49 protein-coding genes and 1 pseudogene (2 of these 50 cut by a window edge) are annotated in these 57,671 nt (G+C 43.4%); 31 read left to right on the top strand and 19 right to left on the bottom strand.

Annotated elements, in window-relative coordinates; genetic code table 11:
• Together der and Q4549_RS17925 are read left to right on the top strand one after the other, a co-directional pair.
• Positions 1-995, top strand: the 3' portion of a protein-coding gene (gene der, locus Q4549_RS17920) for a ribosome biogenesis GTPase Der (protein ID WP_137672819.1). 475 nt of this gene lie to the left of the window's left edge; only the last 995 of its 1,470 coding nucleotides appear in the window; its start codon lies off the left edge, out of view; the stop codon is at positions 993-995.
• A gap of 12 nt (positions 996-1,007) precedes the next feature.
• A complete protein-coding gene (locus Q4549_RS17925; RefSeq protein WP_303553774.1) occupies positions 1,008-1,238 on the top strand; it encodes a zinc ribbon domain-containing protein in 231 nt (76 codons plus the stop codon).
• Positions 1,239-1,282: 44 nt separating this feature from the next.
• Here the strand turns inward: Q4549_RS17925 and Q4549_RS17930 are convergent, their stop codons facing one another.
• The gene (locus Q4549_RS17930) at positions 1,283-3,118 is read right to left on the bottom strand and encodes an alpha/beta fold hydrolase (RefSeq protein ID WP_303553775.1); all 1,836 of its coding nucleotides are present in this window, start codon (positions 3,116-3,118) and stop codon (positions 1,283-1,285) included.
• Between the two features lie 214 nt (positions 3,119-3,332).
• On the bottom strand, positions 3,333-4,667 hold the full coding sequence (gene xseA / locus Q4549_RS17935) for an exodeoxyribonuclease VII large subunit (protein WP_303553776.1): 1,335 nt from the start codon (positions 4,665-4,667) through the stop codon (positions 3,333-3,335).
• A gap of 131 nt (positions 4,668-4,798) precedes the next feature.
• Between xseA and guaB the strand changes: the two genes are divergently transcribed.
• From guaB to rlmM, 6 genes are all read left to right on the top strand, one after another.
• The gene (gene guaB / locus Q4549_RS17940; protein ID WP_303553777.1) at positions 4,799-6,259 is read left to right on the top strand and encodes an IMP dehydrogenase; all 1,461 of its coding nucleotides are present in this window, start codon (positions 4,799-4,801) and stop codon (positions 6,257-6,259) included.
• A gap of 74 nt (positions 6,260-6,333) precedes the next feature.
• A complete protein-coding gene (gene guaA, locus Q4549_RS17945) occupies positions 6,334-7,914 on the top strand; it encodes a glutamine-hydrolyzing GMP synthase (protein ID WP_303553778.1) in 1,581 nt (526 codons plus the stop codon).
• Positions 7,915-8,150: 236 nt separating this feature from the next.
• Positions 8,151-9,317 carry an MFS transporter gene (locus Q4549_RS17950; RefSeq protein ID WP_303553779.1) on the top strand — a complete coding sequence of 389 codons (1,167 nt, stop codon included), beginning with the start codon at positions 8,151-8,153 and terminating at the stop codon, positions 9,315-9,317.
• A 436-nt stretch (positions 9,318-9,753) separates the two neighbouring features.
• A complete protein-coding gene (locus Q4549_RS17955) occupies positions 9,754-10,680 on the top strand; it encodes a transcriptional regulator GcvA (RefSeq protein WP_137672826.1) in 927 nt (308 codons plus the stop codon).
• Positions 10,677-11,048: a DUF423 domain-containing protein gene (locus Q4549_RS17960; protein ID WP_303514904.1), complete on the top strand. Its 372-nt coding sequence runs from the start codon at positions 10,677-10,679 to the stop codon at positions 11,046-11,048. Before Q4549_RS17955 ends, Q4549_RS17960 begins: the two co-directional genes overlap by 4 nt.
• A complete protein-coding gene (gene rlmM / locus Q4549_RS17965) occupies positions 11,041-12,102 on the top strand; it encodes a 23S rRNA (cytidine(2498)-2'-O)-methyltransferase RlmM (protein ID WP_303553780.1) in 1,062 nt (353 codons plus the stop codon). The genes Q4549_RS17960 and rlmM overlap by 8 nt, the downstream gene beginning before the upstream one ends.
• A gap of 70 nt (positions 12,103-12,172) precedes the next feature.
• Here rlmM and Q4549_RS17970 read toward each other — a convergent pair whose 3' ends face one another.
• Together Q4549_RS17970 and Q4549_RS17975 are read right to left on the bottom strand one after the other, a co-directional pair.
• Positions 12,173-13,180, bottom strand: a complete 1,008-nt coding sequence (locus Q4549_RS17970; protein WP_137672829.1) for an isocitrate dehydrogenase — start codon at positions 13,178-13,180, stop codon at positions 12,173-12,175.
• A 192-nt stretch (positions 13,181-13,372) separates the two neighbouring features.
• Positions 13,373-15,259: a methyl-accepting chemotaxis protein gene (locus Q4549_RS17975; protein WP_303553781.1), complete on the bottom strand. Its 1,887-nt coding sequence runs from the start codon at positions 15,257-15,259 to the stop codon at positions 13,373-13,375.
• 172 nt (positions 15,260-15,431) lie between these two features.
• Here Q4549_RS17975 and Q4549_RS17980 point away from each other — a divergent pair, with 172 nt between their 5' ends.
• Positions 15,432-16,253: a LysR family transcriptional regulator gene (locus Q4549_RS17980; RefSeq protein ID WP_303553782.1), complete on the top strand. Its 822-nt coding sequence runs from the start codon at positions 15,432-15,434 to the stop codon at positions 16,251-16,253.
• Positions 16,254-16,295: 42 nt separating this feature from the next.
• Here the strand turns inward: Q4549_RS17980 and Q4549_RS17985 are convergent, their stop codons facing one another.
• The 7 genes from Q4549_RS17985 to queF form a co-directional block, all read right to left on the bottom strand.
• Positions 16,296-17,327 (bottom strand): HlyD family secretion protein, encoded by a 1,032-nt coding sequence (locus Q4549_RS17985; protein ID WP_137672832.1) that lies wholly within the window; start codon positions 17,325-17,327, stop codon positions 16,296-16,298.
• 3 nt (positions 17,328-17,330) lie between these two features.
• Positions 17,331-17,708, bottom strand: coding sequence for a magnesium transporter (locus Q4549_RS17990; protein ID WP_303514894.1), 378 nt, complete (start codon positions 17,706-17,708; stop codon positions 17,331-17,333).
• Between the two features lie 257 nt (positions 17,709-17,965).
• The gene (xni, locus tag Q4549_RS17995; protein ID WP_303553783.1) at positions 17,966-18,745 is read right to left on the bottom strand and encodes a flap endonuclease Xni; all 780 of its coding nucleotides are present in this window, start codon (positions 18,743-18,745) and stop codon (positions 17,966-17,968) included.
• A 27-nt stretch (positions 18,746-18,772) separates the two neighbouring features.
• The gene (gene ppnN / locus Q4549_RS18000; RefSeq protein WP_303553784.1) at positions 18,773-20,134 is read right to left on the bottom strand and encodes a nucleotide 5'-monophosphate nucleosidase PpnN; all 1,362 of its coding nucleotides are present in this window, start codon (positions 20,132-20,134) and stop codon (positions 18,773-18,775) included.
• 93 nt (positions 20,135-20,227) lie between these two features.
• Positions 20,228-21,823, bottom strand: a complete 1,596-nt coding sequence (locus tag Q4549_RS18005) for a GGDEF domain-containing protein (RefSeq protein ID WP_303514889.1) — start codon at positions 21,821-21,823, stop codon at positions 20,228-20,230.
• A 114-nt stretch (positions 21,824-21,937) separates the two neighbouring features.
• Positions 21,938-24,115, bottom strand: a complete 2,178-nt coding sequence (locus Q4549_RS18010) for a hypothetical protein (RefSeq protein ID WP_303553785.1) — start codon at positions 24,113-24,115, stop codon at positions 21,938-21,940.
• Positions 24,116-24,129: 14 nt separating this feature from the next.
• A complete protein-coding gene (gene queF, locus Q4549_RS18015; RefSeq protein ID WP_303553786.1) occupies positions 24,130-24,993 on the bottom strand; it encodes an NADPH-dependent 7-cyano-7-deazaguanine reductase QueF in 864 nt (287 codons plus the stop codon).
• Positions 24,994-25,053: 60 nt separating this feature from the next.
• Between queF and syd the strand changes: the two genes are divergently transcribed.
• Complete coding sequence (gene syd, locus Q4549_RS18020; protein ID WP_303553787.1) at positions 25,054-25,596, top strand: SecY-interacting protein; 543 nt, start codon at positions 25,054-25,056, stop codon at positions 25,594-25,596.
• On the opposite strand, the gene Q4549_RS18025 is transcribed toward syd, so the two are convergent.
• The 3 genes from Q4549_RS18025 to Q4549_RS18035 are packed head-to-tail and all read right to left on the bottom strand — an operon-like array spanning position 25,593 to position 27,713.
• On the bottom strand, positions 25,593-26,366 hold the full coding sequence (locus tag Q4549_RS18025; RefSeq protein ID WP_303553788.1) for a Zn-ribbon-containing protein: 774 nt from the start codon (positions 26,364-26,366) through the stop codon (positions 25,593-25,595). The two genes, syd and Q4549_RS18025, sit on opposite strands and share 4 nt — an antisense overlap.
• Positions 26,367-26,368: 2 nt before the next feature.
• Positions 26,369-26,656 carry a hypothetical protein gene (locus tag Q4549_RS18030; RefSeq protein WP_303553789.1) on the bottom strand — a complete coding sequence of 96 codons (288 nt, stop codon included), beginning with the start codon at positions 26,654-26,656 and terminating at the stop codon, positions 26,369-26,371.
• A 10-nt stretch (positions 26,657-26,666) separates the two neighbouring features.
• On the bottom strand, positions 26,667-27,713 hold the full coding sequence (locus tag Q4549_RS18035) for a DUF3549 family protein (RefSeq protein ID WP_303553790.1): 1,047 nt from the start codon (positions 27,711-27,713) through the stop codon (positions 26,667-26,669).
• A gap of 133 nt (positions 27,714-27,846) precedes the next feature.
• Between Q4549_RS18035 and Q4549_RS18040 the strand changes: the two genes are divergently transcribed.
• The 4 genes from Q4549_RS18040 (at position 27,847) to Q4549_RS18055 (ending at position 31,731) form a co-directional block, all read left to right on the top strand.
• A complete protein-coding gene (locus tag Q4549_RS18040; protein ID WP_303553791.1) occupies positions 27,847-28,161 on the top strand; it encodes a YqcC family protein in 315 nt (104 codons plus the stop codon).
• On the top strand, positions 28,158-28,919 hold the full coding sequence (gene truC / locus Q4549_RS18045) for a tRNA pseudouridine(65) synthase TruC (RefSeq protein ID WP_303553792.1): 762 nt from the start codon (positions 28,158-28,160) through the stop codon (positions 28,917-28,919). Before Q4549_RS18040 ends, truC begins: the two co-directional genes overlap by 4 nt.
• Positions 28,920-29,339: 420 nt before the next feature.
• A complete protein-coding gene (locus tag Q4549_RS18050; RefSeq protein ID WP_303553793.1) occupies positions 29,340-30,632 on the top strand; it encodes a carbohydrate porin in 1,293 nt (430 codons plus the stop codon).
• Positions 30,633-30,723: 91 nt separating this feature from the next.
• Positions 30,724-31,731, top strand: a complete 1,008-nt coding sequence (locus tag Q4549_RS18055; RefSeq protein ID WP_303514866.1) for a MalM family protein — start codon at positions 30,724-30,726, stop codon at positions 31,729-31,731.
• Between the two features lie 117 nt (positions 31,732-31,848).
• On the opposite strand, the gene Q4549_RS18060 is transcribed toward Q4549_RS18055, so the two are convergent.
• Positions 31,849-33,144 (bottom strand): maltoporin LamB, encoded by a 1,296-nt coding sequence (locus tag Q4549_RS18060; RefSeq protein WP_303553794.1) that lies wholly within the window; start codon positions 33,142-33,144, stop codon positions 31,849-31,851.
• Between the two features lie 553 nt (positions 33,145-33,697).
• Between Q4549_RS18060 and ptsG the strand changes: the two genes are divergently transcribed.
• The gene (gene ptsG / locus Q4549_RS18065; RefSeq protein WP_303553795.1) at positions 33,698-35,131 is read left to right on the top strand and encodes a PTS glucose transporter subunit IIBC; all 1,434 of its coding nucleotides are present in this window, start codon (positions 33,698-33,700) and stop codon (positions 35,129-35,131) included.
• Between the two features lie 62 nt (positions 35,132-35,193).
• On the opposite strand, the gene Q4549_RS18070 is transcribed toward ptsG, so the two are convergent.
• From Q4549_RS18070 to map, 4 genes and pseudogenes are all read right to left on the bottom strand, one after another.
• Positions 35,194-35,571, bottom strand: coding sequence for a DUF3461 family protein (locus Q4549_RS18070; RefSeq protein WP_137672848.1), 378 nt, complete (start codon positions 35,569-35,571; stop codon positions 35,194-35,196).
• 190 nt (positions 35,572-35,761) lie between these two features.
• Entirely contained in the window at positions 35,762-36,799 is a 1,038-nt protein-coding gene (gene dapD / locus Q4549_RS18075; protein ID WP_303553796.1) for a 2,3,4,5-tetrahydropyridine-2,6-dicarboxylate N-succinyltransferase, read from the bottom strand.
• 35 nt (positions 36,800-36,834) lie between these two features.
• Positions 36,835-39,444, bottom strand: coding sequence for a bifunctional uridylyltransferase/uridylyl-removing protein GlnD (gene glnD, locus Q4549_RS18080; RefSeq protein WP_137672850.1), 2,610 nt, complete (start codon positions 39,442-39,444; stop codon positions 36,835-36,837).
• Between the two features lie 26 nt (positions 39,445-39,470).
• Positions 39,471-40,280, bottom strand: a pseudogene (gene map / locus Q4549_RS18085) (type I methionyl aminopeptidase); the annotation flags it as partial.
• A gap of 293 nt (positions 40,281-40,573) precedes the next feature.
• On the opposite strand from map, the gene rpsB reads away from it, so the two are divergent.
• From rpsB to dnaE, 16 genes are all read left to right on the top strand, one after another.
• Positions 40,574-41,308, top strand: coding sequence for a 30S ribosomal protein S2 (gene rpsB / locus Q4549_RS18090; RefSeq protein ID WP_137672852.1), 735 nt, complete (start codon positions 40,574-40,576; stop codon positions 41,306-41,308).
• 101 nt (positions 41,309-41,409) lie between these two features.
• Positions 41,410-42,258, top strand: coding sequence for a translation elongation factor Ts (gene tsf, locus Q4549_RS18095; protein WP_303514854.1), 849 nt, complete (start codon positions 41,410-41,412; stop codon positions 42,256-42,258).
• A gap of 76 nt (positions 42,259-42,334) precedes the next feature.
• The gene (gene pyrH, locus Q4549_RS18100; RefSeq protein WP_137672854.1) at positions 42,335-43,084 is read left to right on the top strand and encodes a UMP kinase; all 750 of its coding nucleotides are present in this window, start codon (positions 42,335-42,337) and stop codon (positions 43,082-43,084) included.
• A gap of 11 nt (positions 43,085-43,095) precedes the next feature.
• Positions 43,096-43,653 (top strand): ribosome recycling factor, encoded by a 558-nt coding sequence (gene frr, locus Q4549_RS18105; protein WP_137672855.1) that lies wholly within the window; start codon positions 43,096-43,098, stop codon positions 43,651-43,653.
• Between the two features lie 68 nt (positions 43,654-43,721).
• Positions 43,722-44,513 carry an isoprenyl transferase gene (locus Q4549_RS18110; protein ID WP_303515090.1) on the top strand — a complete coding sequence of 264 codons (792 nt, stop codon included), beginning with the start codon at positions 43,722-43,724 and terminating at the stop codon, positions 44,511-44,513.
• Positions 44,506-45,348, top strand: coding sequence for a phosphatidate cytidylyltransferase (locus tag Q4549_RS18115; RefSeq protein WP_303553797.1), 843 nt, complete (start codon positions 44,506-44,508; stop codon positions 45,346-45,348). The genes Q4549_RS18110 and Q4549_RS18115 overlap by 8 nt, the downstream gene beginning before the upstream one ends.
• Before the next feature lie 6 nt (positions 45,349-45,354).
• On the top strand, positions 45,355-46,557 hold the full coding sequence (gene ispC, locus Q4549_RS18120) for a 1-deoxy-D-xylulose-5-phosphate reductoisomerase (protein WP_303553798.1): 1,203 nt from the start codon (positions 45,355-45,357) through the stop codon (positions 46,555-46,557).
• On the top strand, positions 46,554-47,906 hold the full coding sequence (gene rseP, locus Q4549_RS18125; RefSeq protein WP_303553799.1) for a sigma E protease regulator RseP: 1,353 nt from the start codon (positions 46,554-46,556) through the stop codon (positions 47,904-47,906). Before ispC ends, rseP begins: the two co-directional genes overlap by 4 nt.
• 27 nt (positions 47,907-47,933) lie before the next feature.
• Positions 47,934-50,363, top strand: coding sequence for an outer membrane protein assembly factor BamA (gene bamA, locus Q4549_RS18130; protein WP_303553800.1), 2,430 nt, complete (start codon positions 47,934-47,936; stop codon positions 50,361-50,363).
• 23 nt (positions 50,364-50,386) lie between these two features.
• Positions 50,387-50,896: an OmpH family outer membrane protein gene (locus Q4549_RS18135; RefSeq protein ID WP_137672861.1), complete on the top strand. Its 510-nt coding sequence runs from the start codon at positions 50,387-50,389 to the stop codon at positions 50,894-50,896.
• A 2-nt stretch (positions 50,897-50,898) separates the two neighbouring features.
• Positions 50,899-51,924: a UDP-3-O-(3-hydroxymyristoyl)glucosamine N-acyltransferase gene (lpxD, locus tag Q4549_RS18140; protein WP_303553801.1), complete on the top strand. Its 1,026-nt coding sequence runs from the start codon at positions 50,899-50,901 to the stop codon at positions 51,922-51,924.
• A gap of 14 nt (positions 51,925-51,938) precedes the next feature.
• Positions 51,939-52,394 carry a 3-hydroxyacyl-ACP dehydratase FabZ gene (gene fabZ, locus Q4549_RS18145; RefSeq protein ID WP_303514844.1) on the top strand — a complete coding sequence of 152 codons (456 nt, stop codon included), beginning with the start codon at positions 51,939-51,941 and terminating at the stop codon, positions 52,392-52,394.
• A gap of 9 nt (positions 52,395-52,403) precedes the next feature.
• Positions 52,404-53,192, top strand: a complete 789-nt coding sequence (gene lpxA, locus Q4549_RS18150; RefSeq protein ID WP_303514843.1) for an acyl-ACP--UDP-N-acetylglucosamine O-acyltransferase — start codon at positions 52,404-52,406, stop codon at positions 53,190-53,192.
• Positions 53,192-54,334, top strand: coding sequence for a lipid-A-disaccharide synthase (gene lpxB / locus Q4549_RS18155; RefSeq protein WP_303553802.1), 1,143 nt, complete (start codon positions 53,192-53,194; stop codon positions 54,332-54,334). Before lpxA ends, lpxB begins: the two co-directional genes overlap by 1 nt.
• A gap of 37 nt (positions 54,335-54,371) precedes the next feature.
• Entirely contained in the window at positions 54,372-54,968 is a 597-nt protein-coding gene (gene rnhB, locus Q4549_RS18160) for a ribonuclease HII (RefSeq protein ID WP_303553803.1), read from the top strand.
• Between the two features lie 2 nt (positions 54,969-54,970).
• Positions 54,971-57,671: the 5' portion of a DNA polymerase III subunit alpha gene (dnaE, locus tag Q4549_RS18165; RefSeq protein ID WP_303553804.1), read on the top strand. It continues 785 nt past the right edge of the window; 2,701 of the gene's 3,486 nt are visible here — the first part of the coding sequence; its start codon is at positions 54,971-54,973; the stop codon falls past the right edge of the window.

The following is a 57,671-nucleotide window of genomic DNA, read 5'->3' on the forward strand; positions in this document are numbered from 1 at the left end:
TACGCCCGTTTGTTACCGAGCAGGCAGAGCTACAATCTGACGAATTAGAGCCTAGCTTAGATGAGACTCGCGAGATGAGTGAATCTGAACTGGATGAGCTCGCTCAAAAGTTTGCTGATTTGCCGATTAAGTTAGCGATTGTGGGTCGTCCGAACGTGGGTAAATCAACGCTAACAAACCGGATTTTAGGTGAAGACCGGGTTGTTGTTTACGACATGCCGGGTACCACACGTGACAGTATTTACATACCGATGCAGCGTGAAGATCAAGACTACATTTTGATTGATACGGCGGGAGTACGTAAACGTGGCAAAGTGACAGAAGTTGTTGAGAAGTTCTCAGTAATTAAAACGCTTAAAGCCATTGAAGATGCTAACGTCGTGATGTTGGTGATTGATGCTAAAGACGGTATCTCTGATCAAGACTTAAGCTTGTTAGGTTTTGTGCTTAATGCTGGTCGTGCTTTAGTGCTTGCAGTGAACAAATGGGATGGTTTAGACAACGACCATAAAGAGCGTATTAAAACAGAATTAGATCGCCGTTTAGGCTTTATTGATTTTGCACGTGTTCATTTCATCTCTGCTTTGCACGGTACTGGTGTTGGTCACTTGTACGAAAGCGTTCAAGAGGCATACAGTAGCGCCACTAAGCGCGTTTCTACTTCGATGTTGACACGTATCATGCAAATGGCTCAAGACGACCACCAGCCGCCGTTAGTGCGCGGTCGTAGGGTTAAATTACGTTATGCTCACGCAGGTGGTTACAATCCTCCGCGCATTGTGGTTCATGGTAATCAAGTAAACTCGTTGCCCGATGCATATAAGCGCTACTTGATGAATTATTACCGTAAAGCTTTAGAGATTATGGGTACGCCTATTCGCGTAGAATTTAAAGAAGGCGAAAACCCATTTTCAGAGAAGAAGTCAAAACTTACTCTGGCGCAAGAACGTCGCCGTAAAAAGATGCAAACTGTAAGTCGGTACAAAAAGAAATAATTGGAGTTAGCCATGAGTATTGAAATTGCTTGCCCAGAATGTGACGGCGAATTGCAGCACGAACACGACCATTGGTTGTGTGGCGGTTGTCATCATCAATTTTTACAACGAGTTCACTGTGATAAATGTGATGCCGAGTTGGAAAAGTTAAAAGCCTGTGGCGCAGTGGATTACTTTTGTAATAGCTGTAATGAACTGAAGTCTAAGCGGGCCGTGATACGGCGGTTTGAGCGTTTAGCTTAATAAAAAAGACGGCCATGGCCGTCTTTTTTATTGTTTGTTTATAACTAGCTTTTTCGCTTGGCAATACTTTCTAAGATTGCAGGCCAATGTTGATAAATCATGTAATGGCCTAACTCAGGTATCACCTCTAAACGTGCATTTTTTGCTCGAGCAATAAAGCGTTCTGCTAAGGTTAGCGGTATATGTTTGTCGTTTTCGCCATGAAAGAGTTGGGTAGCTACTTTTACATCTTCAATCTCAAAGCCCCAAGGTGCCATTACTTGGCGAACCTCATCGGAAAAGGCATTACCGCCTTGGACTTTCGATTCCATTAAATAACGGCCAAACTTTTCTTTGAACATTGGGCTTTCAAACAGCTCTACATCGGTTCCCTCTAAATCGCGAGCGAGCACCTTAAACAGTTTGTTAGGATCTTTGTGTAGACCTTTGTCCAAAATGTTGGTGAATAAGCGGTGCATATTAGGGAAGTCACGTGCTAGTTTCATGTGCATACGATAAAGCTTAGCGGTAGCCTTATAGTCACTATCATAAGTTAGTGCATCACCTGAGCTAACGATAGTTAAATGGCTAACCATGTCGGGAATTTTAGCTGCGCTACAGGCCGCGTAAACCCCACCAGTGGCATAACCTAATAACTCAACCTTAGCGAGGTTTAAGTGCTCTAGCAGCGCTTTTAGATCAGCGGTCCATTGCACAAAACTGTAACTCTCATGGTAGTCAGAGCCACCAAAGCCCGGTCGGTCGATAGAAATCAATCGAATTCCCAGTTGAGCAGCGATATCTACTTGGTCAAAAAAGTTTTCTAAGCGACAACCTAAGATGCTGTGGCAATACACTACGGGTTTGCCTTTTGGGTCACCGAACTCTTGATAACAAAGTTTGCGCTCATCCGGAAGTCTGAAGTAGCGTGCATTGCTGTCTTGAGGTGTGCCAAAATCAAAATGGCGGCTACTTTGCGATAGCATTCCCCATGGACCAGTTAACACTAGACTGGCAAGTTCACTTTGGCTGCTTACACCGGTTTTTTTGAATACCGATTTTAGCTGTGTTCGCACCGTGTTGTAGCTTACAAATATCTTGTCAGCAATGTCGGGTGGAGACATACCTTGGGCGATGTAATTAACAATTCGCGCTTCTTTAGGCGTGAGTTTGTAACCATCGGCAAAGGCGGCTAAATCGAGCTCTACATCAGGCCGAGAAGGTGAAATAAATACCACTACGCTGGCATTACGCTCAAGTAAGGGATCTTGAAGGTGATTGACTGGGCTTAAAATAACCATGGTTTGCACGTCGGTTTCGTTGTTTACCTGAATAGGCAAACCTCGACTGCTTGATTCGTTAGGCCCTAACGAAGACAATTCTTCAACATATTGCTTAAGTAACTCAGTAGATTCGCTTTGCTGGGTCACCAAGTTTTTATTCTTTTGATATAAACCTTGGCCAAGCTGCAGGGTTTCTTCTGCCAGCTCGTTGGTAAGCAAAATTTCACTTTGAGCGTTAACTAAAATCACGCCGACCGGAATATGATCAAGTAGCGAGTTAAGCGAATGATTTTTTTCTTCAAGCTGATAAATGCGTTTAGCAATGTTTAAGGCTTGATTGAAATGCTCCAACAGCAGTTGATTGCGTTCAGAGTACTGGCTTTGGGCCATCGAGAGTTGCGGCGAGACTGCGTCCAACATTTGGCTCAGTTTTGCCGAGGAGTTATCTTGCTTACCAGGGGCTTCAGTTCGCTGAAGTTCTGGCATCATATAAAGGTGCTCTAGCAGGTCAGGCCAATATTCAGGTTCTGCTGCCGCTCGATAAATCATACCGATCAACTGTTCCCTGTTATCAACGCTGGTTAGCTCACGCTCCTTGGTGCTATCCAATGAATTCATAGTATTGCTGCTAATTTTCTTTATTTAATGGCTAGTTAGTTACCAAGAATGGTCGCTTCGCCTCTTTAGCGGGCTTGGTCGTCCTTCCAGTTACACTTCAAACCAACTAGATGTCCGGTTTAGTCCCCCTAATCTTATGCCAGTTTTAGCTATAATCCCATTAATTTTGACATTTGAATCACTAGTTGTGACTTAGTGTTTAAAACAATTAGTGTTAGGAGCAAATAGTCGCATTAAGGTTATCGTCAGAAAATTTCAGTTTTACTACGTCGCCCTGTTTAAGCTCTGCCGCATGCTTTACCAATTTATCTTGGTGAGTCACCAAGGTAAAACCGCGATCTAGCACCTTTAATGGGCTGAGACTATCTAATTGGCGACAAATGCCGGCGAGTTGCTGCTGCTGTTGGTCAATCAGTTGTTGGCTAGCGTTAAGCAATCGCTGGCGCTGCTCATATACACGTTGTTGTTGTCGTTCAACTTTTCGTTCAATTAGCGAGTGTTTTAAACGCGCCTTGAGTTGACCATGACGAAGCTCACCATTAGAGATTTGTTGATTAAGTGAAAGGCTTAAACGATGTGCTAGCTCATCAAACCTTTGCTGCTGCTGTTCTAATACATGAACTGGCGATAGGGCCTGAATACGATGATTGAGCTGTGCCAAACAAATTTGCTGTTGTCTAAAGCTGTGCATGGCATGCATTGCTAGTTGTTGCTTTAAATGCGTCATGCGCTGAGGGATGTGACTGGCTTGCTGGCTTACAATTTCAGCCGCGGCTGATGGGGTGGCTGCTCGTACATCGGCCACCAAATCACTAATGCTGTCGTCTACCTCATGGCCTACCGCTGAGATAATCGGTATGTTTGAATCAAAAATAGTTCTGGCCAGTTGCTCATCATTAAAAGCCCATAAGTCTTCTTTAGAGCCTCCACCACGGCCAACAATGAGTATGTCGGTTTCGTCTCGCTGATTAGCCAGTTCTATCATCTCAATAAGCTGTGGAGCCGCTAGCTCGCCTTGCACTGATGCCGGATACACAATCACTTTGGTTGCTGGCGCACGGCGCTCTAACACCGTTAGAATGTCTTGTAGCGCAGCCCCTGACGCTGAACTAACTACACCAATGCAGCTAGGATACTCGGGGAGTACTTGTTTCTCGGCATCAGCGAATAGCCCTTCGGCGGCTAGCTTCATTTTTAGCTGTTCATAAGCCTGTTGCATCGCGCCATCACCCGAGGGGTGAATAGCTTCTGCAATCAGCTGATAGTCACCACGAGGCTCGTACATGGTTATTTTGGCTTTCACCAGCACTTTCATACCCGACTCGGGCTTGAATACTACCTTGCGGTTAGCGCCTTTAAACATTGCACAACGCACCTGCGCTGAGTGGTCCTTTAAACTAAAATACCAATGCCCCGAAAATGGTGTAGAAAAATTAGATATTTCACCTTCTAACCAAATCGTACCGATAGAATTTTCTAGTAAACGTCTAACTTGCTGGTTTAACTGACTAACACTCAGAACATTATTGGTTATTTGACTAGATTTCATCAGTTAACTCGAAGGAAAGTAGAAAATAATGTAAGAAAATAACATTTTTCGTTTTACCTTGGCCAGCTTTATACCTATAATCCGTCCGCAATATTTTACCTCTTTATTAACTGATTTAGGCGAATGTTGCTATGTTGAGAATTTCCAAAGAAGCCTTAACCTTCGATGATGTACTACTACTTCCTGCTCACTCAGAAGTACTTCCAAATACCGCCAATTTGGCGACACGTCTAACCAAAGATATTCCGCTAAGTATTCCTATGGTATCTGCCGCTATGGATACTGTAACTGAAGCAAACTTTGCTATTGCACTCGCTCAAGAAGGCGGTGTTGGCTTTATTCACAAAAACATGAGCATTGAGCAGCAAGCTGCTGAAGTGCGCAGAGTGAAGAAGTTTGAAGCGGGTATTGTACTTGAGCCTATCACCGTAACGCCTGATTTAACCTTAGGGCAAATTGCTGAGCTACGTCAGATGCATGGTTTTGCTGGTTTTCCAGTGGTAACAGAAGCAAACGACTTAGTCGGTATTGTTACTGGGCGTGACTTGCGTTTTGAAACTGACTTCACTAAAACCGTTTCTCAGGTTATGACGCCAAAAGAGCGTTTAGTTACTACCACTGATACCTCACGTGATGTAGTTGAAAAAATGATGCACGAGCACCGGATTGAAAAAATGTTGGTGGTTGATGATGCATTTAAATTGACCGGCTTGATTACCGTAAAAGATTTCAAAAAAGCGGAACGTAAACCAAACGCGTGTAAAGACAGTTTTGGTCGCTTGCGTGTTGGTGCTGCTGTTGGTGCTGGTGCGGGTAACGAAGAGCGAGTAGATGCCTTGGTTGAGGCTGGCGTAGATGTATTGCTGATAGACTCTTCACACGGTCATTCTCAAGGCGTGCTCGATAGAATTAAAGCCACTCGAACTAAATACCCTGATCTTGCCATTGTTGGCGGGAACGTAGCAACGGGCGCAGGTGCTATAGCCCTAGCAGATGCTGGTGTAAGTGCCGTTAAAGTGGGTATTGGCCCAGGTTCAATTTGTACTACACGCATCGTAACCGGTGTAGGTGTGCCACAAATTACTGCTGTATCTGACGCAGTCGAAGCACTAAAAGGCCGCGATATTCCGGTTATTGCTGATGGCGGCATCCGTTTCTCTGGTGACATCGCTAAAGCTTTAGTGGCTGGTGCCTCGTGTGTGATGGTTGGCAGCATGTTTGCGGGTACTGAAGAAGCACCTGGTGAAATTGAGCTGTATCAAGGTCGTTCGTTTAAGTCTTACCGCGGAATGGGCTCTTTAGGCGCTATGTCTCAAGGTTCATCAGATCGTTACTTCCAAACCGATAACGCTGCCGATAAATTAGTGCCAGAAGGCATTGAAGGTCGAGTAGCTTATAAAGGCCCTGTTAAGGCGATTATTCACCAGCAAATGGGCGGTTTACGTTCATGTATGGGGCTAACTGGTTGCGGCACGATTAACGAACTAAATACTAAAGCTGAGTTCGTTCGCGTAACCAGCGCGGGTATGGGTGAGAGTCATGTTCATGACGTTACCATTACTAAAGAAGCCCCTAACTACCGTATGGGCTAAGTCCGTTACCTTATATGCCACTAAGCGCCGAGAGGCGCTTAGTTTTATCAGCCTCTTTTAAAAAGTAAGTGATTATGAGCAGAGATATCCACGAACATCGTATTCTAATTTTAGATTTTGGATCGCAATACACCCAGCTTATCGCACGTCGCATTCGCGAAATTGGTGTTTATTGTGAATTGTGGGGTTGGGATGTTGAAGAAGCCGACATTCGCGAGTTCGCACCAAACGGCATAATTTTAGCCGGCGGACCAGAAAGTGTGACGGAAAATAACTCGCCACGCGCGCCAGAATACGTGTTTAACGCGGGTGTGCCAGTATTAGGTATTTGTTACGGCATGCAAACCATGTCTGAGCAGCTGGGCGGTGCGGTAATCCAAGGCGAAGGGCAACGTGAATTTGGCTACGCACAAGTTGAAGTGGTAGCTGAATCGTCATTGTTTAAAGCCATTGAAGATGCGGTAGCGCCAAATGGTAATGCCTTGTTAGATGTATGGATGAGCCACGGCGACAAAGTGTCGGCTATCCCTGAAGGATTCACTACCGTAGCGCAAACGCCTAGTTGTGAATTTGCGGCAATGATGCACCCAGAAAAGAACTTTTACGGCGTGCAATTTCACCCTGAAGTTACGCATACCCGCCAAGGTTTACGTATGCTAGAGCACTTTGTTAAAGAAATTTGTGCTTGTGATGCCTTGTGGACGTCTGAATCCATTATCGAAAACGCAATTGCTCAAATAAAGCAGCAAGTGGGTGACGACGAAGTGATTCTTGGCCTTAGTGGTGGGGTAGACTCATCAGTGGTTGCGATGCTTATTCAGCGTGCTATAGGCGACAAGCTTACCTGTGTATTTGTAGACAATGGATTACTACGCTTAAACGAAGGCCAGCAAGTCATGGACATGTTTGGTAACCACTTCGGTCTTAATATTGTTCACGTAAACGCAGAAAGTCGCTTTTTAGAAGCGATGGCCGGTGAGAGTGACCCAGAGAAGAAACGTAAGATTATTGGCCACGTATTCATTGATGTATTTGATGAAGAATCGAAAAAGCTAAAAAATGCCAAGTGGCTAGCACAAGGTACTATTTACCCAGACGTAATTGAGTCAGCGGCTTCTAAAACCGGTAAAGCACATGTGATTAAATCTCACCATAACGTGGGCGGTTTGCCAGACGATATGGACATGGGCTTAGTTGAACCTTTACGTGAGTTGTTTAAAGATGAAGTGCGTAAAATTGGCCTAGAGCTAGGTTTGCCTTACGACATGTTATACCGCCACCCGTTCCCTGGGCCTGGTTTAGGTGTTCGTGTATTAGGTGAAGTGAAGAAAGAGTACTGTGACTTACTGCGCCGTGCAGACGCTATCTTCATTGAAGAGTTACACAAAAACGATCTTTACAATAAAGTAAGCCAAGCCTTCACGGTGTTTCTACCGGTACGTTCGGTAGGAGTAATGGGTGATGCGCGCAAATACGATTGGGTAGTATCGCTACGAGCTGTAGAAACTATCGACTTTATGACAGCGCATTGGGCACACTTGCCTTACGACTTCTTAGGCCATGTGAGTAACCGAATTATCAACGAAATAGACGGTATATCACGTGTGGTTTACGACATCTCTGGAAAGCCACCAGCTACCATTGAATGGGAATAATAACTCCCTATTAAAACAGGCGCCTTAAGGGCGCCTTTTTTATATCTATTTCAAATTTGTGCTTTACCAAGCTTTAAACGATGACCGTTTGCTTGGGTTTCGCACTATTCATCATAATGATTCGTGCGCCCTAAGTATTGTGGAGCTAACAAATAAGATCTTTCAGGAAGGGGAAGAATACAGCCTTCGTTTAACCAATGTTCTATAGTGATGGCTTAATTGCAGGGAGGGGTGTTTTGAATATATTTGTATGGATGCTGGCTATATGCCAAGCCTTGCTCACCACGGGCAATATATTGTTAGTAGCTGTAACCGGTTTGATTGGCCAACAGCTCGCGCCTTCCGCTGGGTGGGTAACCTTTCCTGTTGCGATGCAGTTTTTGGGATTAATGTTAGCGACGATTCCTGCTTCTCTTATTATGGGCGTTACTGGGCGAAAGAAGGGTTTTGTACTGGGTAACTTAGTGGGTATTAGCGGCGCAGTGTTGGCGGTATATGCTCTGTACCAACAGCAATTTATGTTGTTTAGCTGTGCGACCTTTTTACTTGGGATAGGAATTGGCTTTGGAATGCTTTACCGCTTCGCAGCAGTAGAGCTTTGCTCTGAGGGGCAACAACCAAGGGCCATTTCTGCCATTATGGCTGGCGGTGTTATTGCGGCAATCATTGGGCCGAGTCTCGCAGTTTATAGCCAGGCCTGGTGGCCTAAGCAACCTTTTATTGGCGCCTTTGTCGGTTTGCTTGGTCTTTACATTATCGCCTTAATTTTGCTACTGATGATTCGCTTCAATGATGAAACAGCTAGCAATCAACACTCAGTAGCGGCTCGGCCCTTAAGGGACATTATTGGCTCGGTGAATTACATAGTGGCTGTGGTGGCGGGCGTAGTTAGCTACTTTGTTATGAACTTACTAATGACAGCAACGCCTTTAGCGATGCATCACCATGGCTATCATTTTGCTCAATCTGCTTCCGTTATCGAGTGGCATGTATTGGGTATGTTTGCTCCTTCGTTTATCACTGGGCGTTTGATACTGCGTATTGGCTTGTTTCCAACCATGTTATTGGGATTAGGGCTAATGGTTGCTTGTGTTTTGGTGAACCTTCTAGGGACTAGCTTTAACCACTTCGCTATTGCCTTAACCTTGTTGGGTGTTGGTTGGAACTTCATGTTTATTGGCGCTACCCAAATGCTTACTCAGTCTTATCAGTTGAATGAAAAAGCGAAAGCGCAGGCAGTTAACGAGTTTGTGGTGTTTTCTTTGGTGGCAGTGTCGGCTTTATCAGCTGGTTGGTTAGAGCAAAGCTTTGGTTGGCGAGCGGTGAATTACAGCGCTTTGCCTATTTTGTTAGTTGGTTTGCTGTGTTTGGTTTTTTACCAACGTCAACATAAAGGGCAATGATCTTTTAAGCGTTTACAGCGCCGAGCGTTTTTATGCGTAAAATCAAAGATTATTTTTTTTAATGCTAAAGCCTTATGGTTATTGTTGGTTTAGTTTGCTTAATAAGGTAACTAGCTTTCTCATGCCCTTGAATTTTAGGCAAAAAAAAGCCATCGCATAAAGCAATGGCTACAAATTCTTTTTGACAGACAGGGTCAAAATAAGAAACAGGGAAGTCAGCAAAAGGCCGACAAATGCAAACACAACATAGCAATCAAAGTAATTACAAATCCGGTAACTACTTAAAGAGGCCTGACATAACACCTTGATATTAGGCGCTCTGTCAGACCCCTTCGCTTGATTGCGTGTGCATATTAATCTGCAACTGGTCGTACAACAATAGATAATTTATAATGCCTATAGATTAGAAAAACTTATCCGTTAATGGGATGTTAATATGGCGCGTCGTTTGCCCCCCTTAAATGCATTAAAAGCGTTTGAAGCTGCTGCTAGGCACCTCAGCTTTACTCGAGCTGCAGAAGAGTTATTTGTGACTCAAGCCGCAGTCAGCCACCAGATCAAAGCCTTAGAAGAGTTCTTGGGTTTGAAACTTTTCCGCAGAAAAAACAGAGCCTTACTGTTGACCGAAGAAGGCCAGGGCTATTTCCTTGATATTAAAGATATTTTTATATCGTTAACCGAAGCGACTGATCGGCTACTTGCTCGTGGCGCTAAAGGAACGATAACAGTTAGTTTACAACCCAGTTTTGCCATTCAATGGTTAGTACCACGTTTATCCCAATTTAGTGAGATGCATCCCGATATTGATGTTCGAATAAAAGCGGTAGATTTGTACGAAGGCTCATTAACCGAAGATGTCGACGTAGCTATTTATTATGGGCGAGGTAATTGGTCTGGTTTACGCGCCGATAAGCTTCACACTGAGTATTTGGTTCCAGTATGTTCGCCGAGCTTATTGGTGGGCGATAAAGCCTTAACCAAGCCTGAAGATTTGCAGTTTCATACGTTATTGCATGATACCGCCCGCCATGATTGGAAAGAATGGTTTAAGTTGGTGGGGTTGCGCCAAATGAATGTTAACCATGGACCTATCTTTTCTCACTCAACCATGGTGTTGCAGGCTGCAGTTTATGGGCAAGGTGTGGCGCTGGGACACAGTGTGCTGGCTAAGCCAGAGATTGAAGCGGGGCGCTTGGTATGTCCTTTTGAGCAGGTTTTACTGAGTAAAAATGCCTATTACATGGTATGTAAACCGAGCCAAGCAGAGCAGGGCAAGTTAGTGGCGTTTCGTGAATGGATGATTTCGCTGGTTGAGCAAGAGCAGCAGGAATTTGCGAATGAAGGTTTGGTAGACGCAGAATGAGCAATCAAATTAACGCCAGTTGGCCAATTCGTTTATTGCTCGCGATAAGCGGCGGATTTACCGTGATAATGGGGGCGGGTGCCGCGCATGGCTTTAGTCGGTTTTTAGGTGACGCACAGCTTGGCTGGATAGAAACGGGCGTGTTCTACCAGCTTATTCATTTAGTGGCGGCGGTCGCTGTGCTGAATAAGTATCGCCTTAGCGCAATATTGTGGATTATTGGTGGTTGGTTATTTGCCGGTAGCTTATACTGCTTGGCTTTTTTCGGCGCTAAAATATTTGGGCCAATGACTCCGCTCGGTGGAGTGGTGTTGATTATTGGCTGGTTGTGTTTAGCGTTGCCAACAAAGAGTATAAGTAATGAGTAGTATCATCCTTTATTGTCGCTCTGGTTTTGAGAGTGACTGTGCCGCCGAAATCCAGTTTCATGCCGAGCAGTTAGGCTATTACGGGTTTGCTAAAGCAGGTGATGGTAAAGGGTTTGTAGAGTTTAGCTGTTTCCAAAGTGAGCACTCAGTAAGTCTTTATCAAAGCATAGATTTTCGTGAGTTGGTATTTGCTCGGCATTGGTTTTTAGCCTTGGCGGAAATGCAGTTAGATGAAGCGAATCGAGTGGCATCTATTTTAGCGCTAGAGCAGAAGTTGCCTCGATGCGGGAGTTTGCGTTTAGAGTACCCAGACACTAACGACGGAAAAGCACTATCAAGCTTTTGCAAAAAATTTACTCGCCCGTTAGAAAACGCGCTAGTTAAACACCAATGGTTGACTAAAAAAAACAATCCAAAACTGCCCGCTATGCAGCTGTTTTTCGTTAGCGGTACTCATTGTTGGCTGGGTTACTCTGATACTCGTAATGGTAATGCTCAGCCTAATGGTATTCTACGTTTAAAATTTCCATCTGAAGCGCCTAGCCGCTCAACCCTAAAGCTTGATGAGGCCTTTATGGTATTGCTGAATGAACAAGAGCGCGAGCAATACATTGAAAACGGCCAACATGCTGTTGATTTAGGGGCTTGCCCAGGTGGTTGGACTTATCAGTTGGTTAGGCGAAATATGTTTGTAGCTGCAGTGGATAACGGCCCTATGGCGCAGTCTTTAATGGATACTGGCCAAGTGCAGCATTATCGAGAAGATGGGTTCAAATATAAACCTGAGCGTGACAATGTAAGTTGGTTGGTGTGTGACATGGTTGAGCGCCCGGCTAAAGTATCGCGATTAATGCTTAAATGGTTAGCCAATGGTTGGTGTCGCTACGCCATGTTTAATTTGAAGTTGCCAATGAAGCAGCGATTTACTGAAGTTAATCAAGACTTGGAACTATTGCGAGAAGGCTTAAGTGAGTTAGGTTTCAAACATGAAGTAAGAGCCAAGCAACTCTACCATGATAGGGAAGAAATCACGGTTTTTGCACGAGTTTATTAAAACATCATTGATGCAGTGCTAAGCGATAAAAAAGGCAGCCTAGGCTGCCTTTTTTGAATCGATAATAAGTTTATAAACGATCTAAAATCGATTGAGTAAACTCTTTGGTGCCAGCTGTGCCACCTAAATCACGAGTGGTACGGTCACCACTTGCTATTACTTCGGTAAGCGCTTTTAGAATGTTTGCGGCTTTGTCTTCCATACCTAGGTATTCAAGCATTTGAATACTGGCTAAAATAACCGATGTTGGGTTAGCAATATCTTGGCCTGCAATATCGGGAGCACTGCCGTGTACCGCTTCAAAAATTGCTGCACGTTCACCAATATTAGCGCCAGGAGCCATACCTAAACCGCCCACTAGGCCAGCACATAGGTCAGACAATATGTCGCCAAATAAGTTAGTAGTTACCATTACGTCAAAGCGCTCTGGGTACATTACTAGGTTCATACATGCGGCATCAACGATCATTTCTTCCGACTCAATATCGGGGTATTGCTTAGCAACTTCACGTGCTACTTCTAAAAATAAACCAGAAGTTGATTTCATGATGTTAGCTTTATGAATGGCGGTGACTTTTTTACGGCCTTCACGGCGCGCCAATTCGTAAGCAAATTTTACGATGCGCTCTGCGCCATCTTTCGTAATAACACTCATCGCTTCGGCACTAGTGCCGTCTTCGCTACGTTTCTGACCAATACCTGAGTACATCCCTTCGGTGTTTTCACGAACGGTGATGATATCAATGTTCTCGTAACGCGCTTTAGTACCTACAAAAGAGCGTACTGGACGAATGTTGGCGTAAAGGTCGAAATGTTTACGCATTGAAACGTTGATAGAGGTGAAGCCGGTACCCACTGGTGTTGTGAGTGGGCCTTTTAGTGCGATGCCATTTTGTTCGATGAGTTGTAGGGATTTCTCAGGTAACAGGCTGCCATCACTTTCTAACGCAGTAAGCCCTGCGTTGGCAAAATCATATTCAAAACCACAACCCGCTTTGTCCATGATAGCGATTGCACTTTCGATAATACTAGGGCCAATACCATCTCCTGGTATTACGGTGATTCGTCTTGTTGACATATCTCTTCCTAATTCGTAGGCATTTTTTATTATCTAAGGGGAGGAGGTAACACTCCGTGTTATTGCCCGACAATTGAGGTCTTCGGGCAACACAGAGTTTACATTTTTTTAACTCAATACTCAAAAGGATTCAGCTAATACTAAGGTATTAGCTTGATTTTAAGACTAAATTTTAGCCAGCTTTGTTAAGACTTATAATTTGAAAACCTCAATGGATTTATTCAGTGTATTGGCAATTTCAGTGAGCTCCTCAACCATTTTGGTATTGTTCTCCGAGCTATCGAAAGTGCTTTTTGCTAAATCGTTGATGCCGACAATACTGGTGTTAATTTCTGCCGCTACTAGGGTCTGTTCTTCAGCGGCTGTGGCAATTTGAGTATTCATGTCATGAATCACTGACACTGAGCTACTTATGGCTTCTAAGGCTTGATTTGCTTGGTCTGATTTTTCTGCGGTGAGTTGAGCATCTTTGGCGTTGGTTTGCATTAATGATACGGAGTTTTTCGCCTCGGTTTGCAGCTTGGTAATCATCTCTTGAATTTCATTAGTGCTATCTTGAGTCCGATTAGCGAGATTACGCACCTCATCGGCAACTACCGCAAAGCCTCGGCCTTGTTCGCCTGCGCGTGCTGCTTCAATCGCCGCATTAAGCGCTAGTAAGTTGGTTTGTTCAGCAATGCCGCGAATTACCTCTAATATTCGGCCAATGCCCTCTGTTTCCATTTCTAGCTTGTTAATCACCTCCTGAACTTTTTCGATACCGCCAACTAGCAAGTTAATGTTGTTGTTCATTTCGTTGACTACGCTAATGCCTTGCTGGGAGTGTTCGTTGGCTTCAGTTGCTGCCGTTGAGGCTTGAAGTGCGTTACGTGCTACTTCATCTACAGTTACCGTCATTTGGTTCATTGCCGTTGACGTTTGCTCCAATTGCATCATTTGTGATTCAGAACTGGTGTTTACCGTTGAGGCTGACTCGTGAATAAGGGATGACGATTTATTTAACTGCTCGGTGGCGGTGTTAATGCCGGTAACGATGCTGGTGAGGTTTTTGACCATGGCCAGTACCGCATGATAAATCCCGGTTTCATTTCCAGTTTGCTGCTCCGAATAGCGTAAATCACCTTTGGCAATGTTTTGCACAATGGTTTCTATGTCTGAGGGTTCGCCGCCAATCGGGGCATACATTAATCGGATGACCACAAAGTAGGTAATCACTAAGGCGACAATAATTAGCACTACCGCAAGAGAGGCGGTGATCACAAGATTACGGTTAGAGGCTTGGTTTATACTATCCCATCGGTCCCAAGCCCATACTGTCCAGTTGAGTGTGGATGCTTTTGCTGAAACCACGGAATACTCGTTACCATCAAAATCATAGTCATGCTGGCTTGAGTCCATTGTATTGTACTGTTTATAGGAGGGGCGTAATTCAAACAGGTTTTTGCCAATGTAATCAGTATATTTAGCCGCAATAATGAAACCGTCCTCTCGGCTTACAAACAGCTGATTTTGTTCCGATAAGCCATCAATAAACGTTGTTATCTGATTTAAGGCAAGGTTAACCGCCAAAATGCCTATCGCTTTGCCATCGCGCTGCACTGGAACAGCTACCGCCATTACAACATCACCGGTGCTGCTGGTATAAGGTGTGGTAACAATTTTAGCTTCATTCGCCATACCACGGGTATACCATTCGCGATTGAGCTTTTTAGCGTTGAAGTTAGGAATAATGCCATTATTGCTGGCAGCGTAAGTGTCTCCACTAGCCAAACCGATGTAGGCATTAAGCACGCCTAATTTGTTCTTCATCGCATGTAGCGACACCATTAGTTGTTTTTCATCTACTTTGCCAGAGGCACTCACTGGAAGTTCGGCGGCCTTTAAATCCAAGGCATCAAAATAACGGTCCATTTTCTGTTCAATCGCTTTCGCGATAAGGAACGCTTGATCGTCCAATTGGGCGGTGTAATTGACTACAGAAGCAGATTTAAAATTAATAAATCCAACGGCGGAGATGAGTAGAATTATAATGGAGAACAACAAACCCATTAAGTAGAGGATCTTTGCCTTGGCGCTCATTTATATTTCCCTATATTTATTTTCATCTTCTGCAAAAGCTTGGCCTTATTGGACAAGCTTGTGTGCATGCGACTAAATAAACTATAGATCAAAAAACTACTTTGAATGGTTTAGCCAAGAAGACTTTTTTAAGGTAGCTTTAGCTAAATGTTATGGGATAACCAGGGCTTAGATGAAAGATTTAAATGCTTTACACGTTTTTTTAGCGTTAATGCACACTCGTTCTACCACTAAAGCCGCGCGTAAACTAGGGCGGTCACAATCTTATGTTTCAAAGGTGTTGGCTCAGTTAAGAGAGCAATTAGATGATCCTTTGTTTGTGAGGCATGCTGGGGAATTACAACCGACTGGTTATGCCGAATCCATTGCTCCTAAATTAAAGCGCGCTTTGGTAGATGTAGATCTTGCTCTTGAACCCGATGAATTCGAACCATCAAGTGTCAGTAAAGTGACCTTGCATATTGTTGAGCCTTATTTGATTACCTTAGGCAAACAAATCATCGACGCGATAAGAGAGCAAACATCAGCAGTGATTGAGATGAGGCAGTGGGGCGCTAATAGCGAATCGCTTATTCTACGCGAAGAAGTAGACCTTGGCTTACATGTTATCAATGATAAACCTCAGTCTTTTTACCAAAAAAGAATTCACTCTGGGGCGGGCTATTTTCATGGTAATCAATCTGGCGAGTACGTGAAGTTTCTCATCTCGGGAGTGAACGAGCATCAAGACCATTTTAAGGCACTAGATCCCACGATAGAAGTAGGCATTATTGTTGATAGCCATATATTGTTAGATCAACTGATGGGCAATTGTTTCACTTTAAAATACGAACCTTACTATGAAAAAAGCCAACAGCATCAGTTGAATATTGATGTTGCATTGATCATGAAGAGCTCGCTTCGTTATTCGGCTAAACAGCAATGGCTATCAAATCTGATTTCGTCAATTATCGACCGACACAATAGCGAATGGTTAGCCTTACAGGGCGAGTAGTAGAGTAGCGAAGGGAGCGCTACTCTAGGTTTGTTGTGGCGTTTAAATCGCTGACAAATATGATTTAAAGGCTTTTAAGCGTACAGTTGCCCCACCAATAATATCCATAAAACCAAGCGCTGGATGTGGTTTATTAGCCGAAACCCAGCCTGAACCGGTAGCGCCAATAGGCACGTTGTAACCTTCCGGCTCTTCGAATTCGATGACAATGGTTCGACCGTGTGAGCCCATGTTGTTACCCACGTGTCGGCGAACTTGCTGTGAGCCGTTTATTACTGAAACGCGCGCTTCACCAGTACCCGTTGTTAAGCTATGCACTCGACCGCGGAATATTTCACCGGGGTAAGCATCAACATAAAATTCAGCAAACTGACCCACTTGTATGCCGCGGTACGTTTGATCGGCGATTCGCATTTCTACAAATTTCTTGTTGGTATCGTATAAGTGCATATTACCTACACGCGTGCCGTTTACGATATTGGTAATCGATAACTGACCATCAAATGGCGCACGAATTTCTCGGCGCTCGTTTTGCCAATTAGCATTGGTCATTTGCGCATCTAAGCTTAGCATTTGGGCTTTTACCGACAATACGTTCGCTTCGGTTTGTTCAATTTTGGTTCGTAAATCATCACGTTGATACTCTTGTGCAAATTCACTTAAGTTCTCTAAACGTTGAAGGTTTTTCTTGTCGTTATTGATTTGGTAAATCAACGCCAGTATTTCTGCTTCGGCAGCTTTCTTCTGGGCTTCTAAACCGATAACTTGAGATTCAGTGTCTTCGGTTTTAAGGGTGTAAATAAGATCGCCTTTCTTAACCATTTGGTTATGTACAACAAAAACTTCTTCTACCTCTTGCCCAAATAAAGGGCTTAGCACAGCGTGTGGTGCTTTTACGGTTGTACTGTCGGTAAGGTCGGCTGGTGACCAAAAACGGTGTGCTGTAAACAAGGCCGCAGCCAACATTACGCCGATACTAACGGTGATAACCGCATTACGTAAGGTCCATTGAATAACCCCTGTTTTTACCAGTATCCAACAGATTAAGATATACGGGAGCATAATCTCTTTCATGATTTATTCCTCCACACGCTTAGTGATAGCGCGACCATTGCGAATAATATTAGATAGCTCTTTAGCTAATACGTCCCAACGCGCAAAGGCGATGATGATAGCGAGTACCCACCAGGTTTTATCGATGAATAAACCACATAGAGAAAGAGCAAAAATGATTTGAGTATGGGCGCTCGACATTTTGGCTGCTTTATGTACAGCGACCTCATGTAGGCACCAGAATAAGTAGGCAAGGTAAACCAAAATTGCCACTGTGACGAAAAAGACAAAACCCATGAATATTTCAGAATCGAGTAACTTCAAGATGGTTGGATAACCTTGAGAAAAATAGTCCTCTGGTAAGGCTTTACCATGAATAGTTGCTAGTTTAGATAACAGCACTGATGAGCCAATTAAAATACCTAGGGCCGCAGCTGTTTTAATAAGACTTTTGCAGGTTTTTATCCCAATCCTTAAGAGTTTTTTTGGCAACGATTCATTTCGTTGTATATGAGTTGAATTATTAGACATCTAGCATTTGCCTTTAAAAGATAAAATCATCTAAATCTTATCTAAAAGGTAGGGTTTATTTGGAATATCCAATATTCCAAATAACCTTATTCAAAGTTTAACAAATACTTGGTAGTGAACGATGATGCTTAGGGAATGGAAGCTTGATAGCGAAGTTGCTTGAGAGAGAAGCCTAGTTTTAAGTCTGTTTTAAGTCTAAGAAGCTGTTTAGCTAATAACAACGCACTACTATTGGCTTGTACTTTGGCGACTAACTTGTCTGGTTGGGCTTCTGCGAGGATATCTGCGGTGTTAGTGTAGCGTTCCAATAACGTTTGAGCGCTTTTATTGCCAACACCCGGAACACCACTTACGTTTACGCTGTTAATGCCGACTAAAGACCAGTAATCACCGAGCTGATTTATTTTAATACCAAACTTTGTTTCAACCTCTTCGATGGATACATAGTCGCGGCGAAAGTAGTCGTACAAACTAATACCTTGGGTAAGCAACGAATAGTAACCACGATCTGTTGAGATAATGGTAACAGGGTAGTTTGCCTTAGCGGCTTTACTGGCTAGGGTGGCACAAATATCATCAGCTTCCTCATTAGGGGCTGAAATGGAGTCAATGCCTATGTCTAGTAAATGGTCTTTTAGCGTTTCAAGTTGCTCGGCGAGCGCTATTGGCATTGGCGAGCGGTTTTGTTTATAGGCGGGATATAGGTCTTCGCGCCAAGCACAGCGGTCACCGTCAAACACGGCAATAATGTGTGACGGTTTTAGAGTTGTGATGATTCGCTTACAGGCGCTGGTTAGTGCTTGCTCTGTCGCTTTGGCTAAGGATGCATCAGGTGTACGTTGCTGCTGCACCGCATAAATACGACGAATCAAGTTTAAGGCATCAATAATGACCAGTTGCTTAGCCACGCTGATGCCCCTGTTGCCAAGGTGCTATCACTTTGCTTTACCTATTTTATAACAAGGCTCATAGTGGCTACCGGGTAGTTTCATTCGATGTTGAGCAACAAAGTCCTGTAGTAGTTTGTCTAACATTTCCATTATTTTAGGGTCGCCGTCAATAATAAAAGGACCATGTTTTTCGATTTGTTTTATTCCCTCATCTTTGACATTACCACTGACAATGGCAGAAAATGCGCGCCGTAAATTTGCTGCCAAATCTTGCGGCGCTTGATCAAAGTGTAAGTTAAGCTTCTCAACATTTTTGTGTAAAGGCTCAAAGGGATGCTGGAAATCGCTGTCAATTTTTAAACTCCAGTTAAAAGAGTAAGCGTCGCCTATCGCTCGGCGGTAATCCTTCACTTTTGGCATCATTTGTTTGATGACTTGAGCTGCTCGAGCAGAATCGTCAATGATGATTTGATAGCGTTGCTGAGCTTCATGGCCTAAAGTTTCGCCAATAAACTCATCAATGCTTTTAAAGTACTCTTCACTAGATTTAGGGCCGGTTAAAACTATCGGTAGCGGTTGGCGGGCGTTTTCTGGGTGCATCATAATGCCAAGTATGTATAGCAGCTCCTCAGCGGTTCCTGCGCCCCCTGGGAAAATGACAATGGCATGCCCCATACGAACAAATGCCTCTAAGCGCTTTTCAATGTCGGGCAATATGATGAGTTCGTTGACGATAGGGTTAGGTGGCTCAGCCGCGATAATACTTGGCTCTGTTAGGCCAATATAACGGCCATCATTTACCCGTTGCTTAGCGTGGCCTACAGCAGCACCTTTCATTGGCCCTTCCATAGCGCCAGGCCCACAGCCGGTGCAAATATTTAACTCTCGTAAACCCAATTGGCTGCCAACCTCTCGAGTATATTGATACTCAACTGCATTTATAGAGTGACCACCCCAGCAAACAACTAAGTTTGGCTCGGTGCGAGGATGGATAACCCGCGCATTACGCAGCATTGAAAACACTAAATTGGTGATGTGGGATGATTGGTTTAGATCTAAATGAGCTTGTTCTTTGATTTCGTTAGAGACATAGAGAATGTCGCGCAATACGCTAAATAAGTGTTCTTGAATACCACGAATAATTTCGCCATCTACAAAAGCTTCTTCTGGCGCATTGGCAAGTTCTAACTTAACCCCTCGCTCGCGGCTCAGGACGTTAATTTCAAAATCTTTGTAGCGCTCTAAAATTTCTCGGCTGCTATCTGTTTTACTACCAGAGTTGAGCACAGCAAGGCTACAGTTTCGGTAAAGGAGATAAATATCTTCGGAGGCACTTAAGGTGAGTTGGTCTACTTCAAGCTTCGACAGTAAGTTCATACTGCCTACAGGATTTATATGGGTAATCATCAACACCTCACGGGTAATTTTGCAATTTGCATATTACAGTATAGCGTGAGGTGTGATGTAAGCGTTGTGTTATTCCTCTTTAGTCGAAACTAACTAGCTGATTATGTTAACTTTGTCACGGCCGCTGCTCTTGGATTCATACAAGGCTTGGTCGGCGCGTTCAAAAGCATCTAAGGGCTTGTCGCTTTCTTTGAACAGGGTTGCGCCAATAGAAACAGTAATCGATACTTGTTGGTCTTTAAATCTAAAGGGGAGGGCTTTTATTTGCTCTCGAATATTATCTAAAGGCACTAGTACAGCGTCGGGCGAGATATTTGGCATAAGTAACACAAACTCTTCACCACCAAAGCGAGCTAAGAAGTCTGTATCTCGTAAATTATTTTGCAGGGCCCGGGCAATCACCTTAAGTGCTTTATCACCAGCCATATGTCCAAACTTATCATTAATAGATTTGAAGTGGTCGATGTCAATAATTGCCATGCCTAAGTTGTAGCCGTAACGCTTCCAACGTTTGTACTCAAGCTCTAAACGTTCGTCTAAGGCTGCGCGGTTGTAGACCTGGGTTAGGCTGTCGATAAATAGCTTATGTTTATGAGCATTTAAGCGCTTTTTATACTCGTGAGTTTCTTCACGCACTAAACGTAGTTTTAGCTCAACATCAGTCAGTTGTTCGAGTAAATCTGTAGTTTTTTGCTCTAGTTGTTCTTTTTCTTTAAAGACGTCAGCAATTTGAATCAGTCGGCTTTGAATTGAGTTTTTTAGGGCGTCTAAGTCGTTACTTGAACGTACTTCGGCTCCCAACTCTAACAAGCGGCTTTTAAGCAAGCCATCGCTTTGCTTTTGATCTTTATGAATTGATTTAGATTGGCTTAGTGAGTCATTAAACTGATCGTGAACTCCTCCTAAACTTTCGTTTAATGAGTATAAGAACTCTTGCGAGGCCTTGCGTTCTTCACGGCTACCTTCAATGACGAGCTGAATGACCTTAATGCACATGCTTGGCAGTTCATCAGGCTCTACACCTACCAGTAAATCGGAACGTACTTGGCCAAGTTTGGTGCCAACATCGCCACTGTAATCAAGCTCAGTAATTAAGCGCTGTAGGTCATCACAAATTCGCTTATGTAAGCGACTATTAAGCACACTCTCTTTGGGTTTTACTGATGCAACATTATCGGTGCTTCCTGCTGGAGCGCCGCCAAAAGCGGGCTTGTTCAGTAAGGCTTGATAATAGTAATTTAACAGCTGCTCTAAGCGTTGCTGATTATCACCATGTGAGTAAGCGGGCTCTTGTTCCAAAAAATCTGTGAGTTTGCGACGCAGCTGGGGCGGTAAGCCGTTAATGCGTTTTAAAGATTCACCAGAAGATTTAATGATTCGTTGATTATGAGCGAGTAGAGTTTTTAAAGTCTCGCCGTGTTGTTTAAACAAGCCATCTAATTCGTTTTGGTATTGAGAGATAGCCGACAGGTCATCGTTTTGTTCAACGTCTTCGATAAGTTGTTGAAGTTTTTGATCGAGCTGTTCGTCTAGGCCATAACAAATTTTTGATAGGCGTGAAATTAGCTGGCTTATTGCTTTTTTTTCCATTCTAACCTTTGCATCTTGGTCTGAAGGATTGTTGTTGGAACTGTCTATTTCGTTTCTCACCAACGCAAGTCGCTTCTTAATAGTGATGATATCGCTCATCGTTAAAACCAATACATCCTAGCGTGCCTAACATAAAAATTTAGCATAACACGAGATATTCGATAACTACAGATGCTAACAAGTCATTAATTGTAGTTGAGTGTTATCAAAAGTTTACCAATTAATGAGGCTCTTATCAGCAGATGCATTCACTTTCACCAAGCCTTTAGAAATGGCTTGTTTTACATCTTGAGTCACATCGCTACAAAAGAATGCAGCGTGTGATCCACTCATTGCAGTGAGCTCGACCCACTGATTACTATTTGTTTGTGTACAGAGTTGCTGAGCACCTTCAAGCGCTAACCATACAACTTCAGTCATACCTATATCGTCAATTGCATCTTCAGCTTTAGTTAAAAATGGCAACATACAGCTACCAATAGCTAAGATTAGTTCAATTTTTTGCGTTTCAGCGCATTTTTCAGCGCGCTCACTTAAATGCTGACTCAGTTTTTGAGGCGTATTACGACCCTGCTCGATACACAATACTATTTGCTTATCGTTAATGTGCCCTAGGTGGAAATCGCCGTCCAAATCAGTAATAAGCTCTTCAACGAACAACTTGATTAAATCCCGATGAGATTTAAAGCCCAGCGTTTGATGGTTTACTAAACCGATTTTTTCTATAGATAACATGAGCAAAATACGGGGCTGCTGTTTGTTTTCTTGATTATCACGCAAGCACAGTAAAGGTGTTTCACTATGCGCTAACTGCCGCCAACCGGTAATAGGGTGGTGATTGAGTTTTAACTTCAGCTCTTTGAGTGATGCATTGCGGCTTAATAGTTTTTGTCTTGTGACTAAAAATAGGAACAGCAGCATAATGCCAAAAACGCAGACCAATACTAAAATGAGCTGCTGAAAGTTACTTTGCTGCGAGATAATGGCTTTTTCTCGAGTTAAATCAGATAGCTGTTGGGCTTGTTCTATATATTGATAGTGTTGCTTGAATTGTTCTCGTTTTAACTCATTTCGAATTTGCTGATAACGCTGATTTAAGCTGTGATAAACCTTAAATTGCTCTAAGGCTAGGGCGTAGTTACCATTTTCTTCGTAAGCTTGAGTGAGTAACTTATACACTTTACTGTGGCTGCTGGTTAAGCCCATGGTATTGGCGAGTTGTTCGGCTTTTTCCAGCTGCAAAATGGCCAAGCCATTCTCTTTATTGTTGATGTGTAACTCACCCAATAGTAAAAGGCTGCGTAACAGCTTATTGGGTTGATTCAAAGTGGTATAAAGCTGTCGCGAAATCTGCAGGTGCACTAAAGCTGGCGTATAGTTCGACAGTTCCATATAGGTTTGACCTAATTGCAGCTCTACGTCGGCTAGCAAATGGAGGTTATTATTCGCTTTGGCAATATCTTTAGCGTTGAGGTAGTGCACTAAAGCTGCATCAATATCACCGGTTAACTCTGCCATGTTACCCAGTGTGGCGATCTCTTCAGCTTGCAGGTCTAGGTTGCCAAGTGTTACTGCGTATGCGATGGCATCTTGTTGAATTTGTTCTGCAATGGCCAATTCACCCTGGCCCAAATATACTCGGGCAATATTGGCTTTTAATAAGCTACTTAGGAGCAAGGCTTCATTGGTTTTTACATCTGCGTCATCAAGTTCAGCCTCACTTAAATGACTTAGTGCTAATTCAGGCTGGTTGTTTATTAGGTAGTAGTTGGCTAGCAAAGCTTCTGACCAAGCTCTTAAAATGACTGATTTACTGGCGTAAGCTTCTTCTTTTGCTTTTAGTAAGTAGCTTTTAGCTTCGTTGCTTTTACCTTGGCTTTGATAAAACAACGCCAGTACTTTTTGTAGCTGGAAGCGCATGTTTGGCAGTGGAAAAATCTTTAGCTTTTCAAGATTAGATTGCGCTAATTCAATGTAGCTTCTAGTTTCTACAGCTCTGTTGGGATCACCACTTAATACCAACGCGGCAATAATATAGGCTTGGGTTAGGTGGGCTTGATGCTGTTGTTGTTTTGCTAGATAAATGGCGTGGTCAATATAGCTCTGAGCCTGTTTGGTATCGCTAATACGATAAGAACATAGCGCGCCAAGTTGTAATGTGAGCAGTTCAATGCTCTTCGACTCAGGACTTTGTTTGGTGCTGTTTTGCTGTTGCTCTAAGCGCTGTTTAGTTTGTTGTAGACACATTCTAGGGTTAGCAATGAGTAATTGGCGTAGCGGCTCTAAGGCTTTTGGAACATGTACAAATCCATGTTCGTAAGCCTGGGTATTAGCCGACAGTATGCCGCAGATTAAAGCCAATAAACGCCAAATACTAAAATGTGCTTTCAAGAAACTAAATATCCTCATTGACGAAGCAAGCGCCAATTTCCTAAGCGAGCGGTAGCTTCAGGATCGTTACTTCGCATAGGATTAATATCTAAGCCGCCGCGGCGCGTATATCGAGCATAAACAGTAAGCTTGCTGGGTTGGCAATAATGCATTAAGTCGGTGAATATACGTTCCACACATTGTTCGTGAAATTCGTTGTGCTGTCGAAATGATATTAGGTAGCGAAGCAGCGCTTCTTGCTCAATTTTAGGTCCATTATAATGGATGTAAACACTGGCCCAATCTGGCTGATTAGTGACTAAACAGTTAGATTTTAACAAATGGCTGTTTAGTGTTTCCGTTACTCGCTGATGGTGGTCGCAAGCGTTTTCTAACAAGCTTGGATCCAGTTCATAGTTGTCGATAGCGATATCTTGATTATCGATATTATCGCCAGGCATCGCTGAGTTATCCATTGCGCTTGAAATGGGCAAAATAGTCACGTCTACTTCACCTTCAGCACAGTGGCTTAAATCTTTTTTCAGTATTTTCTCTACAGCAGAAAAGTCACTAAAGTGGCTTTGATTAAAACTGTTTAAATAGAGTTTGAAAGATTTGGATTCAATTAAGCAACGCGAACTAGCAGCAATTTTAACTTCAGCTACTGCAACAACAGGTAAGCCATTATCGTTTAGCCACGATAGTTCGTATAAATTCCACAAATCGTACCCATTAAAAGGTAAGTCTTGGCTTTCGTCTAGGCGTATTTGTTGGCGATTAAGTGTACGTGGCACACCTTGCAATAAGCTGGGTGAGTAATGGCTAATATAGTCGGTAGGTTTACCGAGGCTCAAACTGTCTTTTAACTGTTCTGAAGTGTTTAGGGGCTGCTTTTTCATGGTGTTGTTACATCGAATTGGTTAGGCTTAGTCTATCTCAATTCTAAGTGAAACACATCTATGAGCAGCGTGATATCAAAGCCTTTAACAGCAGTTTTTTCCAAGTTTGAGCGTGAGTGGCAAAATTCGTCTTATCCACAAGTTGAATACGATAACGATTGGTTGTCTCCTTGTACCGTGGGTGAGCCTGTTGATGAGCAAATACATTGGCACCCAGTACTAAGGGAGCAAACTGGGGATTTTTCTGGGATTGAAGCTGCGCTTGAGCTAACTCTTCACCCCAGTATTAAAGCGTTTTATGGTGATTATTTTTCTGAAACCTTAGCGGTTGATTTTCAAAATAATCGTATTGAGCTGGTACAAGCTTGGAATGAACAAGATTTTGATATGCTGCTCGAAAACATTATTGGCCATGTGTTAATGCAACGCAGATTAAAGCAGAATGAGACCGTATTTATTGCTAGTACTGACGATGAAATGCAAGTTGTGAGTATCAATAATGATTCGGGTGAAGTGGTGTTAGAGCAATTGGGTAAAGGCATCGACCGTGTATTAGCGAGTAGTTTAGACGACTTTTTAGCCCAATTGACCCTAGCGAGTTAACGTTTGAAATCCCATGATATATTTGACACCAAGCGACAGCTATCGCATTTAAAATCAAATATATCATGCTCAACCTCTTCTAATCTCCATTGGCCTCCACAACTTGGGCAAGCTCTAGCCTTCTCAGCGGATAAGCTTTCACCTCCAACGCGATACAAGTATAAGTAGGTGGGGGTTTTAGTGAGGTATTCCAGCCGCTTGCATAAGTCGCTACCACGTTTAAACAAGCGACTTTTGGTACTGCTCATTTCCACTAGTGCACCATGTTCAAGAATGCTGCCATTCATTTGTAATTGATCGCAAGCTGACCAGTCTTCTTGCCATTTTACTAATTGTTTGTGATCGCCATTGGCTACTGCGGGTAGGTGATACAAAGGAATAGGTGTGAAATGGTCGCCACAACGCAGCGGTGAACAGCTTTGTAAATAGTTGGTGTACAGCACTTGCCAAGAGGGCGATTCACATAAGTCGCTGTCATCAGAGTTAATATCTCGGCCCAAACTTTTTATCTTGGGGCTAAGTAAACCTACATCACTCAAGGCTTGTTTAGCACGTTTAACCTGTGCGCTTTGGTGGCTTTCTAGCAAACTATTTTCTTCAGGGCAAACTACTCGAGTACTAAAGGTTGCGTCTTTTATTACCACTGGGAATTCTCGGCCAATAATTTGTCCGTTATAGCGCCAGCAATCCAGTACTTGGTTTATGGCTTTTTCAGCTTGGCTAATAGTGGTATCTGCATAACACTCAAACTCTACGGTCGTTAAATACATGCTTAATGATTAGCTTCTAGTTGTGTTACGCGTTCTAGTAAAAATGCTACTTGAGACTCAAGCTCCGCAACGCGCTTTTCCATCGATGGAGTATTGGTGGAAGTAACAGCTGGCTCTGCTGGGATCAAACCCTCAATAATACTAGGGTCACGTTTATAGGCATTTATTGCCTCAATGACCAATGGCATGGGTTGTCGAGAATTTAAACGGCCTTTTACTAAAGCCAAAGTAGGTTGCTTATTATCATCCACTAAAGATTTAATGGCTAACAGAACAATTTGTTGAGACATCTATGTTTCCCTAATGGCGGACAGGTGTTTGGTATAAGTCTAGTAGCTGCTGAATAGCGACTTGTAGCTCTGGGGAGTTACTCGGATCTCTAAGCTGTGCCAATACAAAACTACGTAGACTTGGAATAAATACTAAGTCAGTAAAGATCTGTTGAAACAACTCAGGATCTTGTTGTTTGGATAAGGCTTCGAGAAACGCTTTAAGCATGTTTGGTTCAGCGAGTTGTTGCCACAAACGACCAGCCACTGCAATAAAGCTATGAATTGACGCCGCATTTTCTAACTGAAGCATAATAGATTTGTTAATTAGTTGCGTAACTGACGACCCAGCTAAGGCTCTTAAATATAGGCTAGCTAATTCTTCATCTTTCTCTAATTGTTCAGCATGGCTTTGGGCTACGCATTGGCTCAGTTGTTGATCGATGCTGGCATGTTCTAGCAACTCTAGCGTTTTATTGGCCACTTCAATGGGCAACTTATGGAATGCAGCGCTTAATAATTTACTATTCTCATCTCTATCTAAACGCGCAATGACATCTGCTACACCTTGCAGGGCGAGGGCTTGCCAGTTATTCCATGAGCTATCTGCACTTAAGTAACGGCGAACGGCTAGGTAATGTTCTGAAGGTGGTAACTGACAGTCTTTCTTATATACAGCATTAAAATATGCCAGCTTTTCTTCAATAGGTTTGTAGATGTATTGATTATTGGCTAATGCCTGCTGTTGCTCTTCCGTCGGTTCTTGGTTGAGTTGATGACCCATTGCATCAATCACTAGTTGTATAAACTGATCACGTGCACCTAGGTTAATAAAACCTTGTTCATCAACTGGAAGTTGTAGAAACCATATATAAGGTGTATCAGATTGCTGCTTTTGCCAAAAGCATAAGGCAAAGCGGGCATGCTGCTGAATAGGGGCAGGGTAGGGCTGTTTTGCTGTTTCTATTTGATAGAAGTCTTGATTGGATATGTGATGTATCTGTCGACCCATTTCATAAACGCGTAGTTCACTCCCTGAGAGCTGGAGGATTTCGCTTAATGTAGTTATTTTATTCATGTTCTTAGGCTTCAGTCATCAATGTGGCATAAGTATCCACATTTATAGGCTTTAGGGCAATCAATAGGCTTAACGGTGCCAGCTGTGTAAAGCAGTGTTACAATGTTGCTTTTAATAGAAGCTTCTTTTAGTTATGCCTGACTCTGTTTTACTGTGCCTAAATCAATTAGAAACCAGCCTCAAGAAATGTAATTGTTGGCAAACGTCTGAGCCAAGCGCAACCGCTCTCGCAAGTTCACAACCTTTTTGTGTTGATACCTTAAGTTTGCCGCAGTGGTTGCAGTTCATACTCATCCCTCGAATGCATGCGTTGATAGAATCTGGTAGCCAATTACCGCAGAAAGTCGACATATATCCTTATGCCGCAGAGTTTGTTAAACAATTAGATTTTGATACTGGTGAGTTACTCACCAGTATCAAGGCTTTTGATGAGTGCTTTCATCAATGAACGACATTATTGAAACTGCTGAAGATCACATCGAGCCCATTCCTGCTGAGTTAGATATTTTGTATCAAGATGAACATTACGCAGCGATTTATAAGCCTGCGGGTTTACTTGTTCATAGAAGTTGGATTGCCAAAGAAGCCACTCAATTTGCGATGCAAATGCTGCGTGACCAGCTGGGGCAATATGTTTATCCGGTTCACCGTTTAGATCGACCGACTAGCGGTGTGCTAATAATGGCTAAATCTTCAGAAGCTGCGAAACATTTATCAGTGTTATTTGCCGAACATGCAATAAAGAAAACCTACCTTGCAGTGGTGAGGGGCTATATAGAGGGTGAACACGTACTCGATTACCCGCTAAAAGAAAAGCTAGATAAAATGGTAGACGGTAAAGCTCAGCAGGATAAGCCTGCTCAATCAGCCATTACTCACTATAAAGGCTTACAAAAATCTGAACTTCCATACCCCTCAGGAAAATTTACAACATCTCGTTACAGTTTGGTGGAACTTAAACCGGAAACTGGAAGAAAGCACCAGCTTCGTCGACATATGCACCACTTAAGTCATCACATCATCGGTGATACCACTTATGGCGATGGCCGCCATAACCGCTTATTCCGTGATTTGAACCATGCTGGTTTATGGTTAATTGCTAATCAATTAAGCTTTGTCCATCCCTATACAAAGCAGAATATCAGCATTGTTTGTCCCCGACCTGAGCGGTGGAAACAGATGTTTAAGCTAATGAACTGGAAATAGTTCCACTTTTATTAGTGATCTGTATCACATTAATGAAACCCAAATGGAACTTTGAAAAGGGTTTCAAGGTCGTGTAAAAAAATTACTTTTTTTACACCTTAACCTTAAATATTAGTCGATATTTCCTATTTTTTTAGTAATTAACCTACTGAAAGCCTTTTCTTTGTGATTGAAAGCATTTTCATGGCTTTTCTTATGGTCATTTGATGATGTGATCCACAGCTTGTTTTTAGCTGTGAAACCCCTGTTTTCAAGCGATTTTCAGAAAAAGCATTCTGTGATCAGGTTCAAAGTTGTGTCTGTGCAGCCTCCCTATAATCCATCTCAGTTAGCGGATATAAGCACTCTTAACAAATGCACCGCTGGCTCTTACTTAAAAAGGTAAGGGACTTAGTAGTTCTAAAGGAAAAGGAAAGGATTATGAAACTGAAAACACTTGCTGTTGCAGTTACTGCGGCAACAATATCTTCAAGCGCTTTCGCTCTTGATTTCAATGGTTACTTCCGTGCGGGCTTCGGCTTGAACGCTGACGGTGGTTCACAGTACTGTTATGGCGACGGTGGCCCTAACGCTCACGTTGTTGGTCGTTTAGGTGATGAGTGTGATACTTACGCTGAATTATCTTTGAGCCAAAATGTTGTTGAACGTAATACTGGTGAAAAATTCTCTATTCACACTTTGGTTGCTTACGGCACTCAAGAAGGTAATACAGACCAACGCGGTAACTCTTGGCAGGGCGTAGGTGAAGCTACAGACCCTTGGTCTGGTCAACGTCTATCTTTCCGTGAAGCTTACGCTAAATACACTATGGCTAGCGGCACAGAAATCTGGGCTGGTAACCGTTACTACGGTCGTAAAGATGTTCACATCAACGATTGGTACTACGTAAATGGTTCTGGTTACGGCGCTGGTGTTGATAGCATCGATGTAGGTTTCGCTCGTCTAGGTATTGCTGTTCGTCATAACAAATGGCATGACGTAGCTGGTGGTGCTGATAGCAGCAACCCATACACTTCAACTCCACAATTGGATGTTCGTTTAAGCGGTATCGATATCGGTTTAGGTTCTATTGACCTAATCGCTATGGGTGGTAAAGCGAACTTGAGCGATGCTCAAGAAGACGCAACTACTGAAGGTAGCTACAACGACAAAACTGGCGTTCAGTTAACTGCTGAATGGGCTGTAGGCCTACCTGGTGGCTTTAACAAATTAGTAGCGCAATACTCTACTGAAGGTTATGGCTGGTCAGGTTACGGTATGAACAACCACCTAGGTGATTCATACAATGTTGGCGGCGGCGGTGACTTAGGTCGTAAATCATGGCGTATCATTGACCACGGTGTGGTTAAATTTGGTAGCAATGTAGATATGGGTTGGTCTGCTTTTTACTCGCAACTTGATCAAGATGACGCGGGTGATAACAACAAGAGCGATGGTACTCGTTACGGCGTAACATTACGTCCACGTTACTTGTGGAACAACACTATGAGCACAATCCTTGAAGCTGCATACTACAATGCTGAAGACCCATGGATGAGCGAAAGCCAAGACCTTAACAAGGTTGCTTTAGCTCAAGCTTGGTCTCCTCTTCAAGAAAAAGGTGGCTTCTGGGCACGTCCTGAAATCCGTATCTTCGTAGCGAAGTTCGGTGGCGACATGGCTCAAGAGAAAAATGACCTAATGTACGGCGCTCAAGTTGAAGCTTGGTGGTAAACACCGCATTTTAACTTAATTAGTTAGAACGCTAGTCAAGACCCTTAAAATACTCTATTTTAAGGGTCTTTTAGTTTTTTAGGAGGTAGTAATGGGAACTAAACTTGGTGTTGTAGTTTTAGCGTCGATGGTCGGTTTAGCTGCATGTAGTTCGGGAACAGATGACTCTTTGCTATCTGGTAGTGCCGATACTCGCTATCTTTACGCTGATACGCTTGTTACTGAGCGCACATTAGATGCTGCACCAGTTTGTTGTAATAGTTTCGAGCAAATTGATTTCAAATCGATTAACTATGATTACCAATCTGAAGAAGCAATCGATAACTCTAGGCAGGCTTTTCAGTTTAACTCTGGAAAAAGCTTTATCGTAGCTTATGAGTTGCCGCGTTTAGGTGAAGACATTCCAGTAACTTTAGAGGCCGAAATTGGGGAGACAGTTTTTGCTCCAACCGTTGTGCTTTTGAATGAAAATTTCCAAGTATTACGTGTGCTGCCATCAGACTTTTTTAAGTATGTTGAAGCAAAACACTTTAAACCGAACGTATTAGCTGGTTCATTTAAAGTTCGTTTGGCTTCAGGTTTACCGGAGGAGCGTGAGCGGTATATGGTAGTTTATACTACTGACCAATCACTAAGCGAGAAGACTCAAATTGTTCACCCTGCGAGAACCTACGCAAAAGCTCAAGCTAAGGCCGATCCTGGATTACCTGATCCATTAATTCCGCACTCTGTAATGGGTATGCTTAGTGTTGCGTTTAACTCTTCTGCTTCTACCGTTTTTTCCGATAATGCATGGTTTGGTGGTAAGAAAGAGGAACCATTACCGGCACCATCAAACGATGCCAGTGTAGCGGCTGTTAGTGCAACTAGCGCCGCAGCAGTCACATCATCCAGTAACTCTGCGAATGCGGTAGCAGTAGACAGTCGTAGCCTGAAAAAAGCGATGCTGCCTGAAACCGAATCTTTCTATAACAATCTTATCGAAGATATGGTGTCTAGAGACGAAGTGGAAAAAGCACTGAAGTTAGTAGAAGAAGCAGAGTATGCCGGTTCACGTTCAGCGCGTAATACCTTTATTGAGGCAGTTAAGAACAAGTAGAACTGTTCTATCGTAAAGTTTAAATAGCCAGCTAATGTAGCTGGCTTTTTTGTGCCTATTAAGTATAAAAAAGCCCTCTTGCGAGGGCTAAAAATAGGCATTTTTTAGGCTATTGGCTTACCACCAAGCTTCCGCTTGGAAACCAAATGTTACTTCATCTTTCGAGCTTGAATCGCGCGAGATGTATTGGTCAGATTTTGCGTAAGTAGCAAATGCTCGTAGGGCAGGGCGAGCGAATACATTTGGACCCGCTTGCCACTGTTGCGCTACGGTAATTTTAGCTAATTTGTTGTCTTCACTACCGTTAGCGATAGCTGCATCTTGGAATTCTACAATGTCGTAGCCAAGGTCTAGAATAGTAGATAGGTTGTTGTTCCAGTTGTACTGTGGACGAATACCTACAGTGAATAGCGTAGAACCCTTGTTGTCATCTTTATCGTAGTTTTCGTAGTTCACTACGTAAGAAAGCGCAGCTGCTTCTGTTAAGTCTACAACACCCCAGTTTAAGATACGGTACCAGCTACCTTCGTTGCTTTCCGCTAAGTAACTAGCGTCTGAAGTTGGTTCTTTTTCAGTTTCTTCGTATGAGAAGCCACGTAGTTGACCACTTGCGCCGATACCAGCCATTGCATCAGTTGCGTAAGCTACAGATAGTTTGTTAAAACCACCGAAGAAGTTACCTTGGGTGTGCTCAGCCATCAAGAACACACCGCTGTCTTTTTGGTTTTCTACGCGGAAGTCTTGGTCATCTGCTTCTGAGTATGTGCCGTAAATACCAACAAGGCCTAACTCGCCATTGCTGTTAGTATTAATGCCGTCTAAGCGTAAATCTAAGTTGTTACCAGAGAACTCAGCCATCTGCTTGCCTTCACCGGCAATGTTAGCATCAAACAAAGCTTCAGAGGTATTACGTACCCACGCTGCAGATAGCTTAGCAAAGCCTAGGTCGATGTTTTCAATACCCGCACCTGCACCAGCATTAGCTAGGTAGTAGTAATCAAGTTGATGAACATCACGACGTTGGTAGAAACGCTTACCAGCCCAAAGGTTAGAGCCTTCGAAAGACTCAACCATGTTTTGACCTGAAACATACATTTCACGTACCGCAGATGGGCTTTCTTCCCAATCGTTACGTTGGTCTACAGAGTGAGCTAGTAAAGTATGCACACCCATTGATTTGTTGCCTTCTTCATATAAAGGCGCAGAAAGGGCTATTTCTGCATAAGTTTCACATTCGTTACCCAAGCGGTGCTTATACGGTGAACCGTCTGCTTGAAAGCACATTTGGTCGCCGCCTGAACCGGTTGCGCCAATACCTGAACGCATGTAACCGTTAAATTCTGGAGTTGCTGCGATAGCTTGAGAAGACATCGCGGCAGTAGCGATGGCAATAGAAAGTGTTTTTAATTTCATTACATAAACCTTATGTGTATTAATTTCCAAATATGGACATAAATAAGCACCCTGTTCTGTAAATTCCAATTCCTGCGGAACATTATGTCGAAAGTATTGTCGCAGTAGATTTAGATTTTGTCGTGTGATCTTCCTCACGCTGGTGGCATGAAAATGGTTTCAGATGCTTTTTGGGTTGATTTATGCGAAATTTTATTTCTTATTTTTACTTTATTTTAATATTTTATGTTGCTGTGGTCTTTCTGGACGGATGTGCAGAAAATTGCTTAAGGAAGCAGGAAAACGCGGGATGTAAACAGCCTTGTTACCAGATGTGAGCTTTATATCGACAATGAAAATAAGTGTTACAAAGCGTTACAAAAAGTGCGGGTTAACTTGTGCCAAATCGCATTTTTCTGTTGCGTAAGTCCCTAAACTAAGCCCTGAAATCGTAATAAAACGAATTTAGCGACTACTTCATAATAATTAACTATAAGTCGCTCTAAAATTGGCCTTTTTAAGGAAAATGGCTAAGGCTTTATTCAGTACACTATCAGCCCACTAGGAGCTAACTATGTTTGGAAATTTGTTTGCACAAGCGCAAAAGGTAGGAAAGGCACTGATGCTACCCGTATCAGTACTACCTGTTGCGGGTATTTTACTAGGAGTCGGCGCGGCTGACTTCAGTTGGATGCCGCATATCGTATCTCAATTAATGATGAACGCAGGTGATGCTGTATTCGGTAACATGGCACTATTGTTTGCCGTAGGTGTTGCCTTAGGCTTTACCAACAACGACGGTGTTGCCGCATTAGCAGCGATTGTTGGCTTTACCATTATGGAAAAAACATTGACCGTTATGGCGCCAGTTATGGACGTTGAAACGATCAATACAGGTGTGCTTGGTGGGATTCTCGCGGGTGCTGTTGCTGGTTGGGCATTCAATCGCTTCTTCCGTATTCAATTGCCTGCATACTTAGGTTTCTTCGCCGGTAAGCGCAGTGTGCCAATCATCACTGGCTTCCTCACTATTTTCCTAGGTGTATTACTTGCATTTATTTGGCCACCGATTGGTAGCGGCATTGCAGCGTTCTCTCACTGGGCAGCAGAGCAGAACCCAACCTTAGCCTTTGGTATTTATGGTATTGTTGAACGTTCATTGATTCCGTTTGGTTTACACCATGTATGGAACGTTCCGTTCTTCTTTGAAGCGGGCCAGTGTACAACTGCCGCTGGCGATGTGGCTAACGGTGTATTAACTTGTTACCTACAAGCTGACGAAGCATCTCGCGCTGCCGGTAATGGCTTTGGTCAATTAGCTGGTGGTTACTTGTTTAAAATGTACGGTCTACCTGCAGCCGCTATTGCTATTTGGCATGCTGCTAAACCTGAAAACCGCGCTAAAGTAGGCGGTATTATGATCTCAGCTGCGCTGACTTCATTCTTAACCGGTATTACCGAACCCATTGAATTTGCATTCCTATTCGTAGCACCAGTGCTTTACGTTATCCACGCGCTACTTGCTGGTTTAGCATTCGTAATCACTAACTCTTTAGGCATGGTTCACGGTACGTCATTCTCTCACGGTTTGATTGATTTCATCGTGCTATCTACTAATGCTCAGAAGTTCTGGTTATTCCCAGTAATTGGTTTGGGTTACGCAGCTATCTACTACACCGTATTCCGCGTAGTAATTGCTAAGTTAGACTTGAAAACACCTGGTCGTGAAGATGAAGATGATGCAACTGCAGCGGTTGCGGTATCTGAAGATGAAATGTCTAAGAGCTTAGTAGATGCCTTTGGTGGCAAAGCTAACATCGTAAGCTTAGATGCGTGTATCACACGTTTACGTATTCAAGTTAAATCTGTTGAGTCAGTTGACCAAGCTAAGTTGAAAGGCTTAGGAGCTGCGGGCGTAGTGATTGCTGGTCAAGGTGTTCAAGCTATTTTTGGCACTAAATCAGACAATCTTAAAACAGACATGGAAGCATACTTACAAACTGTTTAACGGTTAAAAATGCTTAAACAAAAAGGAGGCTTAGGCCTCCTTTTTTAATGGTTTATTAGAACTTAAAGCCGTTCGAGTTTTGCTTCTATTTCGGCAATCTTATTTGTGACTACCTTTTCTAGGTGTTTCAGTTCTGCAAGCACTTGTTGTTTAGTATCTTTCTCTTGTTGTTCCCTACGGGTAATTTTATCTAACTCTTCAACAATAAAGCGCAGGTTAGGATTGATCTCAGTGGTATCTTTGTAAGTTCCTCTGCCGCCATCTACTAGTACTGTTTTTTTCTGTCGCGGGTACTTAAATTTTACACTGCGAGTAAGAAAATCACCTTTTTCCTTATGGAAATAGATTTTGAGGGTGTCTGAATTAGCTTCTTGACGAAGGCTGTAGCGCTCAATATCACTTGGATTGGTGATCCCAATACTCTTTAAGTTTTTATACATAGATTTTCCTTCGTAGCGAGTCGTTGTTCTAGTGCTGAATACAGTAACCGCGGTAATCATCTGCAGAGTCTGTATATAGCAGCATAGCCCAATAAAAATAGAAGGAGTGTGAACTAAGAAGGTTTTTAACAAGGAAGAGGGATAGGGGAACTAAACTCGAACAGCAAAGGCTGATCGAGTTTACAATCGATTAGTTGTGAGCGTGTAGCTCTTCGTTTAAGGCAATAGCTGTTTTATTGGTTAAACATTCAATCGCGCCACTGATGCTGTTGCGGCGGAACAGTAAGTCAGACTTGCCGGCTAATTCTCGCGCTTTAATTGTTCCAGCTTGCTGTTTGTTTTCATCTATCAGGATAACTTTGGTTCCCGAGGTGATGTACAAGCCAGATTCAATGGTACAGCGGTCACCCAATGGGATGCCAGTTCCTGCGTTTGCGCCAATCAGTGATTCTTCTCCTACCGAGATGATAATGTTACCACCACCAGATAGGGTACCCATGGTGGAACAACCGCCACCTAAATCAGAGCCTTTTCCTACAAATACGCCAGCAGAAATACGACCTTCAATCATACTGGTTCCGGCAGTTCCCGCATTAAAGTTACAGAAACCTTCATGCATAATAGTAGTGCCTTCTCCAATGTAAGCGCCAAGGCGAACACGCGAAGTAGCTGCAATACGCACGCCACTTGGGACTACGTAATCAGCCATTTTAGGGAACTTATCTACCGAGGTAACCTGTAGCAATTCGCCTTTAGCGCGTGCGGCCAACTGGCGGCTTGGTAGCTCGGCTAAATCAACAGCACCTTGATTAGTCCACGCCACGTTTGGAAGAACTGCAAAAATGCCGCTCAAATCTGTTCCGTGAGGTTTAACTAAGCGGTGAGACAGCAAATGAAGCTTCAAATATGCTTCAGGAGTCGACTCTGCAGCGTTATCTTCACTTAATAAACAAAGAACACGTGGCTGAGTGCTACCTAATAAAGCTTGGTAAGCGATAGTTTGTTCTTTAAGGCCTAGTGCTTCTGAGTTGGCGATTAGGCTGTTTAAGGCTGCGTCGTCTAGTTCAATGTCTTGTTTGCCATTGTTGTAAGCTAAATCTTTGGTTAGGGTGCTTACTTCTGCTTCACTTGGGTTTAATACAGGAGCAGGATAAAAAACTTCTAGCCATTGGCCCTTTGCGTTTTTACTTCCCACACCAACGGCGTAACTAAAAAAGTCTTTAGACATGATTGTCTCCAAATAGTGGTTGAGCTTGCTAAATATTATTGTTTGAGTGCTTGTTCCAGAATGCTTTTTAGCTGTTGCTTTTGCTCTGGGCTTAGCTTTTCACGTTCACAATTGCTAATGCTGAAAAAATCTTCAGCCTTTTCACCAATAGTGGTGACTTTGGCAGCGTGAATCGTGTAATTAAAGGATTGAAATACGGCGCTTATTTTAGCCAATAAGCCTGGCTTATCCAAGGCCACAACTTCAATCAGGGTTCGATTGCCTTTGGTGGGTAAAAACTCCACGCGAGGGGCAATAGAGAATTGTTTAAACTGTCGAGGTAGTCGGCGTTGCTTTAGATCGATGGGCACAGCAACATGCAGCTTTTCAGCAAGTCTTTGTTGCAACAATATCCCGCGCTCTACCGATAGTGGTTCGCCATCTTGGTCAAGTACCACAAAAGTATCGAGTACAAAGCCGTCTCTGCTCGACATGATTTGCGCATCATGAATGTTAAGATTCTTTTGGTCCAACTCTGCGGCAACAGAAGCGAATAAATGCGGAATGTCTTGGCAGTGAATAAATATTTCGGTGCCGCCTCGAGTGGCTCTGCGACTTACTAATACTAGAGGTTCGTCTTCACTGTGTCCCCATAAGTGGTCACTATGCCAAGCAATTTGTTGCGGGGTATGACGCAAGAAATAATCAACTCTAAAACGTTGCCATAGGCCACGAATTTGCTCCTCAGAATATCCTTTAAGGGCTAAGCGCTGAATGGCTTTCTTCTGCTTGTCACGAATAACACCGCGAATATCAACAGGGTTTTCTAAGCCGCGTCGCAGCGCTTTTTGAGTAGAATTATAAAGTTCACTGAGTAGTGTGCGTTTCCAACTGTTCCAGGTGTCATCGTTGGTAGCGCAAATATCCGCTACCGTTAAACATAACAGCATGTCTAAATGGCGCTGATCGCGCACCACTTTAGCAAATTCGGTGATCACTTCAGGATCGTAAATATCGCGCTTTTGAGCGGTCACCGACATTAATAGATGGTGTTTAACTAACCACGCTACTGTTCTGGCCGAAGGTTTGCTAAATCCATGGGCTAAACAAAATTCCTCGGCGTCTACCGCACCTAGAGTGGAGTGGTCGCCTTTGCGGCCTTTGGCTATGTCATGAAAAATGGCAGCCAATACCAGAATGTCTGGTCGTTCTAAACGTGGATAAACTTGACAACAAAGCGGGTGGACTTCTTTTGTCGCGGGGTCTTTAAAAGAGTGAATCTTTCTTACCAAGCGATGGGTGTGTTCATCAACAGTAAAGGCGTGGAACAAGTCAAACTGCATCTGACCAACAATGCGGCTCCAAGCGGGGAAGTAGGTGGACAACACTCCGTAGCGATGCATTAAGGTAAGCGGTAAGCCCGTTACATTAGGGTGTTTAATTAAACGCCTAAAGTATCGGCGACACTCAGGTAAATCTTGTAGCCAATGAGTCAAACGACGCCTTGCTTCACGCAACTGACGTAAGGTGGCCGAATAAATACCGGTAATTTTGGGGTTGTCTGCAATGTGTAAAAACATCACCAAAATTTGTTCAGGCTGCTCTAAGAACAGTTGCGAGTCAGCGCTATCGATTAAATTGCCACGCAGCATGAAGTTCTCATCTACTGGCTGCACATCCATGGCGGTATTGCCGAGAATCGCTTCATCGAATAACTGAAGCAGCATTTCATTCAGTTCAGAGATTCGACGAACGGTTTGAAAGAAATGCTTCATTAAACGTTCAACCGGCGCGTTGTGGTCACCGCTATACCCTAAAGATTGTGCGACCGCCAACTGGCGATCAAACAGCAATCGGTCGTCACTTTTGGTTAAGTGGATATGCAGAGCAAAACGTACTCGCCACAAAAAGTCGCGACAATCTTGTAGCTCTCTACATTCAGCCAGGGTGAGGAAGTTTTGCTTGGTCAGTTCTTCTAAATCACTACTGCCAAAGTGGCGTCCGGCTACCCAACAAATAGTTTGTATGTCGCGCAGCCCACCGGGGTTGGCTTTAATATCTGGTTCTAGTGAGTACGAGTTGCCCTTGTACTGACGGTGACGGGATAACTGTTCGTCTTTTTTGGCGCGAAAAAAAGCTTCGCTAGGCCAAAAACTATCAGCGCAAACCGCCATACACAGCTCTTGATAGAGATTTTTATCGCCAAATAGTAAGCGTGATTCTTGCAAGTTGGTGGCAATGGTAATGTCTTCTAAACCGAGTTCTAGGCATTCCTCTAAGGTACGCACACTTTGGCCCACGTCGAGGCGGATATCCCACAACAGGGTGATGAATTCACCAATTTTCTCGGCGATCTCGGGTTTTACTTGTTGGCGACTAAGAATAAGAATGTCGATATCGGAGCGAGGGTGCAACTCACCTCGACCATAACCGCCCACTGCAAGTAAGGATAGTTCTGGGTATTCAGCCAGTCCAAAATGTTGCCACAGACAGTGTAGTAATAGATCCATTTGCTGAGAGCGCGATTGCACTAACTCAACAACATGCACACCTTGGTTAAATTGATCGGCCAAGTACTCTTGGAGTTTATCTAAGTATTGCTTACTGCTTTTTAGTGAAATTTCTTCAAGGCAGGGCAAAGGCGGTGCTGCTAGCGTCGTTTCCATGACTAAACCTCTGTGACCGTTGTTGACTAGTGCTTAATAATGCGCGGTAGTTCTTCTTCATCACGAAGAGTCAGTACTTCTACGCCATCGTTGGTCACCAATAAGGTATGTTCCCATTGCGCTGAGTTTTTGCCATCGTTAGTGCGGGCCGTCCAACCATCGTCTTCATCAACCCAGTTGCCTTTTTTACCTTGGTTGATCATCGGTTCAATGGTAAAGCACATGCCGGCTTTTAATACGGTTCGGTCGTTGTTGCGGTAATGCATAATTTGCGGATCTTCGTGGAAGCCTTCGCCAATGCCGTGGCCACAAAAGTTATCTACAATGCCGTAGCGGTAGTTCCCCTTTTTCAAATACTTTTGAATGGCATTACCGATATCACTGACCTTGTTACCGGGCTTAACAACTTTAATCGCTTGATAGAGCGCCTGTTGAGTCACACGGCATAGTAATTTGTCGGCAGGTGTTGAGTTACCAACCAAAAACATTTTTGAGGTATCACCATGGTAACCATCTTTGATGACGGTGATGTCAATATTAATAACATCGCCATCTTGCAAAATATGGGTGCTTGAGGGGATACCATGACAAACCACATCGTTTACTGATGTGCAGATAGATTTAGGGAAGCCATGGTAATCAAGCGGAGCAGGTATGGCACCTTGCTCGTTCACTATATAGTCATGGCAGCGTTGATTAAGTTCTTCTGTGCTTACGCCCACTTTTACAAAGGGGCCAATCATGGTGAGAACATCGGCAGCTAATTGGCCGGCAACGCGCATTTTTTCAATTTGTTCTGGGGTTTTTATTACTATGCTCATGAGTCTGTATAGTTGAGTGTTTAGCTTGGTCTTGTGGCTAGTTTACCGTAAGGGGGAGGGGAGTTGTAGTAGCTAGAAGAATTAACAAAATGTTAGTCCTTTCCTTTATCAATTTTACTAGATGTGGTATAAAGCGCGCCGTAAGTAATTACTCTGGATTTTCGAATTAGAGCCGATGCTTACATTAATTAAATATTTATATTTTAATCACACACACACATCGGCACGTTTTCCGGGGTGCTGAGCGTTATAGCTTGGTCGGTAAAATGGGATGTGTGGAGGCCTAACCCCATTTGAGGAAATTTATAATGGCAAATGTTTCAATGCGCGATATGCTTCAAGCAGGCGTACACTTCGGTCACCAAACTCGTTACTGGAACCCAAAAATGAAGCCTTTCATTTTTGGTGCACGTAACAAAGTTCATATCATTAACTTAGAAAAAACTGTACCTATGTTTAATGATGCAATGTCTGTTCTTAAGAAAGTTGCATCTAAGAAAGGTAAAGTTCTTTTTGTTGGTACTAAGCGCGCCGCTGGTGACACCATCAAGACTGAAGCACTTCGTTCAGATCAATTCTACGTTAACCACCGTTGGTTAGGTGGTATGTTGACTAACTGGAAAACAGTTCGTCAATCTATCAAGCGTCTAAAAGATCTAGAAGCTCAAAGCCAAGACGGTACTTTCGAAAAGCTAACCAAGAAAGAGGCGCTTATGCGTACTCGCGAAATGGAAAAGCTTGAGAAGAGCCTTGGCGGTATCAAAAACATGGGCGGTCTACCTGACGTATTGTTTGTAATTGATGCTGAACACGAGCACATCGCTATTCGCGAAGCAAACAACCTAGGTATTCCTGTAATCTCTGTTGTTGATACCAACTCTGCACCAGACGGTGTTGATTACATCATTCCTGGTAATGACGATGCTATCCGTGCAATTAAATTGTACCTTGGCGCAGCTGCTGATACCGTACTACAAGGTCGTCAAGACGACATCGTTGTACAAGCTGAAGAAGATGGTTTCGTAGAGGAAGCTGCTGAGTAATAAATGCAATAAACTGCATTTATTCTAAGTGAGCTTGATGAATAGCAGGGGACAAACTTGTCCCCTGAGTTTTATCCGATAAATAATCGAGGATCGAACAAATGGCAATTACTGCTGCCCTAGTAAAAGAACTGCGCGAACGTACCGGCGCAGGCATGATGGATTGTAAAAAAGCGTTGACTGAAACTGATGGTGACATCGAGTTAGCGATTGAAAATATGCGTAAAAGCGGTGCGGCTAAAGCTGCTAAAAAAGCGGGTAATATCGCTGCTGAAGGCGCAATTATTATTAAAGAAGGTGCAGGTTTTGCTGCCTTGTTAGAAGTTAACTGTCAAACCGACTTCGTTGGTAAAGATGCAAGCTTCTTAGCGTTCGCTGAAAAAGTTGCTGAAGCAGCTGCGGCGGCTAAAACTGATATCGATTCTTTGAAAGCTGATTTTGAAGAAGAACGTGTTCAGTTAGTAGCTAAAATTGGCGAAAACATCTCTATCCGTCGTGTTGAGTACTTAGATGGTGCTTCAATCGCTTCTTACCGTCACGGCGAGCGCATTGGTGTAGCTGTTGCTGGTGAAGCCGACGCAGAAACACTTAAGCACGTTGCTATGCACGTTGCTGCATCTAAGCCTGAGTTCTTATCTCCTGAAGATGTTCCAGCTGACGTAGTTGCGAAAGAAGAAAAACTTCAAATCGAAATCGCGATGAATGAAGGCAAACCAGAAGAAATCGCTAAGAAGATGGTTACTGGCCGCATGAAGAAATTCACCGGTGAAATCTCTCTTACTGGTCAAGCGTTCATCATGGAACCTAAGAAAACTGTTGGCGCAATCTTGAAAGAGAAAGGTGCTTCAGTAGCTGGTTTCATTCGTCTAGAAGTTGGCGAAGGTATTGAGAAAAAAGAAGAAGATTTTGCTGCAGAAGTTGCTGCACAAATCGCTGCAGCTAAAAAGTAATTTTAGTTGTACTTCAGGTTGCGGTATCATGCCGCAACCTTCTTATATTCTTTATTAATGAGAGAACATCATCGCTATGAGCACCAACCCTAAACCTGCATATCGCCGTATTCTTTTAAAACTTTCAGGTGAAGCCCTAATGGGTGACGAAGGTTTTGGTATTGACCCTAAAGTATTGGATCGCATGGCTCTTGAAATTAAAGAGTTAGTAGAGTTAGGTATCCAAGTTGGCTTAGTTATTGGTGGCGGTAACTTGTTTCGAGGCGAAGGCCTTGCTAAAGCAGGTATGAACCGTGTTGTAGGCGATCACATGGGCATGTTGGCCACCGTAATGAACGGTTTGGCGATGCGTGATGCGCTACATAGAAATTTTGTAAACGCCCGCCTAATGTCGGCCATTGAGCTGAACGGCGTGTGTGATTCTTACAACTGGGCAGACGCTATTAGTAACCTAAAAGCAGGTAAAGTAGTTATTTTCTCAGCGGGTACCGGTAATCCTTTCTTCACTACAGACTCTGCTGCTTGTTTACGTGGTATTGAGATTGAAGCTGAAGCTGTGCTTAAGGGCACCAAAGTTGATGGTGTATACACCGCCGACCCAGTTAAAGATCCTGCCGCTACTTTATATAGCGAGCTGGATTACAACGAAGTATTAGACAAAGAATTAAAAGTGATGGATTTAGCTGCATTCACTTTGGCCCGTGACCACAACTTACCGATTCGTGTATTTAACATGAATAAGCCTGGTAGTTTGAAAAATGTTGTAATGGGCTATGACGAAGGCACTACGATTTGTCACGTATCAAATAAAACAGAAACAGAGTAGGGATAGTTATCGTGATTAACGAAATCAAACAAGATGCTCAAACACGTATGGGTAAAAGCATTGAGTCTTTAAAAACTCAAATGTCTAAAGTACGTACCGGCCGCGCGCACACTAGTCTTCTAGATGGTATTGTGGTGCCATACTACGGGGTAGATACTCCGTTAAATCAAGTGGGTAACGTATCAACTGAAGATTCACGCACACTGACTGTTACTGTATTTGATGCCAGCCTAATTAGTGCTGTTGAGAAAGCAATTATGAGCTCAGATTTGGGTTTGAATCCTTCTTCTGCAGGCACGTTAATTCGCATTCCTTTACCGATGCTAACGGAAGAACGCCGTCGTGACCTAATCAAAATTGTTCGCGCCGAAGCTGAACAAGCTCGTGTAGCTATTCGTAATATTCGCCGTGATGCCAATGGCGATGTGAAAGAGTTACTAAAAGAAAAAGAGATTGGCGAAGACGACGACCGTAAAGCGCAAGATGACATTCAAAAAATCACTGACGCTGCAGTGAAGCTAGTGGACGAAGCTTTAGCCGCTAAAGAAGCGGAATTGCTTGAAGTTTAAGCGATTAATGAGTTAAAAATAGCCGTGTCTTGTTACACGGTTTTTTTTTGTAAGAACGAGTAGTGAATATGACCTTACCTGAAGCGCAGCAGTTAGCCGTAAAAGATGCTATGCCTAAACACGTTGCTATTATTATGGATGGCAATGGACGGTGGGCTCAGCAGCGCGGGAAATTGCGTATGTTTGGCCATCAAGCAGGGGTGAAGTCGGTAAGACGCGCAGTTAGTTTTGCCAATCAACTTGGCGTAAAATCATTGACCTTGTTTGCCTTTAGTAGCGAAAACTGGCGCCGTCCTGAAGAAGAAGTGTCAAGCTTGATGAACTTGTTTTTGACAGTTTTGCAACGTGAAGTTAAAAAACTGAAAAACAATAATGTACAACTAAGAATAATTGGGGATACTTCCCGCTTTAGTGACAAGTTGCAAAAACGCATTGCATTAGCTCAAAATGAAACCGCCAGTAATAATGGTTTGGTGTTAAATATTGCCGCGAACTATGGTGGTCGCTGGGACATCGTTAACGCTACTCAGCAACTGGCTCATCAGGTGAGCAAAGGCCGGCTCAATGCAGAAGACATTAGCGAAGAGCATATTTCTGCAGTTATGGCTTCTGATACAGTTGGCGACGTAGATTTGTTGATTAGAACCGGTGGGGACCATCGCATAAGCAACTTTTTACTGTGGCAAACGGCTTATGCAGAGTTGTATTTTAGTGACGTATTGTGGCCTGATTTTGATGACGAAGCCTTTGGTAAAGCCGTGGCCGCGTTTGTTAGCCGAGAGCGCCGCTTTGGGTGTACCGGGGAACAGGTACAAGCCCTAATAAAAAATAAACAAGAAAATGAGGACCATTTTGCTTAAGCAACGAATCATTACTGCATTGGTACTAGCGCCGCTTGCGTTAGCTGCCATCTTCAAATTACCTTTATTTGCCCTCGCGGTAGTATTTGCTTTGGTACTGGTACTGGCTGCCAGAGAGTGGGCGCGCGTTGTTTCTAAAGACAACACTAAACGCGCTATTTTTATTGTAGTCTTTGCTTTGGTTTTTGGGCTGAGTTTATGGCAACTTCCCTTAGATTCTTTAGCTCAATCAAGTTGGTTCAGCGCTATGCTAAGCGTTTCGGTGATCGCTTGGTTAAGTAGTTTGTACTTGTTAGCAACTTATCCAAAAGCCGCTACTTTTTGGCACAACAGTTCCTTATTTAAGGTAATTATTGGCCTCATTGTATTACTTCCGTTCTTTTGGTCTTTAATATTTCTTCGCTCAATCGACGCCACCAACCCCCTTGTAGGTGGTGCCTGGGTACTTTACGTATTGATGTTGGTTTGGGCGGCAGATACCGGTGCTTATTTTGCGGGTAAACAATTTGGTAAGCGCAAACTAGCAGAAAACGTTAGTCCTAAGAAAACCATAGAGGGTTTGTTGGGCGGTTTTGGTGTTGCAGCTTTAGTCACTATTACTGCTTTGTACTTTCTTGATATCCCAGAAGGTAAAGCTTGGATATTGGTGCTTGCCAGTGGGTTCACAGTGCTTGCGTCAGTAGTCGGTGATTTGGTCGAGAGTATGTTTAAGCGACAAGCGGGCATTAAAGACAGTGGTAGCTTATTGCCTGGGCATGGTGGGTTGTTGGATAGAATCGACAGTTTAACAGCTGCAATGCCTGTATTTGCTTTCTTTTTCCTTCACTGGATGTAGGCTAGCATGAGCAAACAACTGCTTATCCTAGGCGCGACAGGATCTATCGGTAGCAGTACGCTAAAAGTTCTTCGTGAGAACCCAGATAGTTTTTCTTTATTCGGGGTAACGGGGGGGAAAAACGTATCTGCGATGCTCGAAATTTGTCGAGAGTTTGCCCCTAAATACGCTGTAATGGCTGATCCAGCTAGTAACCAAGAGTTACGCAAAGCGATTTTGGATGTTTCTTTTACTTGCGAAGTGCTGGCAGGCGAAGACGCAATCACGCAACTGGCCGCTGAACCCGATGTAGATCTTGTTATGGCTGCTATTGTGGGGGCTGCAGGTCTGTTACCCACTTTGTCTGCGGTAGAGGCTGGTAAAACGGTCTTGTTGGCCAACAAAGAAGCACTGGTGATGAGTGGTGCCATTTTTATGGATGCCGCAAAACGTAGTGGTGCTCAAGTTCTACCTGTCGATAGTGAGCATAACGCGATTTTTCAATGTATGCCTGAAGCCGTGCAAAACACATTGGGATATTGTGATTTAAAGGCCGCAGGCATTAGTAAGATATTACTGACTGGTTCTGGGGGCCCTTTTCGATACAACTCACTTGATAGTTTAGCTAGTGTTACTCCTGAACAAGCATGTGCTCACCCCAATTGGTCGATGGGTAAAAAAATATCAGTAGACTCAGCGACAATGATGAACAAAGGTTTAGAGTATATTGAAGCCAAGCGCTTGTTTAATACTCAGCCTAAACAAATTGATGTGATTATCCATCCACAATCGATCATTCACTCGATGGTGCAATATTGCGATGGTTCTGTATTGGCCCAGATGGGACAGCCGGATATGGCGACTCCTATTGCACACGTGATGGCCTACCCAAAACGACAAACGTCGGGAGTGGAAGCGTTGGATTTCTTCTCTATTGGTGAACTTAGCTTTATCCCCCCCGATTACTCTCGCTACCCTTGCCTCAAGCTTGCGATTGATGCTTGTTATGATAGCCAAGCTGCTACTACTTGCTTAAATGCTGCAAACGAAATTGCCGTTGACGCTTTTTTAGCAGGGAGAATAAAATTCATCCAAATCGCTGACGTTGTAGCCAGTTGTTTAGATAAACTCAGTTATATTGGCCAAGAGACTGAACTTTCAGTTTTACTCGAGGTCGACCAAAAGGCGCGATTGCATGCTGGTGCAGCGGTTAAAAGGATCTGTGCATGAACGAAGTAATTTGGAATACCTCATTTTTTATTATTGCCTTAGGCATTTTGGTCACGGTTCATGAATTCGGCCATTTTTGGGTAGCACGTCGTTGCGGCGTTAAAGTAGAGCGCTTTTCTATTGGTTTTGGCAAGGCGCTATGGCGTAGAACCGCGAAAGATGGCACTGAATATGTTGTGGCGATGATTCCTTTAGGTGGCTACGTAAAAATGCTCGATGAGCGAGTTGCTGAGGTGCCAGAATCACTTCGTTCCCAAGCATTTAACAACAAAAGCTTAAGCCAGCGTAGTGCAGTTGTTGCGGCTGGACCTATTGCCAACTTCTTGCTAGCAATTTTAGCCTTCTGGATTATGTTTGTTATCGGCGTTCCTTCGGTTAAGCCAGTACTAGGCGGGGTTGTTCCTAATAGTATTGCCGAACAAGCAGGCCTTCGTTCAGGGCAAGAGATTGTTCAAATTGCGGGCCAAGAAACACTTGATTGGGAAAGTGTTAATTTGGCATTAGTGGGTGAGTTGGGTGGTGAAACGTTGCCTATCCAAGTTGTTGACACGGAAACGTCGCAAAGCTCCACCGCGTATTTGGACATTCGGCAGTGGCAGCTAGATAGCGAGCAGCAAAGCCCTATATTGAGTTTAGGTCTAAAGCCGTTTAATCCGACAATATCTTTGGCAGTAGCTAAAGTTGTTGAAGGAAAACCCGCTGCAAATGCTGGGATTAAAGAAGGCGATGTTTTAGTTGCTTTAGATAGTGTTAGCTTGTCTTCGTGGCAAGATTTTGTGGATTATGTCCAAGCTCGCCCTGAAGAAAATATTCGTCTAGATATTTCACGCGATGGGAATGATTTACAAATGGATTTAGTGCCCGAGGCACGCGAATATCAAGGGCAGATTTCGGGTTATGTCGGACTCGCGCCAGAAATTGGCGAGTTTCCGGAAGAGTTCCGCATCGACTTACATTACGGATTTGTTGAATCAATAGGCAAATCCTTGGAACGAACTTGGCATTTAAGCAAATTGACCGTATCTATGATCGGTAAATTGGTGACAGGGGTGGTTTCATTAGATAATCTTAGCGGTCCAATATCTATAGCCAAAGGCGCTGGAGCAACTGCAGATTATGGCTTGGTATATTTCTTGGGTTTTGTCGCTTTAGTTAGTATTAATTTAGGCATTATTAACTTGTTTCCATTGCCAGTATTAGATGGCGGTCATTTGGTGTTTTTTGCCATCGAAGGGATCACTGGTAAGCCAGTTTCAGAACGCGTGCAGGAAATAGGATTTCGAATCGGTGCAGTATTAGTGATGGCTCTTATGAGTCTTGCTATTTTTAATGATTTTATGCGCTTATAACAATTAAATAGGACGTTCTTTTTTCTTATGTTCAAAAAGCAGTTGGTTGTTGGACTTTTTCTGGCCTGCATTAGCGGTACCACTTTAGCGGAAGGGAATTCTTCTTTCACTGTAGCTGATATTCGCATCGAAGGTTTACAGCGAGTTTCATTAGGTGCCGCCTTGTTACAAATTCCTTTGCGGGTTGGTGACGATGTCTCCAGTTCCGAAGTGAGTGACAGTATTAAACGCCTTTATAAGAGCGGTAATTTTGAAGATATTCAAGTTTATCGCGATGGCGAAGCATTGGTATTTAAAGTCTTGGAACGCCCTACCGTGAGTAACATTGAGTACTCAGGCAATAAAGATATTAAAACTGAGCAGTTGGAGGAGTCTTTACGCTCTTCAGGCATCAAAATAGGAGAGCCTCTTGATAAAACTAATCTTCGAAATATCGAAAAAAGCTTAGAAGACTTCTATTACAGTGTGGGCAAGTACAGTGCGCGTGTTAAAGCGATTGTTACGCCACTTCCGCGCAATCGAGTTGATTTGAAGTTTAACTTCCAAGAAGGCCTATCAGCTGAAATTGAACAAATAAACATCATTGGTAATGAAAAGTTTTCATCGGGCGAGTTGTTAAAACGCATGAGCTTGACCGACAAAGTGCCTTGGTGGAACGTTCTCGGTGATAAAAAATACCAAAAGCAGAAGCTAGCTGGTGATTTAGAAACTATCAACAGTTTTTACTACGACCGTGGTTATATTCGCTTTAAAGTTGATTCCACTCAAGTAGCTCTGACTCCCGATAAAAAGGGTATCTACATTACCCTTAATGTCGAAGAGGGAGACATCTACAATGTAGAGAAAGTGGAACTGGCTGGTAACTTGTTAGATAAAAGTACCGAACTCAATGGATTAGTCAGTATTAAGCCTGGAGACATTTACAGTGGCGCTGAAGTGACAAAAACCGAAGATATGTTATCTAAGTTTTTAGGTCGCTATGGTTATGCTTACCCTCAGGTGAATGTTTTTCCGGTGATTAATGACGAAGATAAATCTGTAGTGTTAAATATTAACATTGATCCTGGTAGTAGGGTTTATGTTCGCCGAATTAACGTAAGCGGCAATACAATCACTAAAGACGAAGTAATTCGCCGTGAAATGCGTCAAATGGAAGGTACTTGGTTGTCAAGCCGATTGGTTGAGCAGTCTAGAGCGCGCTTAAGTCGCTTAGGTTTCTTTGAAACTGTGGACGTTGAAACAACTAAAATACCAGGTTCTGATGATCAAGTTGACGTGAGCTTTGTCGTTAAAGAGCAACCTTCAGGCTCATTTAATGCGGGCGTTGGCTTCGGTACTGAATCAGGCTTAAGTCTCTCTGCCGGTGTTCAGCAAGACAACTTTTTAGGGACAGGTAATAGAGCGGGTATTAATGTTAGTACCAACAAATACTCTAAAAACTTTGATGTTAACTTTACCGACCCTTACTTTACTAAAGATGGCGTAAGTTTCGGCGGCCGCTTTTATTACACTGACTTTGAAGCGTCTAAAGCCGACATTGTTGACTATAACAATGAAACAATTGGCTTACGCGGTACGCTAGGTTTTCCTGTAAATGAATATAACCGCTTAAGCGCCAGTTTGGGTCTCGAGCAAAACAAAATTTCCCAGTTAAACGCTTATGCTCAGATTCAACAATTTTGGGATATTTATGCGCCACACCGAAATGACGATGGCTCATTAACCTTTGGTTCTTTAGATACCACCTTAGGTTGGTCTAGAAATACTTTGAACAATGGCTCAATGCCAACCGCGGGTTCTTCGCAAAAGTTTGATACCAAGATTACTATTCCTGGTTCAGATGTTCAGTACTTCAAAATGAGTTTTGATACTCGACATTTCTTCCCGATCACTACCAACCATGACTGGGCTTTCGCAGTGCGTGGTAAAGTTGGTTATGGCAATGGTTATGGGCAAATTGAAGGTAACGATCAAATCTTACCTTTCTTTGAGAACTTTTACGCAGGTGGTTATTCCACCCTACGTGGCTTCCGTTCGAATACAGTAGGACCGAGAGCACTGTATTTGGTTGATAACAATGGTAGTTCTTATGTGACTGCTTCTGATGACTCAGTTGGTGGTAACGCACTAGCCGTTGGTTCTGCTGAGATCATTTTTCCAACACCTTTTTTAGATGAAGCCTATATTCGACAAGTTCGTACTACAGCGTTCATTGATTTTGGTACTGTTTGGGATACTGAGTTCGATTATGAACGCTTTAGTCAAATGCAATGTATTAGCTACTGTGACCGACTGGGCGATTATTCTTCACCCGACCGAATTCGAGCTTCGGTTGGTGTATCTATTCAGTGGTTCTCCCCTATGGGGCCATTGGTATTCTCATTTGCTAAGCCAATAAAGAGTTACGAGGGTGATCGTTCTGAGAACTTCTCGTTTAACATTGGCCAAACCTTTTAACTGTTTATTTTAGGAGTATTCTTTTGAAAAAATTAATCGCTGCAGTTGCACTTGCTGTAACTATGATGACCCCAAGCTTCTCTGCTCTAGCAGAAGCAAAAATTGCTGTAATTAACATTGCTGATGTTTTTCAACAATTGCCACAACGCGATACTTTACAAAAAACACTGAAAGATGAGTTTGAAGTTCGTGTGCAAGAAGTGCGCGGTTTAGAAGCTGAAATGCAGCGTCTTTATGACAAGCGTGAGAAAGACGGAGAGCTATTAGGCCAACAAGAAGTGACTAAAATAACTCGTCAACTAGAAACTATGCAGGCTGAGTACAAACTTAAGCGCAAAAACCTAGAAGAAGATCAGCGTCGTCGCGGTGCAGAAGAACAACAGAAGTTGATGGTTAAAGTTCAAGAGGCCATTGTTGAAGTATCTAAGTCTCAAGGCTACGATTTAGTATTGCCTTTAGATGCAACAGCCTACGCTTCGGATTCTCTTGATATTACCAAGCTAGTTATTCAGCAAGTTAGTAAGAGTAAGTAAATATGTCTTTGAGTCTTGGCCAAATAGCTGAGCAGCTCGGTTTGACCCTTGTTGGTGACGCCGAGCAAACTATATCGAGTATTGCCCCCTTTGAAAAAGCGGGTGATAAAGAGATAAGCTTTTTAACTAATGCTAAATATAAGCCACTATTGGCGAGTAGCAAGGCTGCAGCGCTTATCTTGTCTAAAGAGCATGCTGAAGAGTTTGCGGGCAATTCGTTGATTAGTGACGACCCATACGTGAGCTACGCACAATTAGCGCAATTGCTGGACTCAACCCCCGCTTGTGCTAAGGGTATTCACTTTAGCGCTGTAATAGATAGCAGCGTGAAATTAGGTAGCGACGTTAACGTTGGTGCCAATGCAGTTATTGAAGCGGGTGTGACGCTTAACAATGGCGCTCAAATTGGTGCGGGTTGTTTTGTGGGGCAAAATGCCACCATAGGCTGTAATACTAAGCTGTGGGCAAATTGTACTATCTATCATGAAGTAGAAATTGGTAACAATTGCCTTATCCAAGGTAACACTGTGATTGGTTGTGATGGATTCGGGTATGCAAACAAGCAAGGTCAGTGGATAAAAATACCCCAACTTGGCACCGTAATTATTGGTGACAACGTTGAAATAGGCGCGTCGGTTTCTATCGACCGAGGAGCACTGGATAACACTGTTATTCACTCCAACGTGATTATCGATAATCAAGTGCATATCGCACACAATGTAACGATTGGTTCTGGTACGGCTATAGCGGGTGCTACAGGCATTGCTGGAAGTACTAGCATAGGACGTTATTGTGTTATTGGTGGCAGTGTTGGCATAAATGGACATATAGACATTTGCGATCAAGTTACCATTACCGGTTATTCCATGGTGACTAAGTCAATTACTGAACCTGGTGTGTTCTCATCTGGGATGCCTGCGCAACCCAATCGCCAGTGGCGTAGGTCAATGACTCGACTCTCTCAGATTGACGACATGCATAAAAGAATTGTTAGCTTAGAGCGCAAACAAAGCGCTAAGCAAGATTAACCTAGGAAAAGATTTTGACTAAACAACTTAACCGCTTAGAAATTCAAGACATAATGGAATTGTTACCACATCGCTACCCATTTTTGTTGGTTGATCGTGTGCTTGATTTTGAAGTGGGTAAAACGCTACATGCCGTTAAGAATGTTACTTTTAATGAACCATTTTTTACTGGTCACTTCCCGCAGCAACCAGTATTCCCTGGCGTACTCATTTTAGAAGCGTTGGCACAATGTACCGGTATTTTGGCGTTTAAATCAACGTCAAAACCTACTGAAAATGAGCTTTACTACTTTGCCGGAATCGATAAAGCGCGATTTAAAAAGCCAGTTGGCCCAGGTGACGTTTTGCATTTAGAAGTTGAACTACTGCGCGATCGTCGTGGTGTTGGTAAGTTTGACTGTGTAGCCAAAGTAGAAGATGAAGTAGTATGTAGCGCAGAGATTATGTGTGCTCGCAGAGCCTTCAAATAGGTGAACCTTATGATTGATAGCACGGCTAGTATCCACTCTACTGCAATTATTGAAGGTAATGTAAGCATTGGCGCTAACACTACTGTAGGGGCGTTCACCATTATTCGTGGTGAAGTTACCATTGGCGATAACTGCCAAATTGCCTCTCATGTTGTGATTAAAGGGCATTCTAAAATTGGCAATAATAATCGAATTTTTCAGTTCGCTTCAGTAGGTGAAGATTGCCAAGATTTAAAATATGCTGGCGAAGATACCTATCTGGAGATTGGTGATAATAATACGATACGTGAGAGCGTGACTATTCACCGTGGTACAACTCAAGATAAGGGCTTAACAAAAATTGGCAGCAATTGCTTATTTATGATTAACGCGCACGTTGCTCATGATTGTGTTGTTGGTAATGGTTGTATTTTTGCCAACAATGCCACCCTTGCGGGTCACGTCACTATTGGTGACAATGTTATTTTTGGTGGGCAAGCAGCAATTCACCAGTTTGGCAAAGTAGGTTCTTATGCCTTTGTTGGCGGTTGCGCTGCAGTAAATAAAGATGTTCCACCGTATGTTATGGCTGTTGGAAACTACGCCCGGCCTGTCGCTGTGAATACCGAAGGTTTGTTACGCCGTGGTTTTAGTAAAGACGCAATCAAAGCCATTCGCCAAGCCTATAAAACCTTGTACCGCAGTGGAAATACTTTAGACGAAGCGCTTAGCCAAATAGAACTCTCTGCAGAGCAATTTCCCGAAGTGAAACTATTCGCCGATTTCTTAAAAGAAAACGGTCGAGGTATCGTTCGCTAATGGCGCAATCTCCTTTGCATATTGCCATCGTCGCCGGGGAAGTCTCCGGCGATATTTTAGGTGCTGGCCTTATATCTGCGCTTAAAAAACAATATCCTGATGCGACTTTTTCCGGAATTGCTGGTCCGCTGATGCAAGAGCAAGGATGTAAGGCCTTGTTTGAAATGGAAGAGTTATCGGTAATGGGCTTGGTTGAGGTATTGGGTCGTTTGCCTAGAATCTTAAAGATCCGTAAACAGCTACTTCAGCATTACCAGAATTCTCCGCCTGATGTTTTTATTGGTATCGATGCACCTGACTTTAATTTGGGTGTTGAGCATAAGCTACATGCTCAAGGCATTAAAACTGTTCATTATGTGAGTCCTTCGGTATGGGCTTGGAAACAGAAGCGTGTTTTTAAAATTAAAGAAGGCTGTAACAAGATTTTAGTCTTTTTGCCCTTTGAAAAAGCATTTTATGATCGCTTCGACGTGCCATGTGAATTTGTAGGCCATACCTTGGCTGATCAAGTTCCAATGGATAATCCTCAAGCGCCTGCTATTCAGCAATTGGGCTTGAACCCTGAACATAAGGTATTAGCGATTTTGCCAGGCAGTCGTAACGCCGAGGTGGGATTACTAAGTCCGGTGTTTTTTGAGTCTGCTAAGCGCTTAGTAAAGCAGTTTCCTGGACTACAGTTGGTTGCCCCCTTGGTCAATCAACGGCGCCGTGAGCAGTTTGAAGCTTTAATAGAAGAGCATGCTCTTGACTTAGATATTAAGATTGTTGATGGTCAAGCTCGAACAGTGATGACCGCAGCTGATGCGATACTGCTAGCATCTGGCACCGCAACGCTTGAAGCTATGTTAGTCAAGCGACCTATGGTTGTAGCCTATCGCTTTAAGCCACTGACTTACCGAATCGCAAAACTTATTGTTAATGCTAAATTTGCAGCATTGCCAAACTTGTTAGCTGACGAGATGATTGTTCAAGAGTACGTACAAGAAGACTGTACCACTGATAATATTGTTGCTGAGTTGAGTCGCTTGTTAAGCACTGACAATAGCGCGTTGTTAGATAAGTTTTCTGAGTTACACCAAAAGATTCGTTGCGACGCTGATAATAAGGCTGCTCAAGCAGTTGTCGACGTTATAAATAGCTAGTTTCCCCTAGTAAGTTTTGCCCTTCAACGGAGTAGTAATGACACCATTTATCTATCCTTCTGGTTTTTCTTTGTTTGCAGGTGTCGACGAAGTGGGGCGGGGCCCTTTGGTGGGCGACGTGGTCACAGCGGCGGTCATTCTAGACCCCAATAAACCTATTTCCGGCCTTAACGATTCCAAAAAACTATCAGAAAAAAAACGAAAAGTGCTAGCTGAAGAAATTGAAGCCAAGGCACTTTGTTGGGCATTAGGTCGCGCTAATCCGCTAGAGATAGACCAGCTTAATATTTTGCATGCCACCATGTTAGCAATGACTCGAGCAGTGGAAGCCTTAAGCATTACCCCTGATTTCGCATTGATTGACGGCAATAGAGAGCCGTCTTTAAAGATTCCGTGTCAGGCGGTTGTGAAAGGGGATGGGCTAGTGGCCGAAATCAGTGCTGCTTCTATTATCGCAAAAGTAGCACGAGATCACGAGATGGACGTGCTTGACGCTCGCCATCCGGAATACCAATTTGCAAAACACAAAGGTTACCCTACCGCTGTGCATTTAGAGATGCTAGCGAAGCACGGGCCTATTGATGAACATCGCCGCAGTTTTAAACCTGTTAAGCGTGTTTTAGGAGAGTTGTAGTCTTGTCTGAGATTGCTCAAACGCCTGCTTTTATCCACCTTCGGGTTCACTCCGATTTTTCCATGGTGGATGGACTAAAAAAAGTTAAGCCGATTGTCGCTAAGGCGGCAGAGCTTAATATGCCTGCAATTGCCTTAACTGACCAAACTAACTTTTGTGGTTTAGTGAAGTTTTATGGCGAAGCTCATAACCAAGGTATTAAACCGATTGTCGGTTGTGATTTTTATGTGCAATCGGAAGAGTTTGGCGATGACTATTTCCGCCTGACTTTGCTAGCAAAAGACAACCAAGGTTATCAAAACCTTACGATGCTTATTTCTCGCGCTTATTTAGGTGGACAGCACCTTGGTAAGCCGGTTATCCAAAAGCAGTGGTTAAGTGAGCACGCCGAGGGTGTTATAGTTCTGTCTGGAGCGGTTGAGGGCGATGTAGGCAAAGCCTTGCTAAAAGGCAACCAAGATATCGTAGAGGCAAGCCTAAGCTTCTATCAGCAATATTTTCCTAACCACTATTTCCTAGAGTTAATCCGTACCGGGCGACCTGACGAAGAAAATTACTTGCATATGGCGGTAGCTTTAGCGGCAGATAAAGGCTTGCCGGTGGTGGCTACCAATGAAGTGGTGTTTCTAGAAGAAGACCAGTTTCAACCTCATGAAGTGCGAGTGGCGATTTATGACGGATTTGCAATCGATGATAATCGCCGCCCTAAAAAATATAGCCCCCAGCAGTATTTGCGTACTGAACAGGAAATGCTGGAGCTATTTGCCGATATACCAGAGGCATTACAAAACTCTGTAGAAATTGCTAAGCGCTGTAATGTTACCGTTCGTTTGGGTGAGTACTTTTTACCAGACTTCCCCACAGAAGGGCTGCCCATTGAAGAGTTCTTTTGTAAGGTGTCTTGGGACGGCTTAGAAGAACGCTTAGAGTTCCTATTTCCCGATCCTGAAGTACGTGCCGCAAAACGACCAGAGTACGATGAGCGTCTGCAGATTGAGTTAGACGTAATCAACCAAATGGGATTCCCCGGTTACTTCCTAATCGTAATGGAGTTTATTCAGTGGAGTAAGGATAACAATATTCCGGTTGGACCAGGGCGAGGCTCAGGTGCTGGATCTTTAGTTGCCTACGCACAAAAAATTACCGATTTAGATCCATTAGAATACGATTTACTGTTCGAACGTTTCTTGAACCCAGAACGGGTATCAATGCCCGATTTTGACGTCGACTTCTGTATGGATCGCCGTGACGAAGTGATCGACCACGTTGCCGAGCTCTATGGCCGCGATGCGGTATCGCAAATTATTACATTCGGTACCATGGCCGCTAAAGCGGTAATTCGGGATGTAGGCCGAGTAATGGGTCATCCCTACGGCTTTGTAGATAGAATTTCCAAGCTGATCCCACCCGATCCCGGGATGACTCTTGAAAAAGCCTTTGAAGCAGAACCTCGTTTACCGGAGTTATATGACGGTGACCACGAAGTTCGTGAACTTATCGATATGGCGAGGATCCTTGAAGGGGTTACGCGTAATGCGGGTAAACACGCGGGTGGGGTGGTTATCTCCCCAACCACGATTACCGATTTCGCCCCCTTGTATTGTGACGCCGAGGGTAAAAACCCTGTTACTCAGTTCGACAAAAACGATGTTGAATATGCTGGGCTGGTAAAGTTTGATTTCTTAGGCTTGCGTACCTTAACCATTATTCAATGGGCTTTGGATATGCTTAACCCTGTGCTTGAGGCTAAAGGCGAGCAGCCAGTAGATATAGCGGCAATCTCTACCACCGATCAAAAATCCTTTAGGTTATTACAAGACTGTAAAACAACGGCGGTATTCCAGCTGGAATCTCGTGGTATGAAAGACTTAATTAAACGCCTCAAGCCCGACTGTTTCGAAGACATGATCGCATTAGTGGCATTGTTCCGTCCGGGACCCTTACAATCAGGCATGGTAGATAACTTTATCGAACGTAAGCACGGTCGAGAAGAAGTGTCTTATCCCGACGAAACTTGGCAACACGACAGTTTACAGCCGATCCTAGAACCTACTTACGGCATTATCTTGTATCAAGAACAAGTGATGCAAATTGCTCAGGTCCTTGCCGGTTATACCCTTGGTGGCGCCGATATGTTACGACGGGCCATGGGTAAGAAAAAACCCGAGGAAATGGCCAAGCAACGAGCAGTGTTTGAAGAAGGTTCTATCAAGAACGGAGTCGATGGCGAGTTGGCCATGAAGATTTTCGACTTGGTGGAAAAGTTCGCAGGCTATGGCTTCAACAAGTCTCACTCGGCTGCCTATGCATTGGTGTCTTACCAAACACTATGGATGAAAACACATTACCCTGCCTATTTTATGGCGGCGGTAATGTCGGCCGATATGGACAACACCGACAAAATTGTTACCTTGGTTGACGAGTGTAGCAATATGAAACTGAAACTGGTTCCGCCCGATGTGAACACGGGCTTATTCAAGTTTTCGGTCAATGCCGACGAAGAGATTGTTTACGGCATTGGTGCTATTAAAGGTGTGGGTGAAGGCCCGATAGATGCGATTTTGGCTGCGCGTGAAGGCAAACCCTTCATTGATTTGTTTGATTTTTGTTGTCGACTCGATTTAAAGAAAATAAATCGACGAGTGATTGAAAAGCTTATTATGGCGGGCGCTTTAGATAAACTAGGCCCCCACCGAGCAGCAA

It is taken from the genome of Agarivorans sp. 2_MG-2023 (assembly GCF_030548085.1).
Lineage (GTDB): Bacteria > Pseudomonadota > Gammaproteobacteria > Enterobacterales > Celerinatantimonadaceae > Agarivorans.

Excerpts from the sequence above, each read along its gene's own strand:
- rpsB (WP_137672852.1), top strand. The coding sequence starts at position 40,574 with ATGGCAAATGTTTCAATGCGCGATATGCTTCAAGCAGGCGTACACTTC.
- rlmM (WP_303553780.1), top strand. The coding sequence starts at position 11,041 with ATGAGTAGTATCATCCTTTATTGTCGCTCTGGTTTTGAGAGTGACTGT.
- Q4549_RS18055 (WP_303514866.1), top strand. The coding sequence starts at position 30,724 with ATGGGAACTAAACTTGGTGTTGTAGTTTTAGCGTCGATGGTCGGTTTA.
- syd (WP_303553787.1), top strand. The coding sequence starts at position 25,054 with ATGAGCAGCGTGATATCAAAGCCTTTAACAGCAGTTTTTTCCAAGTTT.
- Q4549_RS17930 (WP_303553775.1), bottom strand. The coding sequence starts at position 3,118 with ATGAATTCATTGGATAGCACCAAGGAGCGTGAGCTAACCAGCGTTGAT.
- truC (WP_303553792.1), top strand. The coding sequence starts at position 28,158 with ATGAACGACATTATTGAAACTGCTGAAGATCACATCGAGCCCATTCCT.
- Q4549_RS18110 (WP_303515090.1), top strand. The coding sequence starts at position 43,722 with ATGACCTTACCTGAAGCGCAGCAGTTAGCCGTAAAAGATGCTATGCCT.
- Q4549_RS18030 (WP_303553789.1), bottom strand. The coding sequence starts at position 26,656 with ATGTCTCAACAAATTGTTCTGTTAGCCATTAAATCTTTAGTGGATGAT.
- ptsG (WP_303553795.1), top strand. The coding sequence starts at position 33,698 with ATGTTTGGAAATTTGTTTGCACAAGCGCAAAAGGTAGGAAAGGCACTG.
- rnhB (WP_303553803.1), top strand. The coding sequence starts at position 54,372 with ATGACACCATTTATCTATCCTTCTGGTTTTTCTTTGTTTGCAGGTGTC.
- lpxD (WP_303553801.1), top strand. The coding sequence starts at position 50,899 with ATGTCTTTGAGTCTTGGCCAAATAGCTGAGCAGCTCGGTTTGACCCTT.
- Q4549_RS17980 (WP_303553782.1), top strand. The coding sequence starts at position 15,432 with ATGAAAGATTTAAATGCTTTACACGTTTTTTTAGCGTTAATGCACACT.
- ppnN (WP_303553784.1), bottom strand. The coding sequence starts at position 20,134 with ATGATTACCCATATAAATCCTGTAGGCAGTATGAACTTACTGTCGAAG.
- Q4549_RS18025 (WP_303553788.1), bottom strand. The coding sequence starts at position 26,366 with ATGTATTTAACGACCGTAGAGTTTGAGTGTTATGCAGATACCACTATT.
- queF (WP_303553786.1), bottom strand. The coding sequence starts at position 24,993 with ATGAAAAAGCAGCCCCTAAACACTTCAGAACAGTTAAAAGACAGTTTG.
- pyrH (WP_137672854.1), top strand. The coding sequence starts at position 42,335 with ATGAGCACCAACCCTAAACCTGCATATCGCCGTATTCTTTTAAAACTT.
- bamA (WP_303553800.1), top strand. The coding sequence starts at position 47,934 with ATGTTCAAAAAGCAGTTGGTTGTTGGACTTTTTCTGGCCTGCATTAGC.
- lpxA (WP_303514843.1), top strand. The coding sequence starts at position 52,404 with ATGATTGATAGCACGGCTAGTATCCACTCTACTGCAATTATTGAAGGT.
- Q4549_RS18035 (WP_303553790.1), bottom strand. The coding sequence starts at position 27,713 with ATGAATAAAATAACTACATTAAGCGAAATCCTCCAGCTCTCAGGGAGT.
- Q4549_RS17975 (WP_303553781.1), bottom strand. The coding sequence starts at position 15,259 with ATGAGCGCCAAGGCAAAGATCCTCTACTTAATGGGTTTGTTGTTCTCC.
- tsf (WP_303514854.1), top strand. The coding sequence starts at position 41,410 with ATGGCAATTACTGCTGCCCTAGTAAAAGAACTGCGCGAACGTACCGGC.
- ispC (WP_303553798.1), top strand. The coding sequence starts at position 45,355 with ATGAGCAAACAACTGCTTATCCTAGGCGCGACAGGATCTATCGGTAGC.
- xseA (WP_303553776.1), bottom strand. The coding sequence starts at position 4,667 with ATGAAATCTAGTCAAATAACCAATAATGTTCTGAGTGTTAGTCAGTTA.
- Q4549_RS18005 (WP_303514889.1), bottom strand. The coding sequence starts at position 21,823 with ATGAGCGATATCATCACTATTAAGAAGCGACTTGCGTTGGTGAGAAAC.
- Q4549_RS17960 (WP_303514904.1), top strand. The coding sequence starts at position 10,677 with ATGAGCAATCAAATTAACGCCAGTTGGCCAATTCGTTTATTGCTCGCG.
- lpxB (WP_303553802.1), top strand. The coding sequence starts at position 53,192 with ATGGCGCAATCTCCTTTGCATATTGCCATCGTCGCCGGGGAAGTCTCC.
- guaB (WP_303553777.1), top strand. The coding sequence starts at position 4,799 with ATGTTGAGAATTTCCAAAGAAGCCTTAACCTTCGATGATGTACTACTA.
- guaA (WP_303553778.1), top strand. The coding sequence starts at position 6,334 with ATGAGCAGAGATATCCACGAACATCGTATTCTAATTTTAGATTTTGGA.
- Q4549_RS17955 (WP_137672826.1), top strand. The coding sequence starts at position 9,754 with ATGGCGCGTCGTTTGCCCCCCTTAAATGCATTAAAAGCGTTTGAAGCT.
- glnD (WP_137672850.1), bottom strand. The coding sequence starts at position 39,444 with ATGGAAACGACGCTAGCAGCACCGCCTTTGCCCTGCCTTGAAGAAATT.
- dapD (WP_303553796.1), bottom strand. The coding sequence starts at position 36,799 with ATGTCTAAAGACTTTTTTAGTTACGCCGTTGGTGTGGGAAGTAAAAAC.
- Q4549_RS17925 (WP_303553774.1), top strand. The coding sequence starts at position 1,008 with ATGAGTATTGAAATTGCTTGCCCAGAATGTGACGGCGAATTGCAGCAC.
- Q4549_RS18040 (WP_303553791.1), top strand. The coding sequence starts at position 27,847 with ATGCCTGACTCTGTTTTACTGTGCCTAAATCAATTAGAAACCAGCCTC.
- Q4549_RS17970 (WP_137672829.1), bottom strand. The coding sequence starts at position 13,180 with ATGTCAACAAGACGAATCACCGTAATACCAGGAGATGGTATTGGCCCT.
- Q4549_RS18050 (WP_303553793.1), top strand. The coding sequence starts at position 29,340 with ATGAAACTGAAAACACTTGCTGTTGCAGTTACTGCGGCAACAATATCT.
- Q4549_RS17985 (WP_137672832.1), bottom strand. The coding sequence starts at position 17,327 with ATGAAAGAGATTATGCTCCCGTATATCTTAATCTGTTGGATACTGGTA.
- Q4549_RS18070 (WP_137672848.1), bottom strand. The coding sequence starts at position 35,571 with ATGTATAAAAACTTAAAGAGTATTGGGATCACCAATCCAAGTGATATT.
- Q4549_RS18060 (WP_303553794.1), bottom strand. The coding sequence starts at position 33,144 with ATGAAATTAAAAACACTTTCTATTGCCATCGCTACTGCCGCGATGTCT.
- rseP (WP_303553799.1), top strand. The coding sequence starts at position 46,554 with ATGAACGAAGTAATTTGGAATACCTCATTTTTTATTATTGCCTTAGGC.